Origin of the sequence: Nocardioides taihuensis (assembly GCF_042657275.1) — a bacterium.
GTDB lineage: Bacteria > Actinomycetota > Actinomycetes > Propionibacteriales > Nocardioidaceae > Nocardioides > Nocardioides taihuensis.
The window spans coordinates 110,628-164,876 of record NZ_JBHSKD010000004.1 but is presented as its reverse complement, the minus strand read 5'-3'; the positions used below and the strand labels follow the sequence as shown (position 1 = coordinate 164,876).

Genomic DNA, 54,249 nt, shown 5'->3' with positions numbered 1-54,249 from the left:
TCGCGCTCGGCCTCGAGGAAGCGGTGGGGCCACTCGACGACGACCTCGTCGGCCTCGGGGAACCGCGTGCTGGTCGCGAAGACGGGGCGCGCGTCGCAGACGGTCACGTGGTAGCCGAGGAACGAGCCCACCCGGGCCACGGCCGCGGCGAAGTCGATCGCGCCGAAGACCAGCATCCGCGGCTTGGGCGCGAACGCCCACACGAAGACCCGCATCCCCTCGCCGCGCCGCTCGCCGTCGGGGCCGTAGCCCAGCGTGGCGTTGTGCCCCGACTCGAGCAGGCCGAGCGCGTCGTCGCGCACGGCGTCGTCGGCGCGGGGGCTGCCGAGCGTGCCCGACAGCTCCTGGTCGGGGCGCACCAGGACGCGACGCCCGAGCCACGCGGGGTCGGGGTGCTCGACGACCGTCGCCAGCGCGACCGGACGCCCGGCCTCGAGGTCGGCGGCGACCTCCTCGAGCTCGGGGAAGGTCTCGCGGTTCACCTTCTCGACGTAGACGTCGAGGATGCCGCCGCAGGTCAGGCCGACCGAGAAGGCGGTCTCGTCGGAGATGCCGTAGCGCTTGAGCACGGGGGTGCCGTCCTCGACGACCTCCTGGGCGAGGTCGTAGACCGCGCCCTCGACGCAGCCGCCCGACACCGACCCGACGGCCGAGCCGTCGGGTCCGACCAGCATCGAGGCGCCGGCCGGGCGCGGGGCGGACTGGAAGGTCGCCACGACCGTGCCGACGCCGATCGTCTCGCCGGCGCGCCACCACTCCATCAGCTCGGGCAGGACCTCACGCACGGGACACCAGCTCCATCAGCTCGGCGAAGGTGGCCAGGGAGTGCCCGGCCACGAAGTCGTCGCAGTGGGGCAGCGCGGCCACGACCCCCTGCTGGACCGGCTCGTAGCCGGCCTTCCCCCGGTGGGGGTTCACCCAGACCACGCGGTGCGCGATCCGCTGCAGCCGCGCCATCTGCTCGGCCAGCAGGTCGGCGCCGCCGCGCTCCCAGCCGTCGCTGAAGACCACGACCACCGCGCCCCGCGCCATGCCGCGCTGGCCCCAGCGGTCGAGGAAGATCCGCAGCGTCTCGCCGAGGCGGGTGCCGCCCGACCAGTCGGGCACGGTCTCGCCGGCCGCGACGAGCGCGCGGTCGGGGTCGCGCAGCCGCATCGCGCGGGTCAGGTGGGTGAGCCGGGTGCCGAGCGTGAACGTCTCGACCGCGCCCCGCGGCGACCCGGGCACGCCGTGGGTGAAGGTGTGGGCCAGCCGCAGCAGCGCGTCGGCGTACCCGCTCATCGAGCCCGACACGTCGATCAGCAGCACCACCCGGCGCGGCCGGCGTCCGCGGCGCCGCCACGCGAGGTCGCCCGGCTCGCCCATCCGGCGCAGGCTGCCGCGCAGCGTGCGCGAGGCGTCGAGCTCGCCGCGGTGCCACCGCTGGTGGCGCGCCGTACGACGGGACGGCGGGCGCGGCCGCAGGGTCGCGAACATCGCGTCGAGGCGTCGCTTCTCGGCCGGCGACATGGTGGCGACGTCGCGGTGGCGCAGCACCTCGGCCGCGGTGGCCCGGGCGCGCACCACGTCGTCGGGCGACTCGGCGTCGTCGCCCTCGGCGTCGTCGCGGTCGGTCTCGGGCAGGTCCGAGAAGGTCGGGCGCGTGGGCGCCGCCGGCCGCGAGCGCGGCAGGCCGTCGCGGTGGTCGAAGAACGCCTCGAAGACCTGGTCGTAGCGGGCGAGGTCGTCGGGCCCGCCGCAGAGCGTGGCCCGCCCGGCCGTGTACGTCGCGCGCTGGTCGTCGAGACCGAGCACCGCGACGGCGGACAGGAAACCGTGGGCGCGGTCCTGCGTGACCGGCACCCCGGCAGCCCGCAGCGCCCGGGTGAAGGCCAGCAGCACCTCGTCCGGGTGGTGGAGCACCGGGCCGTCGGTCGAGGTCATGTCCGCAGCATCCGGTCGAGCGCCTGCTGCACCTTGTCGGCGTCCTCGCGGTACTTCACCAGCGCCCCGAGCGTCGCGGACGCGGTGGCGAGGTCGACCTCGGTGCGGCCGAGGTGGTCGAGGGCGCGCGCCCAGTCGAGCGTCTCGGCGACGCCGGGCGGCTTGAGCAGGTCGTCGCGGGCGCGCAGCTGCTGCACGAGCGTCACCACCTGGCGACCGAGCTCGGCGGAGACCTCGGGGGCGCGCGAGCGCACGATCTGGACCTCGCGCTCGAGGCCCGGGTGGTCGATCCAGTGGTAGAGGCAGCGGCGCTTGAGGGCGTCGTGGAGCTCGCGGGTGCGGTTGGAGGTCAGCACCACGAACGGCGGCGTCGCGGCCTTGACGGTGCCGAGCTCGGGGATCGTGACCTGGTAGGTCGAGAGCACCTCGAGCAGGAACGCCTCGAACTCGTCGTCGGCCCGGTCCACCTCGTCGACCAGCAGCACCGCCGGGCTCTGCTGGAGCGCAGCCAGGACCGGACGCGCGAGAAGGAACCGCTCGTCGTACAGGCTCTTCTCGGCCTCCTCGACGTCAGCGCCGCCGGCGGCCTCGAGGGCGCGCAGGTGGAGGATCTGGCGGGGGAAGTCCCAGTCGTAGAGCGCCTGGGTGGCGTCGATGCCCTCGTAGCACTGCAGCCGGATCAGCGGGACCTCGAGCACCTGCGCCATCGCCTCGGCGAGCGCGGTCTTGCCGGTACCGGGCTCGCCCTCGACGAGCAGCGGGCGGTCCATGGTGAGGGCCAGCCAGGTGACCGTGGCGAGCGCGTCGTCGGCGAGGTAGCCGGTCGCCTCGAGGCGCTCGGCGATCTGGGCCACGGAATCCATGCCGTCCACGGTACTCAGCGACACGTTGGAGCAAGGTTGGAGACGGGACGCGTGCCCGGCGCCGGCGGCCTCCTCGAGCGGCGCGGTCGTCGACGTCACCGCCGCCCGCGGCCCGGTGCGCGTCAGGCGGGCGCGCTGAGCAGCGCCGCCGCGCTCTCGAGGAACGGCCGGCCCACCCGGTCGGCGCCGAAGCCCCAGACGTGGAGCCCGGTGGAGACCCGCTCGAGGAAGGCCCACGCCCACACCCGGTCGGGGTCGAGCCCGGTGCGCCCGGCGACGAGCGCGGTCCAGGCGCGCAGCCGGCGGCCGGCGTCGGGGCCGCGCAGGTGGCTGCACCAGTCGCGCAGCGTCACCCCCGCGTCGTACGCGGGGTCGGCGCGGAAGCCGTCGGGATCGACCAGCAGCCAGCCGCTGCCGCGACCGTCGGGGGCGCGCAGTGTGTTGGCCGGGTGGGGGTCGCCGTGCACGGTGACGGTCGGCCCGTCCCAGCCGGCCAGCCGCTCGGCGTGGTCGAGCGCGGTGCGCAGCACCCGCGGGTGGGTCGGGTGGCCGAGGCGCTCGTCGAGCTCGCGGACCAGCCGGTGGAGCCCGACCGCCTTGTCCTCCTGCCCCGGCAGCGCCGGCAGGTCGACGGTCCAGGCCTCGTGGAGCGTCTCGGCGAGGGCCGCGAGCTGCTCCTCGGGCGGGCGGGCCGAGCGGTCGAGGCTGTCGCCGAGCCGCTCGAGCAGCAGCGCGTCGCTCTGCGCGTCGTGGCCGTGGAGCCGCACGTAGCCGCGGCCGCCGGCGGCCGCGAGCACCCGGCTCTCGTCAGCGAGGTCGGCGTCGGGCACCGGCACCTTGACCGCCCGCGGCTCGCCGTGGGTCGTCTCCGCCGCCACGACGTACGACGCGCTGCCGCCGGGCAGCGGTCGCCCCCAGGTCAGCCGCCACTCGTCGGCCAGCCGGTCGAGCAGGTCGGGCAGGGCCTCGTGCCAGGCCGCACCCCGCTCCCCCAGCCCGCCCAGCCGGGCGCGCACCAGCGGCTGCAGCCGGGGCGGCGCGGTCACGGCCTCACACCGGCCCGTCGACGTCGGCGCCCGTGGCGAGGTCGCCGCACTCGACGAGCACCGGCGGGTGCGCGCGCAGGTAGTCGCGGGCGCCCCGGTCGCCGCGCGCGGTCGCCACCACGCCGGCCCAGTGGTCGCGGCCGAGCACGACCGGGTGGCCGGGCTCGCCGTCGTACGCCGCGCGGGCGAGGGCGCCGGGTCCGTCGACCGCGGCGACCAGGCGCGCCACGACGTCCGCGCCGACGTCGGGCAGGTCGACCAGCAGCACCAGAGCGGCGTCGGCGGCCGGCGCGTCGACCGCCCGGGCCCCCAGCGCGGTCAGCCCGGTGCGCAGCGAGGCGCCCATGCCCTCGTCCCAGTCCTCGGCGACCACGACGTCTGCCGGGTCGGCGCCCAGCACGGCCCGGGCCTCCTCGGCACCCGCCCCCAGCACCACCGTGACCTCGGCGCAACCACCGTCACGCAGCACCGCGAGCCCGCGGCGCAGCCACGAGGTGCCGTCGGGGTCGTGCGCCAGCGCCTTGGGCCCGCCGCGGCGACGGCCCGCACCCGCGGCGAGGAGGAGTCCGGCGACGCTCACGCCGTCAGCCTGCCACCCCCGGGCGGCTCACTCGCCGAACGCCTCGGCGTACAGCGCCGCGAGCCGCGTGTCGTAGCGGTCGCTGAAGCCGCACAGCATCACCGAGCCGCGGCGGTCGCCGGCGACGAGGTAGCGCTCACCCTCCTGCAGGTCGACGGCCGACAGGAGCTGCTGCATCTGCTCCGACGGCGCCCGGACGACGACGGTCTCGGTCGGCCGGCCGGCGTACCAGTGCGTGGTGGTGAGCATGGCCTCCCCGGCGGCGACCGAGGTGACCGTGCCGTCGAAGGCGACGTCGGCGTCCGCGGCCAGCACGTCCGCGGCCGGCGGCAGGCAGCGCCCGGCCGTCGCCGCGCCGGTCGGGGCCGTGAGCTCGGTCGTGCCGGCCGGGGCGGGTGCGGGTGGCGGGTCGGTGGCCTCGTCACCCCGGATCAGCACGAAGAGGCCCACGCCGACGATCACCAGTGCGGCAGCCGCGGCGACCACCCAGGTCAGCCCGCTGCGCCCGCGGGTGCCATCGGTCCGCGACTCCCCCCAAGCGTCGCGGGTCATCGCCCCCTCGCGGAGCCGGTCGACCGCGGCGGGGTCGGCGGTCGGGAGCGTCGCGGCCGGGTCCGCCGCCCGCAGCCGGGCTCGGAGCCGGTCGGCATCGTCAAGGTCGTCAGCCGCAGGCGAGGTCACGCCGAGCTCGTCGCGGCACCGCTCCTGCGCCCGGCGCAGCGGCTCCTCGACGGCGTCCGGGGGCAGCTCGAGTGCCTGCCCGATCTCCACCGGCTCGAGCTGCTCCCACGCCCACAGGCGCAGCAGCTCGGCGTCGGCGGGCTGCAACCGCGCCAGGGCCCACTGCTCCTCCGAGCTGCCCGGGCCTTCCCCGGGCTCGCGGTCGGAGGCAGGGGAGCCGGCGGCGTTGTCGAGGCACTTGCGGGCCACGCCGTACGCCCACGGGAGAGCGAGGTCGGGCACGTCCTCGAGCCGCCGCCAGCAGACGAGCAGGGTGTCCGCGAGCGCGTCCCCCGCGGTGCCGGGTTCGGCACGCCGGGCCAGGTAGCGCCGCAGCGGCTCGACCACGCGGCCCGTGAGCTCCTCGAAGCGCGCGCGGCGGGTGTCGGCAGCAGGGTCCTGCGCAGGGGTCGCCACGTCCTCCACGTTCCCCGACAACCCTGAGGTCACACGCTCCGACGACGGGGGCTCCGGGAGTACCCTCGGACGATGCGCTCCCGGGTCGGCCGGTGGCTCACCCTGACTCTCGGCGTGCTGCTGCTCGCCTTCGGCGTGGCTGAGACGGTCGCCCACCTGGGCGACACGGTCGCAGCCCGGGTCTTCTGGTCGGGCACGCTCCTCGGCGGCGGCGCGCTCGTGCTGGTCGGCGCCGTGCTGTGGCCGCGTCACCCCAGGGTGGGGTTCGCGCTGGTCACGATCGGCGCCGTGATCGGCATGCTGCCGACGGCATGGACGCTGGTGCTGCCCGTGCTCGGCATCACGGTGATCGTCCTCGGTGTCGTCGACCTCTCGTCATCCACAGGAGAGACCGCGAAATGACGCTGACCCGCCGTTAACTAACGGCGGGTCAGCGGTGGTGCGGTGTTCAGGGAGCGGCGGGACTCAGAAGTCCATGCCGCCCATGCCGCCGGTCGGGTCGCCGCCCATGGGCGCGGCCTTCTCCGGCTTGTCGGCCACGACGGCCTCGGTGGTGAGGAACAGCGCGGCGATCGACGCGGCGTTCTGCAGCGCCGAGCGGGTCACCTTGGCGGGGTCGAGGATGCCGGCACCGATCATGTCGACGTACTCGCCCGTGGCGGCGTTGAGGCCGTGGCCCGACTGCAGGCCGCGCACCTTCTCCGCCACGACGCCGCCCTCGAGGCCGGCGTTGATCGCGATCTGCTTGAGCGGGGCCTCGGTGGCCGCGCGGACGATGGCGGCACCGGTGGCCTCGTCGCCCGTGAGCTCCAGCTTCTCGAAGGCCGCGTCGGCAGCCTGCACCAGGGCCACGCCGCCACCGGCGACGATGCCCTCCTCGACGGCCGCCTTCGCGTTGCGCACGGCGTCCTCGATGCGGTGCTTGCGCTCCTTGAGCTCGACCTCGGTGGCCGCGCCGACCTTGATCACGGCGACGCCGCCGGCCAGCTTGGCGAGGCGCTCCTGGAGCTTCTCGCGGTCGTAGTCGGAGTCGGACTTCTCGATCTCGGCGCGGATCTGGTTGACCCTGCCCTCGATCTGGGCGGTGTCGCCCGCACCCTCGACGATGGTGGTCTCGTCCTTGGTGATGACGACCTTGCGGGCCTGGCCGAGCAGCTCGATGCCGGCGTTCTCGAGCTTGAGGCCGACCTCCTCGCTGATGACCTGGCCACCGGTCAGGATCGCGATGTCCTGCAGCATGGCCTTGCGGCGGTCACCGAAGCCCGGGGCCTTGACGGCGACGGACTTGAAGGTGCCACGGATCTTGTTGACGACCAGGGTCGACAGCGCCTCGCCGTCGACGTCCTCGGCGATGATCACCAGCGGCTTGCCCGACTGCATGACCTTCTCGAGCAGCGGCAGCAGGTCCTTGACCGAGGACACCTTGGAGTTCGCGATGAGGACGTAGGGGTCCTCGAGCACGGTCTCCATGCGCTCCGGGTCGGTGACGAAGTACGCCGAGATGTAGCCCTTGTCGAACCGCATGCCCTCGGTGAGCTCGAGGTCGAGGCCGAACGTGTTCGACTCCTCGACCGTGATCACGCCCTCCTTGCCGACCTTGTCCATCGCCTCGGCGATGATCTCGCCGACGGTGGGGTCAGCAGCGGAGATCGACGCGGTCGCGGCGATCTGCTCCTTGGTCTCGACGTCCTTGGCCATGCCGAGCAGCTGCTCGGACACGGCGGCGACGGCGGCCTCGATGCCGCGCTTGAGACCCATCGGGTTGGCGCCGGCGGCCACGTTGCGCAGGCCCTCGCGGACCATCGCCTGGGCCAGCACGGTGGCGGTGGTGGTGCCGTCACCCGCGACGTCGTCGGTCTTCTTGGCGACCTCCTTGACGAGCTCGGCCCCGATCTTCTCGTAGGGGTCCTCGAGCTCGATCTCCTTGGCGATGCTCACACCATCGTTGGTGATGGTGGGCGCGCCCCACTTCTTCTCGAGGACGACGTTGCGACCCTTGGGGCCCAGCGTCACCTTCACCGCGTCGGCGAGCGTGTTCATGCCACGCTCGAGGCCGCGGCGGGCCTCCTCGTTGAACGCAATCAGCTTCGGCATAACTCCTGCGATTCCTCACGCTGAGTTCTGGACGGACCCGGGGTCGCCCGCGACGGACGGTCCGGCTGTCCCGGCAGACCCTTCCTGCCGGCGCTGTGGACCTCGACCTGCCGAGTCCGGATGGTTGTCACTCTCATGCTACGAGTGCCAGCCTCAGTTTTAGCACTCGGGTGGGTCGAGTGCAAACGATGGCTGTCAGCGCGGGGCGGTCGCGAGCCGCAGCTCGACCAGGTCGGCGAACGGCTCGGCGTTCGCCGGCAGCACGTCGAGGTGGAGCCCGGGCTCGATGGCCTCGAGCTCGCTGACCGCGAGCCGGCCGTCGTCGAGGCGCATCAGGTCGACCCGGGCGTAGTCGAGGGGCCCGCCGAGCCGCTCGCTCGCGGTCGCGACGGCCCGGACCGCCAGGTCGGCCGCCTCGTCGCGCAGCGGCACCGCGGTCGAGTCCCCGCCGAAGTGCTCGTGCACGCGGATCTCCTCCCCGCCCGGGCGCTTGTCCACCTGGCTCACCGCGCGGCCGCCGACCACGAACACCGAGCTCTCCCCCTCGGTGCGCACCGACGCCACGAGCGGCTGCACGGCCCAGGGCCCGGTCGCGCCCCTCAGCCCGGGGAGCTCGGCCGGCAGGTTCCGTCCCAGGCGCGGGTCACCGGGGCTGTCGACCACGATCACCCCGGCGCCGTTGGCACCGGTGCGCGGCTTGACCACCGCCCCGCCGTACGACGAGAGCGTGGCGGCCACCGCCTCCCGCAGCTCCGCGTCGCTGTCGGCCGCCACGGTCGGCACGGCCGGCAGGTCGGCGAGCCCGACGAGGTAGGCCTTGTCGAGGTTCCAGGAGAAGACGTCGGCGGAGTTGAGCAGCCGGGCCGGGTCGAGCCGGCGCGCCCACGCCAGGAACTCCCCGGGCCGCTCGGTGTAGTCCCAGGTCGCGCGCACCGCGACGAGGTCGGCCGCGGCCCAGTCGACGCCCGCGTCGTCCCAGCACGCCCAGCGCGACCGGATGCCCCGCGCGGCCAGGGCGGCGTCGAGGGCGGGGGCGCCGGGCTCGCCGTGGGGCCAGTCGGAGCAGGTCGCGAGGAGGACCAGGGACACCACCCGAGGCTAGGCAGGTGCGGAGACGCTGTCGATCTGGCGGTTCCTCACCCGTCATCCCGGTGTCAGACTCATTCCAGACGTTCGAGAGGACACCACCATGACCCAGTACATCCTCCTCATCCCCGACAGCGAGCAGGACTGGGCGTCGCGCCCCGAGGAGGAGCGCCAGGCGGTCTACGCCAAGCACACCGCGTTCGCCGAGGCCCTCGCCGCCCGCGGCCACAAGATCGTGGCCGGCGCCGAGCTGGCCCCCGCCTCGCAGGCGCGCACCGTCTCCAAGGTCGGCGACGCGGTCACGGTGACCGACGGCCCGTACGCCGAGTCGGTCGAGCACCTCTCGGGCTTCTACCTGATCGACAGCACCGACGTCGACGACCTCGCCCAGGTGGTCGGCATCCTCGCCGACGCCGAGTCGGGCCTCGAGCTGCGTGAGTGCCTGGGCATGTCGTGAGGTACCTGCTGCTGCTCTCGGAGGAGGACCCGGGCTTCTGGTCCCGGGCCGACGAGGCCGAGCGCGCAGCCCTCATGGACGCCCACGTCGCGTTCGACGCGGCGGTCCGCGAGCGCGGCCACCTGGTGGCCGGAGAGGCGCTCGCGGACGCCGCGTCGACGCACACGCTGCGCACCGTCGGGGGGCACCGCGTGCTCACCGAGGGGCCGTACGCCGAGTCGGTCGAGCAGCTCGGGAGCTTCTACCTCGTCGACGCCGACGACCTCGCGACGGTCGAGCAGCTGGTCCGGGTGCTGCCCGACCACTACGCGATCGAGGTGCGGCCCGTCGTCCGGGTCGGGGGCTACGACTACGGGGAGCGCGGCTGAGCGTCGACGACCCCGACCTCGGGACCCTGCTCCGCGAGGAGTGGGGCCGGCTGCTGGCCCTGCTCGTCGCGCAGTACCGCCGGCTCGACCTGGCCGAGGACGGCCTGGCCGACGCCTTCGAGGCGGCCGCCCGCCGCTGGCCGGTGGACGGCCCGCCCGACAACCCGCCCGCGTGGCTGCTGACCACCGCGCGCCGGCGGATCGTCGACCGGCTCCGGAGCGAGGCCGTGGCGGCCCGCAAGCTGCCCCTGCTCGCCGTGGAGGCCGACCTGACCGAGGAGGCACAGCGGGTGATGGCCGACGCCGGGGAGCGGGTGCGCGACGAGCGGTTGCGGCTCGTCCTGCTCTGCGCCCACCCGGCGCTCGAGCGGGAGGCCGCCGCCGCCCTGAGCCTGCGGCTCGTGCTCGGCGTGAGCACCGCCGACATCGCCCGGCTGTTCCTGGTGCCCGTGCCGACCATGGCGGCCCGGCTCACCCGCGCCCGCAAGCGGCTGGCGCGGGAGCGCTTCGAGCTGCCGAGCGGCGCGGAGCTCGACGCGCGGGTCGGTACCGCGGCCGACGTCGCCTACCTCGCCTTCACCGCCGGCTACGCGCCGGCGTCGGGGCCGGACCTGCTGCGGCCCGACCTCGCCGGGGAGGCGGTGCGGCTGGTCCGGCTGCTGCGCGAGCTGGCGCCCGGCCGCTCCGAGCTCGACGCGCTCCTCGCGCTGGTGCTGCTCCAGCACGCGCGCCGTGACGCCCGGGTCGGGCCCGACGGCGAGCTGGTGCTGCTGCCCGACCAGGACCGGTCGCGCTGGCACCACGACGAGATCGCCGAGGCGCTCGCCCTGCTCACGCCCCACACGGCCGGGCCGCCCGCGCCGTACCTCCTGCAGGCGCTGGTCGCCGCGGAGCACGCGGTGGCGCCCCGCCCGGAGGACACCGACTGGTCGCGGATCGCGGCCCGCTACGCCGAGCTCGAGCAGCTCACCGGGAGCCCGGTCGTCCGGCTCAACCGGGCCGTCGCGGTGGCCGAGGCCGACGGCCCGCTCGCCGGGCTGGCACTGCTCGAGGGGCTGGAGCTGCCGGGCCACCGGCTGCCGGGCGTCCGTGCCGAGCTGCTGGCCCGCGCCGACCGGCCCGCCGACGCCCGCGAGGCGTACGACGAGGCGCTGGCGCTGTGCGCGAACGAGGCCGAGGCCCGTCACCTCGCCGCCCGCCGCGCGCTGCTGTAGTCGGGGCCGCGACGTGGCAGCATGCGGGGCATGGAGGAGCGGGGGGCGGAGTACCGCAGGCTCGGTGAGGCCGGCTGGCGGTGGGTGCTCGACCAGGTGCAGTGGGACGGCGAGGGTCCGTGGATCCCGCAGAACGGCGGCAGCAGCGAGCCGCCCGAGTTCCGCGACGAGATGCACAGCGGCACCGCCGGGCTGGCCTACGTGCTGGCCGAGGTCGCGCTGGGCCGTGCGTGGACCGACGAGGAGGCCCGGCTGGCGGCGGCGCTCGCCGACCGCTTCGAGCACCTCGCGGCGACCCAGACCGAGCCGAGCTACTTCGTGGGGCTGGTCAGCACGCTCGGCGCCCAGGTGGCGCTGGGCCACGACCCCGGACCATCCGCCGACCGGCTGGTCGCCCTCGCCACACCGGAGGGCTGGCCCCAGCAGCTGGTCGGAGAGCCGCGGCTGCGCGACGGCGCGGTGCTCAACGACGCCACGCTGGGCAACGCCGGCGTGCTGCTCGGAGCACTGTGGGCGGGCCGCCCCGACCTCGCCGCGATCGCGGCCGACGCGCTGCTCGAGGCCGCCGAACCGACCGACCACGGCCTGATGTGGCACCTCGCCCCTGCCGCGGAGCGGCGCGAGACGTCCTTCGCGATGCCGAACTTCTCCCACGGCACCGCCGGCGTCGCCGCGGCGCTGGCCCTGGCCGGGGTGGCCCTCGACCGCACCGAGCTGGTCGACGCCGCGGTGCGCGGCGCGCAGGAGGTGATCGCCCTCGGCTCGCCCGAGGTCGAGGGGCTCGCCGTGCCGCACGTCGTGCCGGAGCCTCCCGGCTACGACGAGGACGAGCTGGCGTGGGGCTGGTGCCACGGGCCGTCCGGCACGTCGGTGCTCTTCGCCGCGCTGGAGCGGGCCGGCGTCGACCACGTCGCCGGGCGCACTCCGGAGCAGTGGTACGGCGAGTGCCTGCGCGCGGTGCGCGCCTCGGGCATCCCCGAGCGGCGTCACCCCGGCTTCTGGGACAACGACGGCCGCTGCTGCGGCACCGCCGGGGTCGCCGACACCTTCCTCGACGCCTGGCAGCGGGGCGGCCGGCGCGAGGACCTCGACTTCGCGCTGGTGCTCGCCGACGCGATCGTCGAGCACGCCGTGGTCGACGGTGACCGGGCCTGCTGGCGCTTCGTCGAGCACCGCAACGAGGACCCCCTCCTGCCGCCCGGTGTCGGCTGGTACCAGGGCGCCGCCGGCATCGCGGCGTACCTGCTCCGGCTGGGGCGGGTGCTCGACGAGGGCCGGACCGCGCCGGCCCTCGTTCGGATGGAGAACTGGTGGGTCGTGCCCGAGACGGTGCGCGAGGTCGGCGTCAGCCGCCCGCGACGGCAGGGATGACCGAGATCTGCACCCCGTCGGGCGTCGGGGTCGCGAGGTCGTCGAGGAAGCGCACGTCGTCGTTGCCGACGTAGACGTTGACGAAGCGGCGCAGGTCGCCGCCCTCGTCGACGATCCGGCCCTTGATCCCGGCGTACTGCGCGTCGAGGCTGTCGAGCACCTCGGCGAGGGTCGCGCCGTCGGCGCTCACCTCGGAGTCACCGCCGGTGTAGGTGCGCAGGATGGTCGGGATGCGGACGGACACGCTCACGGTGGTGCTCCTGGGTCGGGTCGAGGGCGGGCGGGGCGGCAGGTCAGGCGATGCCGGTGGCGCGGAAGTCGTCGTACGACGCGTCGATCGTGGCAGCCGGACCCACCGACCCGGAGACGGCGTCCAGCGTCTTGAGACCCATGCCGGTGTTGATCACGACGGTCTCGAGCGTGGGGTCGAGCCGGCCGGTCTCGACGAGCTTCCTGAGCACGCCGACGGTGGTTCCGCCCGCGGTCTCGGTGAAGATGCCCTCGGTGCGGGCCAGCAGCAGGATGCCCGCGCGCACCTCGTCGTCGGTGACGTCCTCGACCGCGCCGCCGGTGCGCCGGCAGATGTCGAGCACGTAGACGCCGTCGGCCGGGTTGCCGATGGCCAGGCTCTTCGCGATCGTGTCGGGCTTGACCGGGCGGACGACCTGGTGGTCGCCCTTGTACGCCGCGGAGACCGGCGAGCACCCGGTGGCCTGGGCGCCGAAGATCCGGTAGGGCTTGTCCTCGACCAGGCCGAGGGCGATCAGCTCCTGGAACGCCTTGTCGACCTTGGTCAGCTGCGAGCCCGACGCGACCGGGATCACGACTTGGTCGGGGATCCGCCAGCCGAGCTGCTCGGCGATCTCGTAGCCCAGGGTCTTGGAGCCCTCGGCGTAGAAGGGGCGCACGTTCACGTTGACGAACGCCCAGCCCTCCTCCTCGCCGGCGATCTCCGAGGCGAGGCGGTTGACGTCGTCGTAGGTGCCGTTCACGGCGACGAGGTTCTCGGTGTAGACCGCCGAATTGACCTGCTTGGGGTGCTCGAGGTCGCTCGGGATGAAGACCACGGTCTTGATGCCGGCGCGGGCCCCGGCCGCGGCCACGGCGTTGGCGAGGTTGCCGGTCGAGGGGCAGGCGAACACCTTGGCGCCGAGCTCGCGGGCGGCCGACAGCGCGCAGGCGACGACACGGTCCTTGAAGGAGTTGGTCGGGTTGGTCGAGTCGTCCTTGACCCACAGCGTGGTCAGGCCGAGCTCGCGGGCGAGGTTGTCGGCCCGCAGCAGCCGGGTGAAGCCGGGCTCGGTGTTGGGGCTCTGCTCGATGTCGGCGGGGACCGGCAGCAGCGCCTTGTAGCGCCAGATGTTGCGGGGCCCGGCCTCGATCTCCTCACGGGTGACGGCCGGGAAGTCGTAGGCCACCTCGAGCGGCCCGAAGCACTCCGGACACGCGTAGTGAGGGCCGAGCGCGACCTGGTGGCCGCACTCGCGGCACGAGAGGGCGGTGGCGTGCCCGAACGCGTTGGGGCGCAGGCCCGCGGCCGGGTCGGTGGCGCTGGTGGCGGCAGTGCCGGCGGCAGTGTCGGCGACGAGGGTGCTCACGAAGTCTCCTTCTCATCTTCCCCGTGGCGGCTCTCGCCCGCGGGCCGGATTTGGCACCGTTTCCACCAGCGCGGGTCGACGGGACGTCGGTCGGCAGGCGGCGGTTGCCGGGACGTCACAGGGCCGTTCCCTCAGTCCCTCTCGATGAGCTGCGACCCACCGTACGGCCAGCGCCGGGGCGACCTGAACGGGCTGTCCAGTCCGTGGGACGCTCGTCCACCATGTGGATGGTCGATGGGATGGGTGCGGTAGTCCCCGACGAGTTGGCCCCCTTACCGGCGGGTAACCCGACCAACTCGTCGGGGACTACCGCACCAGACCGTCAGCCCGCCGCGTCCTTGGTGATCCGCCGCAGCAGCTCGAGGACCCCCTCGGGGCCGTCGACGACGACGTCAGCGAGGCGGGCCAGGGCACGCTGCTCGTCGGAGCCGGAGCAGACGAGGAGGGTGGCCAGGCCTTCGTCGCGCAGCCGGGCGACGGCGTCGAAGGCCTCGACGTCGCCGAGGTCGTCACCGGCGAAGAGGAAGGCCTGCGCGTCGAGCTCCTCGACGATGGTGCGGACGGCGTGACCCTTGTCCATGCCGCCGGAGCGGATCTCGATCACCTGGCGGCCGGGCTCCACGACGAGGTCGTGCTCCTCGGCCAGCGCGCGCAGGGGCGGCAGCAGCCGCTCGTACGCCGCGTCGGCGTCGGGCAGCCGGCGGGTGTGCACGGCGACCGCGAGCCCCTTGAGCTCGACGTGGGCGTCCTCGGCGTCGTGGCGCCGCAGCACGCCGGGCAGCGAGCGCACGAACGACGCCAGGCCCTGCGGCGGGCGCGGGGAGATGATCCGGCGCCGGGTCGAGCTCCAGCGCTCGTTGCCGTACTGCCCGAAGATGTAGAGCTCCTTGCCCCGCTCGGCGATGGCCCTGCCCACCTCGTCGAGCCCGCCGAGCGCGAGGGCCTGGCGCGCCGGGCGGCCGGTGATCACCGCGATCGCGGCGACGACCTCGGCCAGCCCGACCAGCACGTCGGGTGCGTCGGGGTGGATGGTCGCCTGGTCGGGGTCCTCGACGATCGGCGAGAGCGTGCCGTCGAAGTCCAGACCCACCACGGCGGAGGCAGCCTGCTCGACGAACGCGGCGTACCTGGCCTCACCTTCCCGGGAGCGGAACTCCATGGCTCCACCCTCGCACGACGCGGGGGTCGGCTGCCTACTGGGCGTCGGCGGTGAGCACGACCGTCAGGCGGTCGAGCTTCATCGGCCCCTCGATGGCGGGCCGGGTGCGGTCGATGTCGAGGTCGGCCGCGAGCAGCTTGCCCGCCCGCTCGAGCCGCTGCGGGAAGTAGACGGTGGAGGCGGGGATCGAGCCGTACCAGTTGTCGGCGCCCACGACCTGCCAGCCGGCGCGGTCGGCGCGGGCGGCGACCTCGCCGGCGAGGCCGGTGATGCCGGAGTTGTTGTAGACCTCGACGTAGACCTTGCCGCGCTGCACCGGCGGCGGCTTGTCCTTCTTCACCACCGGCGCCGGCTCGGGCGTGGCCTCGACGGTCGTCGTGGTCGGCGACCCGGGGTCGGGCAGCGAGACGGTGGTGACCTCGCGCTCGGTGGGCTCGCCGCCCTGGGTGGCGACGTAGGCCAGCCCGGCCATCGCCACGGCCACCACGCTCAGCATCACGACAGGGGACGGGAAGGCCACCCCGCGCTCGCCGCGGAACCGACGCGCCACGGGCTCAGACCTCGAAGCCGAGGCGGCGGGCCGAGCGCTGGCGCTGGCGCGCGGCACGGAGCCGGCGCAGGCGGCGGACCAGCAGCGGGTCGGCCTCGAGGGCCTCGGGCCGGTCGATCAGCGCGTTGAGCACCTGGTAGTAGCGGGTCGCCGACATGTCGAACTTCTCGCGGACCGCGGTCTCCTTGGCGCCGGCGTACTTCCACCACTGGCGCTCGAAGTCGAGGATGTCCTTGTCGCGCGTGCTCAGGGACACGGGCGCAGCGTCGTGACCGGTTCCCGACACGGCGTTGGCGGCGTCCATGCGGTCATCTCCCTCTGCGCTGCGGCTGGGCGGGGTCTTCTCCACGCTCCTGGCTCCACTGTAGGTGACGAACCACACCGATGTCATTCGATGCGGGCGAGTCGGCGTGCCTCGGGTCGGCCGGCGCCCGGACGGCGCCGCGCCGGGCCGGGACAGGTGCGTGACGAGTCCCTAGGCTGGCCGGATGGAGCAGACCGTACCGGTGGCCTGGGGCATCCTCGCGACCGGCAAGATCGCCACGTCCTTCGCACGCGACCTGCGTCACGTCCCGGGGGCGCGCATCGCCGCCGTCGGGTCGCGCCGCGAGGAGTCGGCGCGGTCGTTCGCCGCCGAGCACGGGGGCCGCGCCCACGCGTCGTACGAGGCGCTGGTGACCGACCCCGAGGTCGAGGTGGTGTACGTCGCGAGCCCGCACGCCGTGCACCTCGAGCACGCGCGGATGGCACTCGAGGCCGGCAAACACGTGCTGTGCGAGAAGCCGCTCACCCTCGACCTCGCCGACGCCGAGGAGATGGTGCGGCTGGCCCGCGAGCACGACCGGTTCCTCATGGAGGCGATGTGGATGGCCTGCCACCCGGTCATCCGTGCCGTGGTCGACGCCCTCGCCTCCGGACGCTTCGGCACGCCCCGCCAGGTGCACGCCGACCTCGGCTTCGTCGTCCCGCCCACCGCGAGCCCGCGCATGAGCGACCTCGCGCTCGGCGCGGGCGCGCTGCTCGACATGGGCATCTACCCGCTGACCTTCGCCGACCTGGTGCTCGGCCCGGCCGAGGAGGTGCGGGCCGTCGCCGGCCTCAGCCCGCGGGGGTACGACGACGACGTCGCGGTGGTCACCCGGCACGCCGGCGGCGCCGTGGCCGCCTGCACCGCCTCGATGACCTCGTGCTCGCCGCGCCTCGGGACCATCGCCACCGACCGCGGCCTGATCGAGTTCGACGGCGACTTCCACCACCCCCGGGCCGCCCGCTGGCTGCCGGCCGACGGCGAGCCCGAGACGCTGACCGGCGCCGAGCCGGTGCTCGGCGGCGGCCTGGGCAACGAGGCCCTCGAGGTCGCCCGCTGCCTCGCGGCGGGTCGGCGGGAGAGCACGCTGGTGCCGCACGAGCGGACGTTGCGGCTGATGCGGCTGATGGACGACGTCCGCGCGCAGGTCGGGCTGGAGTACCCGGGCCGCGGCTGACCCACGGCGAGCCTGAGCAGGACCTGTTCCACGTCCGTGGCACGATGCCGCGGGTGACCCTGCTCGTCGACGCCGACGGCGTCGAGCACGACCTGCCCGGGAGCGGCCGCCACGTCGACGCGGCCGCTCTCGCGGAGGCCACCGGCTGGGAGCTCAAGCCGGAGGGCCTCTGCCGCGGCGAGGTCTGCGTGCCGCTGCTCGGGCGCACGGTCACCGACGCCGACGGCCGGGTCGACCTGCTCGCCTGGGCCGAGGCCCTCGGCCTGCTCGCCGCGGCCACGACCGACGGCGACGTGGTGGCCGTGGTCGCCGCGGACCCGCCCCCGGCCGACGCCGGCGCCCCGGCGCCCCCGCTGGTGCTGCGCGACGTCGACGGTGCGGAGGTGTCGTTCGACGACCTCTCCGGCCACAAGCGGGTCCTGGTCACCTGGGCCTCGTGGTGCGGGTGCCGCCACGAGCTGGCCGGATGGGAGGCGCTGCAGCAGGAGCTCGCCGACTCCGGCCTGCGGCTGTTCTCGGTCGCGCTCGACGCCGACCCCGAGGACGCCCGCCCGTGGATCGAGGCCGCCCACCCGTCGTACCCCGTCGCGGTGGACACGGCCCACGTCACCGCGGAGCGGTACGGCATCACCAACGTGCCGTCGGTGGTCTGGGTCGACGAGCACGACCGGGTGGTCAAGCCGCCGACGATCGCGCCCGGCGACGACCAGTTCCGCGAGTTCACGAAGATCGACAGCGAGCGCCACCACGAGGCGCTGCGGGCGTGGGTGCGCAGCGGCGAGCTGCCCGCGAGCGCCGAGGAGCCCCGGGCCGCCCGCACCGACGACGAGCAGCGGGCGCTGGCCGAGCGGCGGGTGGCAGCGCTGCTGGTGCGCGCCGGGCGCCGCGACGAGGCGCTGGTCCACCTCGCGACCGCGCGCGACCTCGCACCCTGGGACTGGACGGTCCGCCGCAGCGGCATCGCGCTGACCGGCGGCGACCCGTTCCTCGGTGAGGAGTTCCTCGCCTTCTGGCAGGAGTGGGACGACGCGGGGCGGCCGGGCTACCAGCCCACCTGACCGAACGGCTCAGCCCGGCTCGGCCCGGCTCAGCCCGCGGGCCGCGTGCCCGAGCGAGACCAGCCGCACCGCCGCGGGCAGGGTGACGGCGCCCAGCACCAGGTTGAGCACGATCTCGGGCCCGCGACCCTCGCCGAGGCCGATCAGCTCGGCGAGCGTCGTGTCGTCCGCGGAGTCGTAGAGCACCCAGTGCTGCCAGAACCAGTAGGTGAGGCCGCCGGCCATGACGGCCCACCAGGTCACGGTCACCGCGAGGGCGATCGTCCCGTGACGAGGCCGACCAGCGACCAGGCCGGGTCGAGCCACGACTGCCGGTCGCGCAGCGGCAGCAGGCCCCTTGCGCAGCCAGCCGTCGCCCTCGCGCGGGCGGAGGTACGCCGGCGAGGCGGCGTTGCGGCCGAGCATGGTGCGCACCCGCGAGCGCTCGAGGGCGGCGATGCCCCGCGCCACGACCGCGGCGAGCGACAGGATGAAGGTGCCGCCGACGATGATCACCAGGCCGATCCCGAGCGAGAGCAGGGTCACTGCGAGCACGAACGCCGGGAGCGCGATCGCGAAGGCCGTCACGGCGTACGCCGAGTCGAGCAGCACCCGGCCCACCAGCGTGGCGCGCGGGTCCCGCGTCGCGGCGGGTGCGGCGGGAGGGGTCATGGGCGCGGTGCGCAGCGTGGTCATGCCCTCCGTGCTCGTCGGGCGGCTGCTCGCGCGACACCCTGCCAGCCCGACACCCGGGGAAGGGCCGACCCCACCCCCGCGGGCGGTCCGCCACCCTCTCCCGTCGACATAGGGTGGGCGCGTGAGCCACTCAGCGAACCTCGTCATCGTCGCCAACCGGCTCCCGGTCGACCGCGTCACGCTCGACGACGGCACCACCGAGTGGCGGCGCTCCCCCGGCGGGCTGGTCAGCGCGCTCGACCCGGTCATGCGCGCCAACGACGGCACCTGGATCGGCTGGCCGGGGGGCACCGACGGCGACATGGAACCCTTCGAGGACGACGGGCTCCACCTGGTGCCGATGTCCCTCACCCAGGACGACGTCGAGGAGTTCTACGAGGGGATGTCCAACGGCACCCTGTGGCCGATCTACCACGACGTCGTCGCGAAGCCGGAGTTCCACCGCGAGTGGTGGGACCGCTACGTCAGCGTCAACCAGCGCTTCGCCGAGAAGGCCGCCGAGGTGGCCGCCCGCGAGGCGACGGTCTGGGTGCACGACTACCAGCTCCAGCTGGTGCCGCAGATGCTGCGCGAGCTGCGCCCCGACCTGCGGATCGGCTTCTACCTGCACATCCCCTTCCCGCCGCAGGAGCTCTTCCAGCAGCTGCCGTGGCGCCGGCAGATCCTCGAGGGCCTCCTCGGCGCCGACCTGGTCGGCTTCCAGCTCGCCGGCGGCGCGGCCAACTTCGTGCGCCTGGTGCGGCAGCGGGTCGGCCACAAGACCCACCGCGACCTGATCTACCTCCCCGACGGCCGCACCGTGCGCGCCGCGGCGTTCCCGATCTCGATCGACACCGCGGGCTTCGAGGAGCTCGCCCGGTCCGAGGGGGTGCAGGAGCGCGCGAAGGAGATCCGCGAGGCGCTCGGCAACCCCCGCAAGGTCTTCCTCGGCATCGACCGGCTCGACTACACCAAGGGCATCTACGCCCGGCTGCGCGCCTACGCCGAGCTGCTCCAGGACGGTCACTTCGACGTCGAGGACGCCGTCTTCGTGCAGGTCGCGACGCCGTCGCGCGAGCGTGTCGAGCAGTACCGCATCCTGCGCGACGAGATCGACCGGCTGGTCGGCCGGATCAACGGCGACCTCGGGCGGATCGGCTCCCCGGCGATCTCCTACATGCACTCCTCCTTCCCCCGCGAGGAGATGGCCGCGCTCTACCGCGCCGCGGACATCATGGTGGTCACGCCCTACCGCGACGGCATGAACCTCGTCGCCAAGGAGTACGTCGCCTGCCGCTACGACGACCAGGGTGCGCTGGTGCTCTCGGAGTTCGCCGGCGCCTCCGACGAGCTGCGCCAGGCCTGGCTGGTCAACCCCTACGACATCAACGGCATGAAGTCCGCGCTGCTGCAGGCCTACCGCGCCACCGAGCGCGAGACCACGCGCCGGATGCGCGCGATGCGCAAGACGATCATCACCCACGACGTGGCGGCCTGGGCGCGCGGCTTCCTCGAGGGCCTCGCCGGGGCCGGCTCCTCGCACGCCAAGCAGGTGCGCCCGCCCCGGAAGGGCTAGCGCCGCACGGCCCGCGGCGCAACACCCTCGGCCAGCGTCGCCAGCAGGCTGTCGCGGACCACCGGCCCGGGGACGCCCCACCCGGGCTCGTACCCGTAGGCCTCGCGCAGCGACACCGCGCCGCGCACGCCGTCGGCCAGGTCGACGTCGTCGGGCCCGACCAGCGCGGGGTGGGGGACGCCCACGGCCTCGGCCACCTTGAGCAGGTCGCGGCGCAGCGTGCGCACGTAGTTGGCGAGGCGCTCGCTCTTCAGCGTCGGGTCGAGGCCGCGGGTGTAGCGCGGGCTCTGTGTCGCCACCCCGACCGGGCAGTGGTCGGTGTGGCACTTCTGGGCCTGGATGCAGCCGATCGCCATCATCGCCTCGCGGCCGACGTTCACCAGGTCGGCGCCGAGCGCGAAGGCGACCATCGCGTTGTCGGGCAGGCCGAGCTTGCCCGCGCCGATGAACGTCACGTCGTCGCTGAGGCCCGCGGCGGCGAACCGCCGGTAGACCTCGGTGAAGCCGATCCGGAAGGGGTAGGCGACCGCGTCGGAGAAGACCAGCGGCGCCGCTCCGGTGCCTCCCTCACCGCCGTCGACGTTGACGAAGTCGACGCCGCGGTCGCGGCCGGCCATGCGGGCGACCAGCTCGTCCCAGAAGGCCAGGTCGCCGACCGCGGACTTGATGCCGACCGGCAGCCCGGTCGCCGCAGCGACCTCCTCGACGAAGTCGAGCATCGAGTCGACGTCGCGGAAGGCGGTGTGACGGCTCGGCGAGACGCAGTCGACACCCGGCTCGATGCCGCGCACCTCGGCGATCTCGCGGGTCACCTTCGGGCCGGGCAGCATCCCGCCGAGACCGGGCTTGGCGCCCTGCGACAGCTTGACCTCGATCGCCCGCACCGGGGCCGAGGCGACGACGTCGACGAGCCGGTCGAGGTCGAGCCGGCCGTCGGCGTCGCGACAGCCGAAGTAGGCCGTGCCGATCTGGAAGACCAGGTCGCCGCCGTGGCGGTGGTACGGCGACAGGGCGCCCTCGCCCGTGTTCTGCAGGCAGTCGGCGGCTGCGGCGCCGCGGTTGAGGGCGGTGAGCGCGTTGCCGGAGAGCGCGCCGAAGCTCATGCCGGAGATGTTCACGACGGAGTGCGGCCGGAAGGCGTGGCGCCGGCCGCGGGGACCACCGAGCACCTTGGCCGCGGGCAGCGGGGTGGCGGGGTCGTGCGCGTCCGCCCGCGGGTGGGTGGCGCCGGTCGGGCCGACGAAGGTGCGGTGCTTGATCACCGGGTAGCCCACGACGTTCTCCACGTCGTTGTCGGTGCCGAAGCCGAAGTAGTTGTTCTCCAGCTTGGCCGAGGAGTAGACCCAGCGCCGCTGGTCGCGGCTGAACGGCCGCTCCTCGTCGTTCGAGGTGACGATGTACTGGCGCAGCTCCGGACCGAACCGCTCCAGCACGAAGCGGAGGTGCCCGATCACCGGGAAGTTGCGGAGGATCGCGTGGTCGCGCTGGGTCAGGTCGTACGCCGTGACCGCGCCCAGCGCGGCGGCGCCGGCAGCGGCGAGACGGGTGGGCTTCATGGGGGAGGTGTACCCACGCCTCAGACTGGCTGTCATCATCCCGGCCGGGGCAGGTAGTTTTCGCCCATGGATCTGATCCCCAAGCCTGATCAGGTCGTCTCCGCTGCCAGCAACGTCGCGCACAAGGCGCTGTACGGCGGGCTGGCCGACCTCCGACCGATGCCACGCACGCTCATCGACGACGGCACGCTGCGCGAGGTCTACCACTACCGGCCGGCCGGGCACGTGCTCGAGACAGGCGACCCGGTGCTGCTGGTGACACCGCTCGCCGCGCCCTCGCTCTGCTTCGACCTGCGCCGGGGCTGCTCGCTGGTCGAGCACTTCGTCGCCGGAGGCCGCCCGACCTACCTCGTCGAGTACGGCCAGGTCTCCTTCAAGGACCGCAACCTCGGCATGGAGCACTGGATCGACGAGGTGGTCCCCAGCGCGATCCGCGAGGTGTCCGCCCACGCCGGCGGTCGGCCGGTGCACCTGGTCGGCTGGAGCCTCGGCGGGATCTTCGCGCTGCTCACCGCCGCGGACAGCCCCGACCTGCCGATCGCATCGGTGACCGCCGTCGGCTCGCCGTTCGACGTCAAGCAGGTGCCGCTGGTGGCGCCCCTGCGCCCGCTGCTCAACTTCACCGACGGCAGGGGCGCGATCACCCGCGCCTACCAGGCGATGGGCGGGGCGCCCCAGCCGCTGGTGCGGTGGGCCTTCCAGCTCTCGTCGTTCCAGAAGCTGGTGACCAAGCCGGTCGCGATCGCCACCCACCTCGACGACGCGGAGTTCCTCGCGCAGATCGAGGCGGTCGACCGGTTCACCGCGAACATGTACGCCTACCCCGGCCGCACCTTCGGCCAGCTCTACCACCGCTTCGTCAAGGGCAACGCGCTCGTGGGCGGCACGATGGAGCTGGGCGGGCGCGACATCTCGGTCGCCGACATCACCGCGCCCGTGCTGGTCTTCGGCGGCGCCACCGACGGCATCGCGCCGGTGCCCGCCGTGAAGGCGTCGGTGCCGCTGCTGACGGGGTCGCGCGAGGTGCGCTTCGAGATCGTCCCCGGCGGCCACCTCGGGATGCTCACCGGCCGCTCCGCGCGGACCTCGACCTGGCCGATCATGGACGAGTGGATCGACCGCTGGTCCTCCGACGCCGAGGCCGGGGCGCCCGAGCCGGAGCAGCCGGTGAAGCCGACCACGCCGGCCCGGAAGGCGCCCGCCCGCCAGCCCGCCAAGAAGGCCGCGCCACCGAAGAAGGCCGCCGCGAAGACGACGGCGAAGAAGTCAGCGCCCCCGAAGAAGGCAGCGCCGGCAAAGAAGGCCGCGCCACCGAAGAAGGCCGCGCCACCGAAGAAGGCCGCCCCACCGCAGAAGGCCGCCCCTCCGCAGAAGGCCGCCCCTCCGAAGAAGGTCGCCCCTCCGAAGAAGGTCACGCCGGCCACGGACGCCGACGAGGGCGGCATCGGCACCAACCCCCAGCGCCGCTACGGCTCCGCGGGGTCGCGCTCGCTCGCCCGCTGATCAGCCCCGCGCCGCGACCACATCGAGGTCGCGCACCGCGAACCGCAGGTGCTCCCACTCCTCCTCCAGGATCACGTGGAGGCACCTCAACGTGGTCTCCTCGCGATCGGTGTCCCACGGCCCGCGCCGCTCGGTCGCGAGCTCCTGGGGGGTGGCGGTGGCGAGGAAGTCGCGGACCATCGCGACCCGCTCGGCGCGTGCCGCGAGCACCTCGTCGTACGTCGGAGCGCCCGTGGTGAACAGCGACGGGTCGGGACCCCACTCCTCGCCGCCCGCGCCGCTGAGACCGAGGGGGTGGAACGGCTGCTCGCGCCGGAGCACGGCCTTGCCCAGCCAGGCATCGGTCGCGAGCACCAGGTGGCGCAGCGTCTGCGCGAAGGAGTACTCGCCCGCCACCGACTCGTCCACCGCGCCCGGTGGGAGGTCTGCCGCCCGCTCCAGCACCGGCTGCCACGCCCGCTCGAGCGCGGCCCACGCCTCGCGCAGCGCCTCGGGGGTCTCGGCCTGCCGCTGGTCGCGGCCCGGGAAGCGGCGGTCGAGCTCGGCCTCGACGTACGCCGTCACGTCGACGCCGTTGACCAGGAAGCCGTCCCCGTGACGCAGCCACGGTGCGTCGACGTCGAACCCGGACACCTCGACCCCGCGCATCACGACGCCGGACAGGTCGGACTCGGCGAACCGCGCCCCCCGCAGGTCCGCGCCGTAGAACTCCGCCCCCGCCAGCTCGTCGGACGGTCCGAACCTCGTCATGACCCCACCTCCCGCTCGATCTCCCGGACGCGGCTCACCCTCGCACCCCCCACCGACGGGCCGGAAGGACGGGGAAGCGTCAGCAGACGTCGGTGCTGCGCCGGTCGGCCCGGCGGTACTTCTTCTGCCGCGGGTGCTTGTCGTAGCCGTCGAGCCCGTCGTAGCGCGCCTTGGCGAGCCCCTTGCGGATCATCGCCAGACCGGTGTCGCGGCCCGAGGCCCGCACGTAGCGCAGGAGCCGGTCGTACTGGTCCTTGTCCTGCACGGCTGCGGGGTTGGCCAGCCGCGCCTTGCTGCCGACCCAGGCGTCGAGCTGCTTCTTCGCCTTGCGGTAGCCGCAGTGGCCCTTCTCGGGGGAGTCGATCCCGATCAGCCGCACGTAGGTGCCGGAGTCGAGCCGGATCGTGTCGCCGTCGACGACGTAGTCGACGTCCGCCGTCCGCGCCGTGGCCGGTGCCCCGACGGCCAGGAGCGCAGCGACCACCGCCCCGACGAACAGCCTGCGGGCACCGGCAGCGGTCATCGCCATCTCCACTCCTCGTGAGACCTGTCGCCGCCGAGCCGGCAGCAGCAAGCCTGTCAGGTGCGGCGACGACCGGGGCGGAAACGGCGAACCCGCCGGGCGTCATGCTTCCCGGGCGTCCTCGGCCGCGCGCCCGACCTGACCCGGCTGGAGCAGCGCGTCGGCGGTGAAGCGCGCCGCCTCGCGCTCGAAGGTGCGGCCGTGCCGGAGCATCGCGTGCCGGCCGCCCGGGACGTCGACCCAGGTGACCTCGGCCCGGCCCGACAGGCTCCGGGCGACGGCACGGGCCCGCGCCGGATCGGCGATCCGGTCGTCGCTGCCGTGCACGAAGAGCACGCGCCGGCCGCGGAGGTCGGGGGCGTCGGTGGGGTACACCCACGCGTTGAGCGCGACCACGCTGCGCACGCCGGCGCCGCCGCCCGCCAGCAACGCCGCGCGCCCGCCGAGCGAGTGGCCGACCAGCCCCACCGGCAGGTCGCCGTACCGCTCACGGACGGCGGCCAGCGCCCAGGTGACGTCGTCGACGGGCGTCGTCGAGGCGTCCCACCCACGGGCGGAGTTGAGCACCCGGAAGACGGCGAGCCGGCCACGCCCCTCGCGCGCCAGCCGCTGGGCCACCGGCACCATGCGCAGCACCGACAGCTGGGTCGGGCTGACCTCGGGGTTCCCCGGCCGTTGCGCGCCGCCGTGCAGCACCAGCGCCGCGGCCGCCGGCTGCCGCGGCGCGCGGGTCTCGACCAGTCGGGCCCGGGTCATGACGGCGACGCTACCGACGGCCTGGTTGTCGCCCGACCCGCACGGCGTCGCCGGGTCACCCGCCCGACTGTCGGGTTTCGGCGGTGGCCTCCCGGGGCACCGGGAGCGATGACGACCACTCCTGACCTCGAGGGACATCCGCGCTTCTGGGCCGTCGCCGGCCGCCCGCGGCTGCCCGCCGCCGTGACCGCCTGGACCGTCACGTTCACCGCTGTCCTCGTCCTCGTGGTCCGGAGCCGGCGACGCCACCGGTGAGCGCGCTGACCGTGCGCGTGCCGGGGACTCGTCCCGTCCGGACGACGTGCGGGAGGTCGCCTGGCCGCTAGATTCCGGCCATGCCAGCCGACACCAGCACCGAGGTGCTGCCCCGCGGGGTGCGGGCGGGGTACGGGTCGGGGTCGGTGGCTACGGGCGCCTTCGGGACCGTGCCCGGTCTGATGCTCCTGCCCTACCTGACCGACAGCCTCGGCATCACCGCCCTGGCCGCGGGGGCGATCGTCTTCCTGCCGAAGGCGTGGGACGTCGTGCTCAACCCGATCGCCGGACGGATCAGCGACCGCAGCGACGACCCGCGCGGACCGCGCCGGCCGTGGCTGCTGCGCGCCGGGCTCGCGCTGTCGGTGTGCTTCGCGCTGCTCTTCGCCGCTCCGGAGATGGACGCGACGGCGCTCGAGGCGGGCTGGGTGCTCGTGATGTTCCTGGCCTGCGCCACGGCGTACGCCTTCTTCCAGGTGCCCTACGTCGCGATGCCCGCCGAGATCACCCACTCCTACGACGAGCGCACGCGGCTGATGACCTGGCGGGTGGCCCTGCTGGCGTTCACGATCATGCTCGCCGGCGCAACCGCCCCGCTGATCCGTGATGCGGTCGGCGGCCGCGACGGCTACCGGGTGATGGGGCTGGCGATGGCCTGCCTGATCGCGGTCGGCGTGGTCGCGGCGTACGTCGGGACCCGCCGCGCGCCGGTCGGTGCCCCGGTCGCGGCGACCGGCAGCCTGCGCGACCAGCTCCGGGTGGTGGCGACGGCACACGACTTCCGGGCCCTGCTGACGACGTTCGTGGTGCAGGCGCTCGCGACCGGCTGCATGCTCGCCGGCGTCGACTACGTGGCGACCGACGTGCTCGACCAGAAGGGCGCGGGCACGATCCTCTTCGTCTGCTTCGTGGCGCCGGCACTGGTGCTCACACCGCTGTGGAGCCGGTTCGGCACGCGCCACGGCAAGCGCCGCGGCTACCTGCTGGCGTCGCTGCTGCTGGCGGCCGGTGCCGCCGGTGCTGCCCTGGCGCCGATCGCGCCCCTGTGGCTGCTCTTCGTCGCGGTGGTGCTCGTCGGCACCGGGTACGCCGGGTGCCAGGTCTTCCCGCTCGCGATGCTGCCCGACGCCGCGGCGGTCGACGCCCGCGACACCGGCGGCAACCGCGCCGGCGTCTACACCGGGGTCTGGACGGCCGGCGAGACCCTCGGCCTCGCGCTCGGCCCGGGTGTCTTCGCGCTGGTGCTCGCGATCGGCGGCTACCGGTCATCCACCACCGGCGACGTCGCCCAGCCGGACTCGGCCATCACCGCGATCGTGCTCGGCTTCTCGGTGCTGCCCGCCGTGCTCACGCTGATCAGCCTGCGCTGGCTGGTCCGCTACTCCCTCGACGCCCAGGAGGTCGACCATGAGTGAGGCTCTCGACCGGCTCCGCGAGCTCCAGGCCGGCGACCTGCCGGTGCACGGCGGGCGCACGCTCGCCTACGTCTACGACTCCGGTCTCGCCGAGGTCGACCGGGTCGGTCGCGAGGCGGTCGCTGCACACGCGGCCTCCAACGGCCTCGACCCGACCGCCTTCCCGTCGCTGCTGACGATGGAGAACGAGCTGGTCGGCTTCGCGCTCGACATGCTCGGGGCTCCGGAGTCGGCGGTCGGCACGGTCACCTCCGGCGGCACCGAGTCGTGCCTGCTCGCCGTGCAGGGCGCCCGCGACGCACGGCCCGACGTCGACCGGCCGCGGATGGTCGTCGCCGACACCGTGCACGCGGCCTTCCTCAAGGGTGCGCACTACTTCGGCGTCGAGGCCGTGACGGTGCCGACCGGCCCCGACTTCCGCGCCGACGCCGAATCGATGGCCGCGGCCATCGACGACCGTACGGTGCTCGTGGTGGCCAGCGCGCCGTCGTACGCCCACGGGGTCGTCGACCCGGTCCCCGCGATCGCCGCCGCCGCGGCCGCGCGCGGCGTGCGCTGCCACGTCGACGCGTGCATCGGCGGCTGGGTGCTGCCCTACGCCTCGCGGCTCGGGCGTCCGGTGCCGCCGTGGACCTTCGCCGTCGACGGCGTCACGTCGATCTCGCTCGACACCCACAAGTACGCCTACGCCCCCAAGGGCACCTCGCTCCTGCTGCACCGCACCCCGGAGCTGCGGCGACCGCAGTACTTCGCCTCCGCGGACTGGCCCGGCTACACGATGCTCAACTCCACCCTGCAGTCGACGAAGTCCGGCGGACCGCTCGCCGGCGCCTGGGCCGTCGTCCGCACCCTCGGCGACGAGGGTTACCTCCGGCTCGCGCGCGAGGTGTTCGAGGCCACCGACCGGATCGTCGCCGGCGTCGCCGACCTCGCGCCGCTGCGGGTGCTCGCCGCTCCCGACTCCACGCTCGTCGCGCTGGCCACCGACGGCTCCTGCGACGCCTTCACGATCTGCGACGAGATGGCCGCGCACGGCTGGTACGTGCAGCCGCAGATGTCCTACGCCGGGCAGCCACCCACCATCCACCTCTCGGTGAGCGCGGCGACGCTGGCGCACGTCGACGAGTTCCTCGAGGCGCTCGGGAAGTCGGTGATGTCGGCCGTCGAGTCCGGACCCGTGGCGGTCGACGACGGCGTGCGCGCCTTCATCGAGGCCCTCGACCCCACGGCCCTCTCCGACGCCGACTTCGACGGCCTCCTCGTCGCGGCCGGCCTCGTCGGCGACGCGGCCGAGGGCCTCGCCGTCCCCGAACGGATGGCCGAGGTCAACGCCCTCCTCGACCTCGCCTCCCCCACCATGCGCGAGGCCCTGCTCATCGCCTTCCTCGACCGCCTGCAACGCCCCACCCGCGCCTGACCGCCGAGGTGGGAGGAATGGCGACGCCAGGTGGGAGAAATGGCGACGCCAGGTGGGAGGAATGGCGACGCCAGGTGGGAGAAATGGTCGCCCGATGCTGAGGCCGGCGTGGTTGTCGGCGGCCGGGTCTAGCGTCGGGGCATGACGACCCTCGACGACCGCCCGCAGACCGCCCTCCTCGTCATCGACGTCCAGAACGGCGTCGTCGCCGGGGCCCACGACCGTGACGGGGTCGTGGGGCGGATCGCCGGCCTCGTCGAGCGCGCGCGGGTCGAGGACGTGCCGGTCGTGTGGGTGCAGCACCACGATCCCGACAACCTGCCGCGCGGCTCCGACGAGTGGCAGCTGGTGCCCGAGCTCTCCCGCGGTGCCGACGAGGCGCTCGTGGAGAAGCAGTACGCCGACTCCTTCGAGGACACCCCCCTCGAGGAGGTCCTGGCGGGGCTCGGCGTGGGTCGCCTCGTCGTCAGCGGGGCGCAGACCGACGAGTGCGTCCGGTCGACGCTGCACGGCGCGATCACGCGGGGGTACGACGCGACCCTGGTCAGCGACGCCCACACCACCGAGGACGCCTCGCCGTGGGGCGCGCCCACGCCCGACCTGGTGATCGCGCACACCAACCTCTACTGGGCCAACCACCGGGCGCCCGGTCGCACCGCCGGCACCGCGACCGCCGCCGAGGTCGAGCTGCGGGGGTGGTGAGGCCTCAGGTCGTCAGGTCGCGCTCGGCCAGCCACGCGGCGGCCATCCGCTTGGGCGCGCGCGCCAGCCACGCGTCGTAAACCACCTCGGCGAGCTCGTCACGGTCGAGCTCCCCGACGCGGCAGCCGCGCAGCAGCACCGACGTGTGGCCGTCGAAGTGCGACGTGGTGAAGAACGGCGTCGTCGGGTCGTCGACCAGCGCCCGCTTGTCCTCCTCCGAGGCGACCCAGAAGACGATCACGTCGTCGTAGCGCTCGCCGGTCTCCGGGTCGACCGCGTCGGGGCGCGGGTTGCGGAAGAAGACGAAGCTCTTGCGCCGCACCTGGTAGACCGCCTTGCCGCCCTCGACGCGCTCGACCCCGGGCAGCGAGCGCGCCAGCGTGTGCACGTCGTCGACGGTCGCCTCGCGTGCCATGCCGTCGAGGTCACTCTCGTGGCCGGGCACTCACCACACCATCAGCAGCACGAGCAGCAGGAGCCAGGGCAGGCAGCCGAGCGCGGCCGCCGCGATCAGCGCAGAGGCGGCACCCGGGGCGTCGGGGCGCTCCACTCCCTGCGCCCGGCGTGCACGGCGCCAGGACCGGACGCCGCCGACCACGAGCGCGAGGCCGAGGACGGCGGGCGCCGCCCCGATCATGGTCGCGGTGACCACGACCTGCTCCAGGTTGTCCAAGGGCTGCCCGCCGCGCAGGACGCCGAGCGCGACCACCAGGCCCCACGCGGCGGGCAGCAACGCCAGGAGGACCGCCACCATCGACCAGCCGATGACCTGGTCGACACCGAAGCCGAGCGGTCGGCCGGCCTCGGGAGGCTCCCTGCTCACGACCAGTGGTCGACGGTCGGCGGCTGCTCCGGATCCGACAGCTCCTGGTCCTCGGGCAGCCCCATGAGAAGCCCGACCGCCACGAAGAGCAGCGCGAACCCGGTGACGAGGACCCCGATCTCCAGCCAGTTCGACCACTTCTCGAAGGCGTCACTGGTGCCGCGGTCGGCGCGCGCCTCGATGCGGCCCAGCCACGCGAACAGGCTGATGACGAAGCCGATCACGGCGACGCCCGACATCCGGATCACGTTCGTCCGGCCGAAGACCCAGCGGAGCAGCTCCACCCGTACCTCCTCGAGATCAGCCGGACATCGCCATGCTGACCACCGGAGACACCCGGACGTCCGCAGCAGACAGCCCGAGCGACGTCAGGTCCGGTCCCAGCATCGTGTCGAGGACGGCGCGGAACGCCTCTTCGGTCCGCCAGCAGGTCACGGCGCGGAAGCCGTCACCGTCGGCCGCGACGGCCAGGAACAGCATGCCGTCGTACGGCGCGCGACCGAGCTCGCTCGCGCGTTGCGCGTTCCGCTGCTCGACCTGGTACACCTGCTCCGGGGTTGCCCCGGGGATCCTGAACTCCGCGATCACGGCCATGACGACCCTCCCTCTGCCGACTCCGGCCAACACCCTGCGCACGGCCGGCCGAGTGCCGCGAGCGTAGCGGTACTTCGGAACGATCGGCCCCGATCCGGAGTGCCGCACGGGGCGTTTCGCTCCGAGCTATCCGGTGGTGTCACGTCGCGACAGCACCCGCGCAACCACGATGCCGGCCACCAGCGCACCGAGGGTGCCGAGGGTCTCGTCGCCGAGGGTGTCCTCGTACGCCGTGTCGAGCTCGGTGCCGTGCCGGATGAAGGTGAACCACTCGCCGAGCTCCCAGCCGATCGCCAGGACGGCGCCCAGCCCGGTCACCAGGAGCACCACCGCCCACGACGGACGCACCTGCTCGCAGATGATCAGCCCGATGCCGGTCAGCAGCAGCGCCCAATTGGCGAAGTGGTTGAAGTCGTCCCACCACAGCAGCGCGTCGTAGAGGTCGAGGCTGTTGCCGGTGACGTCGACGAGGAAGGGCAGCATCACCAGCGTGAAGGCGCCGTACGGCGGGTGCCGGTCGGGGTGCCTCCGCTTCACGACCAGCCACCACAGGAACGGCACCACCGACATCAGCAGCGGGTAGGCGACCAGCCGCGCGCCGAAGGCCTTGTCGGCGAAGCGCTCGATGCCCGGCACCCACTCCGCCACCGCGAGCTGCGCGACGGTGAGCACGAGCACCAGGACCGGGACCCACGCGGGGCAACGACGCGTCACGCCCGCACGCTAGCGTCGCGCCATGGCTGCGTTGGCGGGTTTGGTGGAGAAGGGCCTGGTCGCCCCCGACTGGGCCGAGGCCCTGGCCCCGGTGGACGAGCGGATCGCCGCGATGGGGCGCTTCCTGCGCGACGAGCTGGCCGCGGGGCGGTCCTACCTCCCGGCCGGCGACCGGGTGCTGCGGGCGTTCCAGCGCCCGCTGTCCGAGGTACGGGTGCTGGTCGTCGGCCAGGACCCCTACCCGACGCCCGGCCACCCGATCGGCCTCAGCTTCGCCGTCGACGCGCACGTGCGCCCGCTGCCCCGCAGCCTGGAGAACATCTACCGCGAGCTGCGCGACGACCTCGGCGTGCCCACGCCGGCCCACGGCGACCTCACGGCGTGGGCCGACCAGGGCGTGATGCTGCTCAACAGGGTGCTGACCGTGCGCCCCGGCGAGTCGGCGTCGCACCGCGGCCGCGGTTGGGAGGAGGTGACCAGCCGGGCGATCGACGTGCTCGCCGCCCGGGGCGGGCCGATGGCCGCGATCCTGTGGGGCCGCGACGCCCAGTCGCTCAAGCCGGCCCTGGGCCCGATCCCGTGGGTGGAGTCCGCGCACCCCTCACCGCTGTCCGCCAGCCGCGGCTTCTTCGGAAGCCGGCCCTTCAGCCGTGTCAACCGGCTGCTCGAGGAGCAGGGCGGCGACCCGGTGGACTGGCGACTCCCTCCGGAATAAAGTTGAACTCTCAACCATTGGGAGTGACATGACCTCGCACGCCACCCGGATGCCGGCGCTCTACCTCGGGCACGGCGCCCCGCCTCTCCTCGACGACCCCACCTGGTCGGGTCAGCTGGCCGCCTGGGCGAGCGACCTGCCGCGGCCGGAGGCCGTGCTGATCGTCAGCGCGCACTGGGAGTCGGCGCCGGTCAGCCTCTCCGCGAGCGGCGCCCCGCTGGTCTACGACTTCGGCGGCTTCGCCGAGAAGTACTACCGGATGACCTACCAGACCCCCGACGCCTCAGCGCTGGCCGCGCGGGTGGCGGCGATGATGCCCGACACCGAGCCGGTCCACCAGCACCCCAGCCGCGGGCTCGACCACGGCGCGTGGGTGCCGCTGAAGATCATGTACCCCGAGGCCGACATCCCGGTGCTGCAGATGTCGCTGCCCACCCACGACCCGGGCCGCCTGCTCGAGCTCGGGCGTCGACTGCGCCCGCTGCGCGACGAGGGCGTGCTCATCATCGGCTCGGGCTTCCTCACCCACGGCCTGCCGTTCCTCACCGAGTGGCGCATCGACGCCGCGGTGCCGGGCTGGTCGGCCGAGTTCGACGCCTGGGCCGGCGAGGCACTCGCGCAGGGCGACGTCGACGCGCTCGCCAACTACCGCGAGCTCGCCCCCGGGATGCCGTACGCCCACCCGACGGTCGAGCACTACACCCCGCTCTTCGTGACCCTCGGCGCCGCCACCAACGCCGACGACCCGGGCCTGCAGGTCATCGACGGGTTCTGGATGGGGCTCTCCAAGCGGTCGCTGCAGGTGGCGTGACCCTCAGCGCGTGATCGCGTCGAGCTCGGCGAGGTCGCCGGGCGAGGGCTCCCAGCGCAGGGCGGCCGCGTTGCGCCGCACCTGCGCGCCGGACACCGCACCCGCAATCACCGAGCCCACGGCCGGCTGGGCGACCAGTCCCGCGATCGCGACGTCGAGCACCTCGACGTCGCGGGCCGCGGCGTACTTCTCGAGCGCCTCGATCCGGTCCCAGTCGGCGCGCTCGAGCCAGCCGGCGCGGGCGCGGTCGAGGTCGGCGCGCGAGCCGGTCGGGGCCGGCTCGCCGCGGCGGTACTTGCCGGTGAGCAGGCCGTACTCGAGCGGGAAGTACGGCAGGATCCCCAGCCCGAGCTCCTCGCACGCCGGCGCGACCTCGTCCTCGAGCGAGCGGTCGAGCAGCGAGTAGCGGTTCTGCACGCTGACGAAGCGCTCGAGGCCCGCGGTCCGGGCCGTCCAGTCGGCGTGCGCGACCTGCCAGCCGGCCATGTTGGAGGCGCCGAGGTAGCGGACCTTGCCCTCCTGCACCAGCTCGGTCAGCACGGCCAGGGTCTCCTCGAACGGCGTGACGCCGTCCGGCTCGTGCAGCTGGTAGAGGTCGACGTGGTCGGTACGCAACCGGCGCAGGCTGGCCTCGACCGCGCGGCGCACGTAGCGGCGCGAGGCCCGGGCGCCGAAGTCGGCGCCGTTCGCGCCGCGCATGTCCATGCCGAACTTGGTCGCCAGCACGAAGTCGTCGCGGCGACCCTCGAGCGCCTGCCCGAGCAGCTCCTCGCTCCCGCCCGGCGGGTTGCCGTAGATGTCGGCGGTGTCGAGCAGGGTGACGCCGACCTCCTGCGCGGCGTCGAGCACGTCGCGGACGCCCGCGAGGTCCACGCGCCGGCTGAACGCGTTGCAGCCGATCCCGACCGAGCTCACCATCAGCCCCGAGTCGCCCAGCGGGCGGTAGGTCATCTCGCTCACGCGGCGACCCTACGGGGCGGTCCTAGCGGATGCGGGTCTTCCGCATCAGCTTGAGCGAGGTCAGCATCTGCTTGACGTAGGCCTCGTAGTCCTGGCCCGGGCGGGCGCCCATCACCTGCTTCTTGAGAACGGCGAGGTTCTGGACGTCGGTGTACTTGAGCAGCCCCTGGTCGCCGTGCCGCACCCCGACCCCCGACTGCTTGACGCCGCCCGACGGCGTGCCCTTGGCGGCGTACGCCGCGGCGAGCGAGTCGTTGACGTTGACGTTGCCCGACTCGATCCGCCGGGCCACGGCAGCGGCGGCCTTGAGGTCGGTGCCCCACACCGAGGCGTTGAGCCCGTAGTCGGTGTCGTTGGCGAGCGCCACCGCCTCGTCGACGTCGGCGTAGCGGTGCAGCGCCACCACCGGCCCGAACGTCTCGCACGAGCCGGCCAGCATCTCCTTGGTCACGCCCTCGAGCACCGTCGGCTCGTAGAACGCCGGGCCGAGGTCGGGCCGCGGCTTGCCGCCGGTCAGCACGGTCGCGCCGCGGGCGACGGCGTCCTCGACGTGCGAGGCGACCCGGTCGCGGTGGTCGACGGAGACCAGCGAGCCGAGCTCCGGCCCGAAGTCGTACGTCGCGCCGATCGTCAGCGCCTCGGCGGCGGCGACGAACTTGTCGCGGAAGGTCTCGTAGAGCGAGTCGGGCAGGTAGATCCGCTCGATGTGCATGCAGATCTGACCGGTGTTGCCGAAGACCCCGAACAGCGCGCCCTGCACGACCTCGTCGACGTCGGCGTCGGGCAGCACGATCATGGGGTTCTTGCCGCCGAGCTCGAGGCAGCACCCGATCAGGTTCTGCCCGGCGCGCTCGCCGACGAACCGCCCGGTGGCGGTGGAGCCGGTGAACATCACGTAGTTGGCGTTGTCGATCAGCGTCGGTCCGACGTCGGGCCCCTCGCCGCACACCACCTGGAAGAGGCCCTTCGGCAGACCCGCCTGCTCGAGCAGGGAGATGCCGTAGAGCGGCGAGAGCGCGGTCTTGTTGTCGGGCTTGAGCACGATGCCGTTGCCGGCCATCAGCGCCGGGATCGCGTCGGAGAGCCCGGTGGCGAAGGGGAAGTTCCAGGGCGCGATGATCCCGACCACGCCCTTGGGCTGGCGGATCTCGGTGGAGGTCGACACGACCGGCACCGGGCCGCCACGCTTGACCGGCGCCAGCAGCTTGCGGGCACGCTTGAGGTAGTGCGACATCACCATCGGCGGGTCGCAGGTCTCCTCGATGGCCATCCGGCGGTTCTTGCCGCTCTCGGCCTGGATCAGGTCGGCGGTCGTGTGGGCATTGTCGATGAGCAGGGTGTGCGCGCGCCGGAAGACCGCGAGCCGCTTCCTGAGCGGCCAGGCGGCCCACTCCCGCTGGGCGCGCCGGGCGGCGTCGTACGCCGCGACGATGTCGCCGGGGGTCGACTGCGGGAGCTCGACGAGGACGTCGCCGGTGTAGACCTCGGTCAGCTTCCAGGTCGCACCGGAGGACGACGGCACGCGCGCCACGAGCGAGCGCAGGAAGTCGTCGGTCAGCGACGCCGGCCGGGTGGGCCGCTGGGTCGTCATCGTCATCGGGTCATCAGCTCCGCTCCGATCTCACCGATCACCATCGCGGGTGCGTTGGTGTTGCCGCCGGTGATGGAGGGCATCACCGAGGCGTCGCAGACCCGCAGCCCCTCGACCCCGCGGACCCGGAGCTGCGGGTCGACGACCGCGAGCTCGTCGACGCCCATCCGGCAGGTGCCGACGCCGTGGTAGACCGACGTCGCGCGGTTGAGGATCGCCTGGCGCAGCTCGCTGCCCTGCAGCTGGGCGCCGGGGTGGATCTCGCTCTTGACCGCGCCGCCGAACGCCGCGCCGGCCATGATCTCCCGGACCATCTCCGAGCCCTCGGCGAGCACGTCGAGGTCGGCCTGGTCGGCGAGGTAGTTGAAGTCGATCAGCGGCGCCGCGGTCGGGTCGTTCGACGCCAGCCGCAGCGTGCCGCGCGAGCGCGGGTAGATCAGGGTGGTCAGGACGGTGAGCGCCGGCCGGGGGTCGACGTCGTGCCGGATCGGCGCGTCCTGGTTGGGCGAGACGTACGCCCACGGCAGCAGGTGCAGCTGCAGGTCGGGGATCGCGCCCGCCATCGAGGTCTTCACGAAGGCCAGCACCTCGAAGACCGAGTTGGCCAGGAAGGTGCTGCCGGGCCGCACCGCCTCCTTGGCCACGCCCTTGGCGAAGAAGAACGCGTTGCCGCGCATCTTCGACGTGGTGGCGTGGAAGGTCAGCGCGTGGAAGAGGTGGTCGTGCAGGTTGTCGCCCACGGGCAGGTCGGCGACCACGTCGATGCCCTGGTCGCGCAGGTGCTGGGCGTGGCCGACGCCGGAGAGCATCAGCAGCTGCGCCGAGCCCACGAACCCGGCCGCGAGCACGACCTCCTTGCCGGCCCGCACCGTGCGCACCGCCCCGTCCGTGTCGCGGACCTCGACACCGGTGGCGCGGCCTCCCTCGATGACGACCCTGGTCACCAGCACCTCCGACTGCAGCTGCAGCCCGGCCGGCGCGAGGTCGTGCACGTAGCCGCGCGAGGCCGAGTAGCGCAGGCCGTCCGCGGCGTTCTGCTGCATCCGGCTGACGCCCTCCTGCGAGGCCGCGTTGTAGTCGTCGAGCACCTTGACGCCGAGGGTGTCCGCCGTGGCCTGCAGGAACTGCAGCGACCCCTCCTGCGGGAACTTGTTGCGGGTCACCCGGATCGGGCCGCCGGCGCCGCGGTAGGCGTTCGCGCCGTCCTCGAAGTCCTCCATCCGCTGGTACGCCGCGTTCACGCTGTCGGCGTCCCAGCCGGGGTTGCCCTCGGCCGCCCACGAGTCGTAGTTGGCGCGGTTGCCGCGGACGTAGACCATGCCGTTGATCGAGCTCGAGCCGCCGACCACCTTGCCGCGCGGCACCGGCATCTTGCGGTCCAGCAGGTGCTTCTGCGGGGTGGAGTAGAGACCCCAGTCGACCCGCTTCTTGATCTCGGGGACGGCGTGCATCGGGCCGATCATCCCGGGCTTCTTCACCAGGTACTGCTCGTCGCTCTTGCCCGCCTCGAGCAGCACCACCGAGTGGCCGGCCTCCGCGAGCCGGGCGGCGACGACACTGCCCGCGCTCCCCGAGCCGACGACGACGTAGTCGGCCTCGTTGCGCCGGGGCTCGGACTTGGACCTGGCCATCGCACCACCTCTGGGTCAGCGGACTCGTGGCTCGGGCACGTCACGACCGCGCGGCGGCCCCACCACGGCAGACTGTAACGCGTTCTATTTTTGGCGGGAAGGGGTTGCACCGGACCGTCAGGAGCTGACCGGTCCGGGTAAATTCGCCGGGTGCAGGTCCTCTCCGTGCAGTCCTCGGTCGCGTACGGCCACGTCGGCAACTCGGCCGCCGTCTTCCCCCTCCAGCGCCTCGGGCACGAGGTGTGGCCGGTGATCACCGTCCACTTCTCCAACCACACCGGGTACGGCGCGTGGCGCGGGCCGCTGCTCGCGCCGTCCGACGTCGCCGAGGTGATCGCGGGGATCGACGACCGCGGCGCGCTGGCCGGTGTCGACGCGGTGCTGTCGGGCTACCAGGGCGACCCGGCGATGGGGCAGGTGATCCTCGACGCCGTGGCCCGCGTCAAGGAGCTCAACCCCGACGCCGTCTACTGCTGCGACCCGGTGATGGGTGACGTGGGGCGCGGCATGTTCGTGCGCCCCGGCATCCCGGAGTTCTTCCGCGACACCGTCGTGCCCCGCGCCGACGTGCTCGCCCCCAACCACTTCGAGCTCGACTTCCTCGCCGACCGCGAGACCCGCACCCTCGACCAGGTCCTCGAGGCGGTCGACGTCGTCCGCGAGCGCGGTCCGCACGACGTGCTCGTGACCAGCGTCCTGCACGACGACCTGCCCGCCGACTCGCTCGACATGGTCGCTGTCTCGGACGCCGGCGCCTGGGCGGTGACCACCCCGCTGCTGCCGATCACCCCCAACGGCTGCGGCGACCTCACCACGGCGCTCTACCTCGCCCACCTGCACACCTCGGGCTCCCCCGGCACGGCCCTCGCGGCCACGGCGTCGTCGGTCTACGCCGTGCTCGAGGCCACGATCGCCGCCGGCACCCGCGAGATCCAGCTGATCGCCGCCCAGGAGGCCATCGCGGCGCCGGCCGGGACGTTCGAGGTGCGCCGGCTGCGCTGAGGCCGCCCCCGCCAGCGTCATACGGTCTGCCAGCCAGGACCCGCAGGACGTATGACGCTTCGACTGGTCCGCGCCGAGGCACTGGAGCCGGTGACAGGAGTCGAACCCGCGACATTTCGCTTACAAGGCGAACGCTCTACCAACTGAGCTACACCGGCCTCGCCCCGCACCGGTGGCCCGGGCGGAGCGCGGCCCACATGCTAGTCGGCGCGCCTCACGCGGCCGGCGCCAGGAAGGCACCGATCGAGCGCCGCAGCCCGGCGACGTCGAGGCCGTGGGCGGCGACGTGGTCCTCCGGGGTGCCGTAGCGGCGGTGCTCCTCGCGGCCGACACCGAGCGCGAGAAGCCGGTGCGGGCGGTCGCGCAGGGCGTCGGCGACCACGCGGGACGACGTCCCGGCCAGCCACGGCTCGACGAGGACCACCTCGGGCGTGGCGAGCACGGCCCGCAGACCCGCGGCGTCGAAGGGGCGCACGGTGTGCGCGTAGAGCACGGTCACGTCGAGGTCGGCCGTCGCCGCGAGCACGTCGTCGAGCACCGGGCCGAGCGTGACGACCGTCGGCCCCCACCCCCGGCGTACGACGTGGAAGCCGCCCTCGGGCCGCGACTCGGCGTTGGTCTGCCCGACCACTCTCACGTAGTGGAGGCCGTCGCCGGCGACCACCCGCCGGAGGACGGCGTCGACCTCGAGCGCGGTGCCCGGGGCGTGGACCTGCACCCCGGGCAGGGTGTCCATCAGCGCGACGTCGCCCGGCGACTGGTGGGTGCGGCCCGCGCTCGCGGCGTCGAAGGAACCGCCCGAGCCCACCAGGACGCCCCCGACGTCCTGGTGCCCGAAGCCGAGCTTGATCTGCTCGAAGGCCCGCTCGACGAGGAACGAGCCGAAGGTGTGCACGACCGGTCGCATCCCCGTCAGCGCCATCCCCGCGCCGACGCTGACCAGCAGCTGCTCGCGGATGCCGACGTTCACGACGCGGTCCGGGTGGGCGGCCTCGACCTCGCGGAGGAACTGGCCGGAGATCTCGGCGTACACCAGCGCGACCGACGGGTCGCTGGCGACGAGGTCGGCGGCGGTGCGGGCGAACTGGAGACGGGGGTTCACGACAGGCCCTCCACGGTGGCGACGACGACGTTGGGGCGGCCGACCGGCCGGTGCGACAGCACCTTCTCGAGCGCGTCGGCGTCGCGGCCGTCGACGGTGACCGCCTCCCACCCCTCGACCAGGAACCGCTGCTCGATCCGGCCCGGCACGGCGTAGGACGCCGACCGGTTGTCGACGACGACGGCGGTCAGCGCGTCGAGCGACAGCGCGGCCGCGAGCTCGATCGCCTCGTGGTTGCTGCCCTCGTCGAGCTCGGCGTCACCCACCAGCACCACCACCCGCGAGCCGATGCCCTGCGCACGCAGCCCGAGCGCGGTGCCGACGGCCAGCGGCAGCCCGTGCCCGAGCGAGCCCGAGCCGATCTCGACGCCGGGCACCAGGTTGCGGTCGGGGTGGTAGCCGAGCGGTGAGTCGTACGACGCCCAGCCGGCCAGCCACTCCTCCGGGAGGAAGCCGCGCTCGGCCAGCACCGCGTAGTAGGCCGCCGGGCCGTGCCCCTTGGAGAGGTAGAACCGGTCGCGGCGGCGGTCGCCCGCCGTCTCCGGAGAGACGTCGAGCACGCGCTCGTAGAGCACGCGGAGCACGGTCAGCGTCGACGAGGACGCCGCAGCGTGCTTCTCGTCGCCGGTGAGCAGTCCCATCAGCCTGTCGATCTCGGTCATGCGCCCATCGTCAGACTTGAAGTTCACTTCAGGTCAAGCCACGCTGGCCTGCATGACCCACGAGCTCACGATCGGCCAGCTCGCGGAGCGCTCCGGGGTGGCGCCCTCCGCGCTGCGCTTCTACGAGGACCGCGGGCTCCTACGCTCGCACCGGACGGTCGGCAACCAGCGCCGCTACGACCAGGCAGAGCTGCGACGGGTGGCGTTCGTGCGAACGGCCCAGCAGGTCGGCCTGAGCCTGGAGGAGATCGCCGAGGCGCTGGCCTCGCTGCCGAAGAACCGCACCCCCACCAAGGCCGACTGGACCCGCCTCAGCCGCAGCTGGCGCCCCCGGATCGACGAGCGGATCGCGCGCCTCGAGCGGCTGCGCGACCGGCTCGACGGCTGCATCGGGTGCGGCTGCCTCAGCCTGCGCACCTGCCGCCTGCGCAACCCCGACGACGAGGTCGCCGACCGCGGCCCGGGCCCCGTGCTGCTCGACGAGGACTGAGTGGCCCGACGAACAGCAGCACCCGCCCGGCGCCGGGCGCCGTGACCCCTACGCTGGAACCCATGCCCCCCGCCACGGGCGCACTGCGGATCGTCGCCAGCCGCCCCGACCCCGCCATCGTCGGCCTGCCCTGGAGCACGCCGCTCGAGGAGTGGACCGACGACGTCTGCATCGCCCTCCCCCGCGGCCTCTCGCGCCACGTCGTCCGGATCGTGCGCCTCGGCGACCGCGTCTACGCGGTCAAGGAGACCACCGAGGAGATGGCGTTCCGGGAGTACCGGATGCTCCGCGACCTGCAGCGCATGGGCCTGCCGGCCGTCTCGCCGCAGGGTGTCGTGACCGGCCGCCACGACAGGTCCGGCGAGGAGCTGCCGGCGGCGCTGCTCACCGAGCACCTGCGCTTCTCCCTGCCCTACCGCAGCCTCTTCAGCCACGGCCTCTCGGCCGAGAGCCTCCCGTCGCTGGTCGACGCCCTCGTCGTGCTGCTCGTGCGCCTGCACCTCGCCGACTTCTACTGGGGCGACGTCTCGCTCTCCAACGTGCTGTTCCGCCGCAGCGCGGGCGGCTTCGCGGCGTACCTCGTCGACGCCGAGACCGGCGAGCTGCGCCCGGCCCTGTCGCGGCAGCTCCGGGAGTACGACGTGACCGTCGGCCAGGAGAACGTCTTCGGCGAGCTGCTCGACCTGCAGGCCAGCGAGTCGCTCGACCACCACGTCGAGGCCCACGACATCGTGGAGATGATCGGCGAGCGGTACGCCGCGCTGTGGGCGGAGCTGACCGGCGAGGAGGAGTTCCGCGCCGACGAGATGTGGCGGATGTCCCAGCGCGTCGAACGGCTCAACGACCTCGGGTTCGACATCGACGAGCTCGACATCGTCACCGACTTCGACGGCGACCGGGTGCGGATCCAGCCCAAGGTCGTCGAGCTCGGCCACCACCGCCGCGAGCTGCAGTCGCTGACCGGCCTCGACGTCGAGGACGCCCAGGCCCGCCGCCTGCTCAACGACATCGCGGCCTTCACCGCCTCGCTCGACCTCGGCCGCGAGGACCGCACCCTGGTCGCCAACCGCTGGCTGACCGAGATCTACGAGCCGGTCGTGACGATGGTGCCGCCCGCCGCGCGAGGCAAGCTCGAGCCCGCGGAGGTCTTCCACGAGGTGCTGGTGCACCGCTGGTACCTCTCCGAGCGCGCCGGCCACGAGGTCGACATCTTCGAGACCGCGCGCGACTACATCGACACCGTGCTGGCCGAGAAGCCCGACGAGGCGGTCACCGCGCCCCAGGGCGGGGAGCTCGTCGATCCGGAGGTGGCCGGCTGACCCCGTGTCCGGCCCCGGTGGCCGGGACTCACCAGGTCAGGTCTCGTCGGTGACGTCCAAGCGCGATGCCGGCCAAGGCACGCCGGTCCTCGCGCGAGGCGGCACGGTCCTCCTCAGCGTGCTCACGGTCGAGCACGGCCTGCCGTCGCTCGGGCAGGTGCTGGCCGTAGGAAGCTCCGGGGTCGAGCATCTCGGCGAGGTCCACGTCACGCTCGCGCTGCTCGGCCTCGGCGTCGCGTGCTGCCGAGGCGGCGTCCCGCGCGTCGGCTGCAGCCAGGATCGAGCGCACCTCCAGCAGCCGCTGGGCAAAGGCCTCCTCGCGGGCCCGGACGTCGTCCGCCCACTGCTCGAGCTCGAGAGTGCGGCTGGACAGATCGTCGTCGCGCCCTCTGCGGCGCGTCCTCATGTCATCGAGTGAACCACGTCCCGGGGCGATACGGCAGCCCTCGCGCGCAGGACGCCGGAGATCAGGGCCGGCACACCCGGCACGGCGCCGAGGTGGGAGAAATGGTCGGCCGAGGTGGGAGAAATGGCGACGCGAGGTGGCGGAGATGGTCAGCGCAGGAGGTCGCGCCCGATGACCATCCGCTGGATCTGGTTGGTGCCCTCGAAGATCTGCGTCACCTTGGCGTCGCGGAAGAGCCGCTCGACCGGGTAGTCGCGCGTGTAGCCGTTGCCGCCGAGCACCTGGACGGCGTCCGTGGTCACCCGCATGGCGGCGTCGGTGGCGGTGAGCTTGGCGATGCTCGCCTGGCGCGAGAAGGGCCGCCCGGCGTCCTTGAGGCGGGCGGCGTGGAGGTACGTCGCGCGGGAGCGCTCGGCCGCGGCCGCCATGTCGGCGAGCAGGAACTGCATGCCCTGCAGGTGCCCGATCGGCTTGCCGAACTGCTCGCGCTCCCCGGCGTACGCGACCGCGTGGGCCAGTGCCGCCTGGGCGATGCCGGTGGCGACCGCGGCGATGCCGAGCCGGCCGGCGTCGAGGGCCGAGAGCGCGACCTTCATGCCGGCGCCCTCCTCCCCGATCCGCTGGTCGGCGGGCACGCGGGCACCGTCGAAGAGCACCTGGGTGGTCACGTCGCAGGCCAGGCCCATCTTCTTCTCGGGCGTGCCGAAGCTCATGCCGGCGGTGTCGGCGGGCACCACGAACGCCGACAGCCCGCGGCGCGGGTCGTCGCCCGTGCGCGCGAAGAGGATGTAGTAGTCGGCGCACGAGCCGTTGCTGATCCACTGCTTGGTGCCGGACACGACGTACTCGTCGCCCTCGCGCACGGCGCGCGTCCTGATGCTGCTCACGTCGGAACCGGCTTGCGGCTCCGAGAGGCAGTAGGCCCCCAGCCAGTCGCCCGAGAGCATCTGCGGCAGCCAGCGCTCGACCTGGGCGGGCTCGGCGTTGGTCGCGAGCACGCTCGCGGTCAGGGTGTGCACGCTCATGCCGACGCCGACGCTGGGCCAGGCGGCCGCGATCTCCTCGACGACCTGGAGGTACACCTCGTACGGCTGCGCGCCGCCGCCGTGCTCCTCCGGGAACGGCAGCGCGAGCAGGCCGCTGCGACCCAGCAGCCGGTACGCCGCCTCCGGGAACTCCCCGGCCGCCTCGGCCTCGTCGACCTGCGGAGCCAGCTCCTTCGCCGCCAGCTCCCGGGTCAGCGCCAGGAGCTCCCCGGCTTCCTCGCTGGGCAGCAGTCGCTCCACGTCCGTCGGCACCCGCCCACTCTAGGCACCCCCGCCGAGGTGGGGGAAATGGCGACCCGAGGTGGGAGAAATGGCGACCCGAAGTGGGTGGAATGGCGATGGCCTGTGGACACAGACGCGGTTGTCCACAGGGGCACACGACGGCGTGATTGGTCGCTGACGTCGACGGGGAGCACCGAAGCATGGACCTTCCCGACCGCCCCTTCACCACGTCCGAGATCGACGCGCTCGGCATCACCCGCAGCCAGCTGCGGACCTTGGTGCTCAACGGCGACGTGCGGCGTCCGCTGCACGGCGTCTACTGCCCCTCGCACCTTCCCGACACAAGGGAGCTGAGGGCCCGCTGCGCTGCCCTCGTCCTCCCACCGCACACGGTCGTCTGTGACAGATCGGCAGCCTGGATCCACGGCGTCGACACCTTCGACCTGACCGAGCGCGTACTCCCACCGCCCCTCGAGGTCGTTGCCACGGGTGGCCGCGACCGGTCGCGCCGCACCGAGCTGTACGGCGGCAAACGGCGCCTGCGCCGAGACGAGGTGACCACGGTCGAAGGCGTGCGCGTGACCACGCCACTCCGCACAGCCTGCGATCTGGCCCGGCTGCGCGGCCGGCACTCGTCGCTCGCCGTGCTCGACGCCTTCATGCGGACGCACGGGATCACCCGCGCAGACCTTGATCGCGTGCTGCCGAGGTTCCGCGGCCAGCGCGGCGTCGTACAGCTCAGGCAGCTGGTCCCGCTCGCATCGCCGCTCAGGGAGTCGACCGGGGAGTCGTTCACCGCCATGACGATCCACGACGCAGGTCTCCCACCGCCCACGCCACAGCTGTGGCTCGAGCTGGACGGCTACGGCTGGGTGCGGCTCGACCACGCCTACGAGCAACTGAAGATCGCCATCGAGTACGACGGCGAGGAGCACCACTCCAGCGAGTCCGACCGAGCTCACGACAGGATGAGGCGTGAGGCCCTCGAGGCCGCTGGGTGGATCGTCATCGTGGTCCGCAAGAGCGACTTCACCAGCGAGGCGAGCGACCTGTGGTTGCGCCGGTTACGTCGCGCCATCGACGAGCGGCGACACGAGCACCGTCGCCGCTATTCGCGCGGCGAGCAGATGCGCCCGCGGCGCAGGACCCGGTGACCATTTCTCCCACCTCGCGTCGCCATTTCTCCCACCTCGCGTCGCCATTTCTCCCACCTCGGCGGTCAGGGGGTCGGTGTGGGGGTTGCGGGGAGGGGGGTGGGGAGGGCGGGGTCGGTGGGGGCGAGGGGTTCGTAGCGCAGGGGGTCGAGGTCGCCGTTGGTCTTGACGACGACGGGCTGGACGCCGACGGGGCGGCCGTCGCGGTAGGTGAGCAGGGTGACCATCGCGTCGCGACGGGGCTTGGAGCCGACGGCGATGGCGTACGCCGCGCCGCCGGTGGTGCCGGTCGTGTAGGAGTAGCCGAGCGCGCCGTTCGCGCCCTCGACGGGCGTCGGGCCCAGGCGCAGGTGGAGGTGCCCGCCGACGACGAGGTCCGCGCAACCGCGGGCCAGGGTCTCCGCACCGAGGTTCGCGTCGTGGACGAGCAGGGTGGTGACCCGGCGCGGCGAGTCGCACGCCGCGTCGGCGAGGCGGCTGCCGACCTCCTCGAACGACAGGCCCTCCTCGTCCTTCCAGCTCCCCAGGCCGCTCGAGCGGGGGTCGGCCACGCCCAGCAGGGTCACGTCGCCGGGGCCCCAGACGACCTGGCCGTCGAGCATCGTCCAGCCCTCGCCGGCGAGGTAGTCGGCGACGAAGTCGCCCTGGTCGTGGTTGCCGGCGACGCCCCAGCGCGGGAGGTCGGAGAACGCCGCGTTCACGGAGTCGAGGCTGAAGGCCTCCCAGCTCTCGCCGACCGAGGTGTCGTCACCGGCGTCGAAGACCGCCGTCGCCCCGCCGGCGTCGCCGATCGCGCGGGCCACGGCATCCATGCCGATGTTGTCGTGCCGGTCGGACACGAGCGTGACGACGGTGTCGCCGGGCTCGGGCTGGTGCAGCTCGAGGTCCGCGGCGCGCTCGGCGACGTCGGCGTAGAAGACCTTGCTCTTCTCGAAGGTGTCGACCGCGCTCTCGATCAGCCGGTGCGTCCCGCTGACCGTCGCCCCCGTGCTGACCTCGATACCCGCGGCCGCGTCGGGGGTGGGTACGCCGGGTCCGAGGAAGTCCGCGAGCGACTGCCACCCCTCGTCCCCCGGGGTCGGCTCACCCGACTCGCCCGGGTTGATGACCAGGATCAGCAGCACCGAGCCGGCGACCACCGCCACGAACCCGCGCCGCGAGACCGCCAGGTGGCCCAGCTCGCGCCGGCGGGTCGGGCCCAGCAGCCACCACAGCGCGATCGGCGCCAGCCCCACGAGCGCGCCCTTCACGAACGCCGCGAGCGCCATGCTCCGGATCGAGTCGCGGATCTTCACGACCTGCCCCTCGGGCTGGCTGGCGATGAAGGCGTACCGCTCGACGAGCTCGTCGACCGAGGAGACCTCGGTCTTGCCGAGGGTGACGTCCGCGCCGACCTCGCTGCCGGACGACAGCCGGAAGTCCGGGAGCACCGGCCCGGTGTGCAGCACGACGTACCCGTCGAGCGTCGGCCGCAGCTCGGCCTCGTGGCTCGCGAGCACGACCGTGCGGCTGCTGCCCAGGAAGAACAGCAACCCCGTCGCCACGGTCACCACCAGCCACACGAGGACCAGCAGCGTGCCGCGGATCAGTCGTCCGCGCGCCACCGCTCCAACGTACCGACCGCGGGCGTCAAGCCCGCGAGCGCGCCACGGCGTACAGCGCCACGCTGGCCGCGACGCCGGCGTTCAGCGACTCCACCTGGTTGGCCATCGGGATCGACACCAGCTGGTCGCAGGTCTCGGCCACGAGCCGCGCCAGGCCCTTGTCCTCCGACCCGACCACGACCACGAGCGGTCCGTCGCCGAGCTCGAGGTCGGGCAGCGAGACGTCGCCGTCCGCGGCCAGCCCGATCACCATGCAGCCGGCCGCCTGGTACGCCTTGAGCTGGCGCACCAGGTTGACCGTCTGGGCCACCGGCATCCGCGCGGCAGCGCCGGCGCTGGTCTTCCACGCCGCGGCGGTCATGCCCGCGGCGCGACGCTCGGGGATGAGCACGCCGTGCGCGCCGAAGCCCGCGGCGCTGCGCACGACCGCGCCGAGGTTGCGCGGGTCGGTCACCGAGTCGAGCGCCACGATCAGCGGCGGCTCGCCCAGCTCCGCGGCGCGCTCGAGCAGGTCGTCGGGGTGGGCGTACTCGTACGACGGGAGCCGCGCGGCGAGCCCTTGGTGGACGGCGCCGCCGGTCATCCGGTCGAGCTCGTTCTTGGTGACCTCGAGCAGGCTGATCCCCTGCTCGGCGACCAGGCGGAACGCCTCGCGCAGGCGGCCGTCGCGCTCGGTGCCCTCGGCGACGTACACCCCGGCCACCGGCACGCCGGCGCGCAGCACCTCGACGACGCTGTTGCGGCCGGCGACCCACTCGGCGTCGGTCGACCGCGGCTTGCGCTTGGGCCGGGCAGCCTCGCGCTGCTCCTCCTTGACCCGCTGCTTGTAGACCTTGTGGTTGGGGCGGTCCTTGGCCTTGGGCGTGGGGCCCCTGCCCTCGAGCCCGCGCTTGACACGCCCGCCGGAGCCGGCGGTCGGCCCCTTCGACGACTTGCGCACCGAACCCTTGCGCTGGGAGTTGCCTGCCACGTCAGCCCTCCTCGGCGACGTGCCACGTGGGCCCGTCGGGGGTGTCCTCGATGTCGATGCCCGCGGCCTTGATCCGGTCACGGATGGCGTCCGCCGTGGCGAAGTCGCGCGCTGCCCGGGCCTGTGCGCGCTGCTCGAGCAGCCCGCCGACGAGCCGGTCGACGACCTCCAGCAGCCGCTCGTCGTTGCCGCCGGTGCCCGGCCAGGACGGATCGGCGGGGTCGAGCCCGAGCACGGCGAGCATCGCGCGCACCGAGGCGGCGACCTCGACGGCGGCCGCGGGGTCGGCGGCGAGGACGCTGTTGCCGTGCCGGACGGTGTCGTGCAGGACGGCGATCGCGGCCGGCGTGCCGAGATCGTCGTCCATCGCCGCCGCGAAGGCGTCAGGGACCTGCGCGGCGACGTCGGCGCCACCGGCCCGCTCGAGGAAGCTCTCGATGCGCCGGAACGCCGAGGCCGCCTCGTCGAGCGCCTCGTGGGAGAACTCGACCGTGGAGCGGTAGTGCGCGCTGACCATGTAGTAGCGCAGCTCGATGCCGCGCACGCGCTCGAGCACGACCGGGACCAGCAGCGAGTTGCCGAGCGACTTGCTCATCTTCTCGCCGGCGGTGGTGATCCAGGCGTTGTGCATCCAGTACGACGCGAACGGTCGCCCGGCCGCGCGGGACTGCGCCTGCTCGTTCTCGTGGTGCGGGAAGCGCAGGTCGACGCCGCCGCCGTGGATGTCGAAGGCGGGGCCGAGGTACTTGCCGGCCATGGCCGAGCACTCGATGTGCCAGCCCGGGCGTCCGGGGCCCCACGGGGAGGGCCACGCGGCCGTCGCGGGCTCCGTCTCCTTCTTGTGGCCCTTCCAGAGCGCGAAGTCGCGCGGGTCGCGCTTGCCGCGCGGGTCGGCGTCCTCCGCCGCCTCCATCTCGTCGACCCGCTGCCGCGTCAGCTCGCCGTACGACGGCCACGAGCGGACGTCGAAGTAGACGTCACCCGAGCCGTCCTCGGCCGCGTAGGCGTGGCCCTTCGCGACGAGCTCGGCGATCAGCTCGACGATCTCGGGGATGTGGCCGGTGGCGCCGGGCTCGTACGTCGGCGGCTGCACGTTGATCGCGGCCAGCGCGCGGTCGAGCTCGAGCCGCATCGTGTAGGCGATGTTGAACCACGGCCGGCCCTGCTCCTCGGCCTTGGCAAGGATCTTGTCGTCGATGTCGGTGACGTTGCGGATGAACGTGACGTCGTAGCCGGAGGCGGCCAGCCAGCGGCGCAGCACGTCGAAGTTGACCGCCGACCGCACGTGCCCGACGTGCGGCTCGGACTGCACCGTCAGCCCGCAGACGTAGATGCCCGCCTTCCCCTCCTCGAGGGGTGCGAAGTCCCTGACCTCGCGGGTCGCGGTGTCGTACAGCCGGAAGCTCACCCGCCGAGTCTAGGGTCGCCGGCGCCGCGGCCACGCATCGGCGCAGGAGGGTGCAATTCACGGGTTGACCCGCGAAATGGGTGGCCTGAGTGACTCCTGTGACAGGAGTGACCGTTCGCCCTACCGTGGTCGGGTGACCCGTCGACAAGCCGCCCTGGCGGCCCTCCTCGCGCTGGCGCTCGCCACCCCGCAGGCCGCGACCGCCACGGCCACGACCGCCGGCGCCGCCCCCGTCTCCACGCCCCGCGTCGCCACCCGGCACGTCGACTACCACGCCTGGGACACGCAGGCCCGGCTCGCGGACGGCCGCGCCACCGGGGTCGAGGTCCGCCGGGGCGCGGTCACGGTCGCCGCGGAGCCCGCGGGTCACCGCAAGTACGACGGTCGCCGCTACGCGACCGGCCGCTGGGTGTCGCCGTGGCACGCGCCCGGGTTCGGCTACACCGAGCTGGTCGCGTCGTGGCAGGCCCGCACCCCGGGCGACAGCTTCGTCGAGGTCGCGGTCCGCGGGCGCACCGCCGCCGGGCGGGTCAGCAGCTGGGACCTCCTCGGCCGCTGGGCCGCCGGCGACCGCCACGTCGACCGTCGGACCGTCAGCGGGCAGTCCGACGACCTCGCCGGGGTCGCCGTGGACACCTGGCGGGTCGAGCCCGACCGGGGCCTGGCCGGCTACCAGCTCCGCGTCACCCTCCTCCGCGGCCGCGGCTCCACCGGACCCGTCGTCGACGGCCTCGGCGCCGTCGCCAGCCGCCTCCCGGCCACCGCCCCCGGCACCTCCCGCCCCGGCCCCGGCTCGGGCACCGTGCTCGACGTCCCGCGTTACTCCCAGATGGTCCACTCCGGCCACTACCCACGCTGGGGCGGCGGCGGGCAGGCGTGGTGCTCGCCGACGTCGACCTCGATGGTGCTCGGCTACTACGACGCCCTGCCGCCGGCGAAGGCCTGGTCGTGGATCCCCGACGGCCACACCGACCCCTGGGTCGACTTCGCCGCCCGCGCCACCTACGACCACGGCTACGACGGCACCGGCAACTGGCCGTTCAACACGGCGTACGCCGCCACCCGCACCGGCCACGCCTTCGTCACCCGCCTGCGCAACCTGCGCGAGGCCGGCCGCTTCATCGAGGCCGGCATCCCCGTCGTCGCGTCGATCTCCTTCGGCTCCGGCGAGCTCGACGGCGCCCCGATCTCGGCCTCCGACGGCCACCTGCTCGTCGTCGTCGGCTTCACCCGCGCGGGCGACGTGGTCGTCAACGACCCGGCCGCGCAGCACCGCCGGGGCGTGCGCCGCACCTACGACCGCGCGCAATTCGAGGACGCCTGGCTGCCCACCTCGGGCGGCACCGCCTACATCGTGCGCGACGACACACACCCGCTCCCGACCGGAGCCAGCCCCGGCTGGTGACCCGCCGCGCCCGGCCCCTCAGACACCGTAGCCCCCGTCGACGTCCAGCTTCTGCCCGGAGATGAACCCCGCCCGGTCCGAGGCCAGGAAGCACACCGCCTCCGCGACGTCGGCGGCGTGGCCGAACCGCCGCAGCGGGATCCGTGACCGCGCCACCTCCAGCGCCTCGGGCGACAGGTCGCCCGACGCGATCAGCCGCACCGCCATCCCGTCGTTCAGCATCCCGGGCCCGACGCAGTTCACCCGGACGCCGAACCGCCCCTCCTCGGCCGCCAGCGCCCGCACCAGCGCCTCGACCGCGCCCTTCGGCGCGGACGACAGCCCGTCGCGCACGGGGTAGCGCGTCGTCGCCGCCGTCGTCACCGCCACCACCGAGCCCCGGCTGTGCCGCAAGTGCGGCAGCGCGGGCTGCACGACGTTGAAGAAGCCGGCCGCGTCGGCCAGCAGCTGGGCGGCCATGGTCGCGGGCGCGACGTTCGACAGGTGCGCCATCGGCACGTGCGGCCCTGCCGCGTGCACCAGCGTGTGCAGGCCGCCGTGCTCCTCCACGACGGCGTCGACCACAGCCGCGCAGTCCTCGTCCGAGGTCACGTCGAGCTGGTACGACGACGCGCGCACGCCCCACTCGCGCGCCGAGGTGACCGCGGCACCGGCGCCGTCCGCGCTGGTGTGGAAGGTGACGGCGACGTGCGCCCCGCGGCGCGCCAGCAGGCGGGCGATCGGCAGCCCGAGCCCGCCGCTGCCGCCGACCACCAGCGCGGCGCCGCGGTGTCCGGCGAAGTCGCGCACGCCCGGGTCCACCATGTCGCTCGTTCTCCCGTCGGTGGCGGTCAGGCGTCGGGTTCGCTGACCGTGAAGTCGACACTGTGCCAGCCCGTGGCGCCGTCGGGGAGCACGTCCTGCTCGACGCCGGTCTGCACCTGCCCGCCCTTGCTGGTCGCCCGCACCCGCACGGTGTGGTCGCCCGGGTCGAGCGACAGCGACGTCGACCACTGCACCCAGGTGTCGACGCTCGGCACCGACGCCAGCGTGCAGGGCTGCCAGGGGCCGCCGTCGACGGCGATCTCGACGCCCTCGATGCCGGTGTGCTGCTCCCACGCGACCCCGCCGAAGACCACCGGCGCGTCGCCGGGCACGTCCGACCCCGACCGCGGCACGTCGACCCGCGAGGCGATCTTCACCGGCGCCTGCTCGGCCCACCCCTTGCCGACCCAGTAGGCCTCGATGTCGTCGAACCGGGTGACCTCGAGGTCGACCAGCCACTTGCACGCGGAGACGTAGCCGTAGAGACCCGGCACGACCATCCGCACCGGGAAGCCGTGGTCGATCGGCAGCGGCTCGCCGTTCATCGCCACCGCCAGGAGCGCGTCGCGGTCGTCGGTCAGCGCGGCGAGCGGGGTGCCGCACGTCCAGCCGTCGTCGGAGGTCTGCAGCACGGCGTCGGCGCCGGGCCGGACGCCGGCCTCGGCGAGCAGGTCGGCGACCCGCACTCCGCTCCACCAGGCGTTGCCGATCAGGTCGCCGCCGACGCGGTTGGACACGCAGCTGAGCGTCACCCACGCCTCGGTGCGCTCGCGCGCCAGCAGGTCGTCGAACCCGATCTCGAGCGGGTTGTCCACGAGCCCGTGGATCCGCAGCCGCCAGTTCCGCGGCTCGATGCTCGGCACCACGATCGCGGTGTGCACGCGGTAGAAGTCGTCGTTCGGCGTCTCCCACGGCGTGATGTCGGCGACCCCGGCGCGGACGCCGCGCGGCAGCACCGGCTCGGTGACCCCGGGCAGCCGCAGCAGACGGCGGGTCTCCTCGACCTGCCGGCGGCCCGCGCCGACCACGCGCCCGGCGCCGGAGACGACGACCGACACCGCGGCGATCGCGCCGGCGCGCAGCAGGAAGCCGCGCCGCGTCGCGAGGGCGACCCCGTCCGGACCGCCCGTGCTCTCGTCCGCGGCCCCGGCTGCGGGGTCGAGCCGGCGCAGCGGGTCGGCGAGCAGCGAGAGCACCACCACCCAGGTCACGAAGCCGAGGGTCAGCGGCAGGAACGCCAGCGGCGAGGCCGCGGGCTGCATCGACACGGCGACCACGCCGGCGGTGGCCAGCGCGAGGTAGACCGCCACCGGCGCCCACCACGAGCGGGCCGCCAGCCGCCCGGCCCAGGCGAAGGCGCCGGCCAGGAAGACCAGGATGACGACCACGAGCACCGGCTTGTCCCAGGTGCCGAGGACGCCGATCGCCCCCTCGGCGGCCGCGCCCGGGGTCGCGCGGATGACGAGCTCGGCCACCGCGACGACCGGCGAGTCGCGGATCGACATGGCCATCGCGACGGCGTAGCTGACCGCCACCCCTGCCAGCCCGGCCACCAGCCCGGCCAGCGACCACGCGCTGCGCACCGACCTCACCCTGCCGATTCTGTCTCAGGCATGATCAGGACGTGCAGAACTCCCCCTCACCCGCGGACCGCCGGACGGCGCCCGTCCCGCGCGTCGGTGTCGGCACCGACGTCCACCGGTTGGTCGCGGGGGTCCCGATGCACCTCGCCGGGCTGGCCTGGCCCGACGAGCCCGCGGGGCTGGAGGGGCACTCCGACGCGGACGTCGCCGCGCACGCCCTCTGCGACGCGCTGCTGAGCGCCGCCGGGCTCGGTGACCTCGGCTCCACCTTCGGCACCAGCGACCCCGCCTGGGCCGGCGCCGCGGGCACCGCGCTGCTTGAGGAGACCGCGCGCCGGGTGCGCGAGGCCGGCTTCAGCATCGGCAACGCCGCCGTCCAGGTCGTCGGCAACCGGCCGCGGCTCGGCCCGCGCCGGGAGGAAGCGGTCGCGGTGCTCTCGGCGGCGATCGGCGCCCCGGTCTCGCTGTCGGCCACGACGACCGACGGGCTCGGCCTGACCGGCCGTGGCGAGGGCGTCGCGGCGGTGGCCACCGCGCTCGTCGTCCCCGACTGAGTTCGCCTCGCGCCGTCAGGAGTGCGCGGCGTGCCGCGGACCCACCAGCACCACGCCCTCGACCACCCGCACCTCGAAGACCGCCACCGACGCGTGCTCGTCGTCGAGGCAGCGCCCCGTGCGCAGGTCGAAGGCGTGCCCGTGCGCGGGCGACCCGACGAACGGCACCTCGCCGCGGTGGCCGACGATCCCGCGGGCGAGACCCGAGGCGTGCGCGAACGGGTCGTGGTTGCCCAGCGCGAAGACCTCGTCGCCCGCGAGCCGGAACAGCGCGACCGCCTGGCCGTGCACCAGCGCGGTCGCCCCCCGCCCGACCTCGAGCTCGGTGAGCCGGCACACGGGGTGCCAGTCCTCCACCGGCTCCGCCGTCATGCCCCGACGCTAGGAGGCGCGTGTCAAGCCGCTGTTTCCCGGCGCCCTCCCCGTGCAACAAGCAGGTAAACAAGCCCGGGCGCCCACCGGCTAGCCTCCGGGGGTGCCGTGCGCCGTGGTCGTCCTCGCCGCCGGCTCCGGCAGCCGCGTCGGGGCCGACCGCAACAAGGTGCTGCTCCCGCTGCGCGACCGGCCGGTGCTGGCCTGGTCGGTGCAGGCGGCACTGGGCGTCCCCGACCTCGCCCGGCTCGTGGTCGTCGTCCGCCCCGGCGAGCAGGACGACGTCGCTGCGGCCCTGGCGCCGCACCTCGGCGACGCCGAGGTGGTGGTGGTCGAGGGCGGCGCCACCCGCCACGCCTCCGAGGACGCCGCGCTCGCCGTCCTGGCCGCCGACGTCGCGGCGGGCCGGGTCGACGTCGTCGCGATCCACGACGGCGCCCGCCCCCTGGCCGGCACCGACCTCTTCACCGCCGTGGTCGACGCCGCCCGCGCGTCGGGCGGGGCGCTGCCCGTCGTGCCGCTCGGCCCCGTGGTCGCCGCGGACGGCCACGACGTCGACCCGCGGCTCGCGGCAGTGCAGACGCCCCAGGCCTTCCGCGCCGGCCCGCTTCTCGCGGCGTACGACGCGGCCCGCCGCGACGGGTTCGAGGGCACCGACACCGCGGCCTGCGTGGCCCTCCACACCACACCGGGCGAGGTGACCGTGACCGGCGTCCCGGGCTCGCCGCGCAACCTGAAGATCACCTTTCCCGAGGACGTCGCGCTCGCGGAGCGGCTCAGCGCGCCGTGAGCGCCTCGAGCACCGCGACCTCGTCGGGCGAGGAGACCCGCCGTGCCCCGGGCGGGGCCTCGACCAGCACCACGGGCCCGGCCTGACGCAGCTCGCGCACCAGACGCAGCAGGTCGGTGGTCGGCGCGCCCGGCAGCGACGCCACGACCGACGCCGGGAGCACCACCGGGGAGGCCAGGGCGAGCAGACCGTCCCGGTCGACGGTGTCGCCGACCACCGCGCGGCCGGCGTCGTCGACGCTGACCCGCTTGACGGTGTCGGTGACCGGCCGCACGGCCACGACCACGACGTCCTCGGCGACCGCCCGCTCCACGCAGGCTGCGATGAACTCCGGCGGGGCCATCGGGCACAGCGCGTCGTGCACCACGAACGGCGCCCCCGCCTCGGCCACGGCGTCCCACGCCGTGCCGAGGTCGACGATG

General features: G+C 73.9%; 59 protein-coding genes, 1 tRNA gene and 1 riboswitch (2 of these 61 running past the window's edge). Of the genes, 22 read left to right on the top strand and 38 right to left on the bottom strand.

The window, feature by feature from the left end; translation table 11 throughout:
• The 6 genes from ACFPGP_RS03945 to ACFPGP_RS03920 form a co-directional block, all read right to left on the bottom strand.
• A protein-coding gene (locus ACFPGP_RS03945) for an XdhC family protein (protein WP_378587169.1) crosses the window boundary here: on the bottom strand, positions 1-785 show its 5' portion. Its footprint begins 361 nt before the window's first position; only the first 785 of its 1,146 coding nucleotides appear in the window; its start codon is at positions 783-785; its stop codon lies beyond the left edge, outside the window.
• Entirely contained in the window at positions 778-1,923 is a 1,146-nt protein-coding gene (locus tag ACFPGP_RS03940) for a vWA domain-containing protein (RefSeq protein ID WP_378587166.1), read from the bottom strand. The genes ACFPGP_RS03945 and ACFPGP_RS03940 overlap by 8 nt, the downstream gene beginning before the upstream one ends.
• Entirely contained in the window at positions 1,920-2,786 is an 867-nt protein-coding gene (locus ACFPGP_RS03935; protein WP_378587163.1) for an AAA family ATPase, read from the bottom strand. Before ACFPGP_RS03935 ends, ACFPGP_RS03940 begins: the two co-directional genes overlap by 4 nt.
• Before the next feature lie 122 nt (positions 2,787-2,908).
• Positions 2,909-3,832: an aminoglycoside phosphotransferase family protein gene (locus ACFPGP_RS03930; RefSeq protein ID WP_378587161.1), complete on the bottom strand. Its 924-nt coding sequence runs from the start codon at positions 3,830-3,832 to the stop codon at positions 2,909-2,911.
• Between the two features lie 4 nt (positions 3,833-3,836).
• Positions 3,837-4,412 carry a nucleotidyltransferase family protein gene (locus ACFPGP_RS03925; RefSeq protein ID WP_378587158.1) on the bottom strand — a complete coding sequence of 192 codons (576 nt, stop codon included), beginning with the start codon at positions 4,410-4,412 and terminating at the stop codon, positions 3,837-3,839.
• A gap of 27 nt (positions 4,413-4,439) precedes the next feature.
• Positions 4,440-5,549, bottom strand: coding sequence for an RNA polymerase sigma factor (locus ACFPGP_RS03920; protein WP_378587155.1), 1,110 nt, complete (start codon positions 5,547-5,549; stop codon positions 4,440-4,442).
• A gap of 72 nt (positions 5,550-5,621) precedes the next feature.
• On the opposite strand from ACFPGP_RS03920, the gene ACFPGP_RS03915 reads away from it, so the two are divergent.
• Positions 5,622-5,951 (top strand): hypothetical protein, encoded by a 330-nt coding sequence (locus ACFPGP_RS03915; RefSeq protein ID WP_378587152.1) that lies wholly within the window; start codon positions 5,622-5,624, stop codon positions 5,949-5,951.
• A gap of 63 nt (positions 5,952-6,014) precedes the next feature.
• On the opposite strand, the gene groL is transcribed toward ACFPGP_RS03915, so the two are convergent.
• Both groL and ACFPGP_RS03905 read right to left on the bottom strand, forming a co-directional pair.
• Positions 6,015-7,643 carry a chaperonin GroEL gene (groL, locus tag ACFPGP_RS03910; RefSeq protein WP_378587149.1) on the bottom strand — a complete coding sequence of 543 codons (1,629 nt, stop codon included), beginning with the start codon at positions 7,641-7,643 and terminating at the stop codon, positions 6,015-6,017.
• A gap of 195 nt (positions 7,644-7,838) precedes the next feature.
• Entirely contained in the window at positions 7,839-8,732 is an 894-nt protein-coding gene (locus ACFPGP_RS03905) for an ATP-grasp domain-containing protein (protein WP_378587146.1), read from the bottom strand.
• A gap of 100 nt (positions 8,733-8,832) precedes the next feature.
• On the opposite strand from ACFPGP_RS03905, the gene ACFPGP_RS03900 reads away from it, so the two are divergent.
• The 4 genes from ACFPGP_RS03900 to ACFPGP_RS03885 are packed head-to-tail and all read left to right on the top strand — an operon-like array spanning position 8,833 to position 12,139.
• The gene (locus ACFPGP_RS03900) at positions 8,833-9,186 is read left to right on the top strand and encodes a YciI family protein (protein WP_378587144.1); all 354 of its coding nucleotides are present in this window, start codon (positions 8,833-8,835) and stop codon (positions 9,184-9,186) included.
• Positions 9,183-9,554, top strand: coding sequence for a YciI family protein (locus ACFPGP_RS03895; protein WP_378588081.1), 372 nt, complete (start codon positions 9,183-9,185; stop codon positions 9,552-9,554). Before ACFPGP_RS03900 ends, ACFPGP_RS03895 begins: the two co-directional genes overlap by 4 nt.
• The gene (locus tag ACFPGP_RS03890; RefSeq protein ID WP_378588078.1) at positions 9,551-10,768 is read left to right on the top strand and encodes an RNA polymerase sigma factor; all 1,218 of its coding nucleotides are present in this window, start codon (positions 9,551-9,553) and stop codon (positions 10,766-10,768) included. Before ACFPGP_RS03895 ends, ACFPGP_RS03890 begins: the two co-directional genes overlap by 4 nt.
• A 30-nt stretch (positions 10,769-10,798) precedes the next feature.
• On the top strand, positions 10,799-12,139 hold the full coding sequence (locus ACFPGP_RS03885; protein ID WP_378587141.1) for a lanthionine synthetase LanC family protein: 1,341 nt from the start codon (positions 10,799-10,801) through the stop codon (positions 12,137-12,139).
• Here the strand turns inward: ACFPGP_RS03885 and ACFPGP_RS03880 are convergent.
• The 5 genes from ACFPGP_RS03880 to ACFPGP_RS03860 form a co-directional block, all read right to left on the bottom strand.
• Positions 12,114-12,389, bottom strand: coding sequence for a MoaD/ThiS family protein (locus ACFPGP_RS03880; RefSeq protein WP_378587138.1), 276 nt, complete (start codon positions 12,387-12,389; stop codon positions 12,114-12,116). The two genes, ACFPGP_RS03885 and ACFPGP_RS03880, sit on opposite strands and share 26 nt — an antisense overlap.
• A 43-nt stretch (positions 12,390-12,432) precedes the next feature.
• Complete coding sequence (gene thrC / locus ACFPGP_RS03875; protein ID WP_378588076.1) at positions 12,433-13,668, bottom strand: threonine synthase; 1,236 nt, start codon at positions 13,666-13,668, stop codon at positions 12,433-12,435.
• A 78-nt stretch (positions 13,669-13,746) separates the two neighbouring features.
• Positions 13,747-13,888: riboswitch (SAM riboswitch) on the bottom strand.
• A gap of 171 nt (positions 13,889-14,059) precedes the next feature.
• Positions 14,060-14,896, bottom strand: a complete 837-nt coding sequence (gene otsB, locus ACFPGP_RS03870; protein WP_378587135.1) for a trehalose-phosphatase — start codon at positions 14,894-14,896, stop codon at positions 14,060-14,062.
• A 34-nt stretch (positions 14,897-14,930) separates the two neighbouring features.
• Positions 14,931-15,446 (bottom strand): LytR C-terminal domain-containing protein, encoded by a 516-nt coding sequence (locus tag ACFPGP_RS03865; protein WP_378587132.1) that lies wholly within the window; start codon positions 15,444-15,446, stop codon positions 14,931-14,933.
• 4 nt (positions 15,447-15,450) lie between these two features.
• Positions 15,451-15,750 carry a DUF3263 domain-containing protein gene (locus ACFPGP_RS03860; RefSeq protein ID WP_378587130.1) on the bottom strand — a complete coding sequence of 100 codons (300 nt, stop codon included), beginning with the start codon at positions 15,748-15,750 and terminating at the stop codon, positions 15,451-15,453.
• Between the two features lie 184 nt (positions 15,751-15,934).
• On the opposite strand from ACFPGP_RS03860, the gene ACFPGP_RS03855 reads away from it, so the two are divergent.
• Entirely contained in the window at positions 15,935-16,930 is a 996-nt protein-coding gene (locus tag ACFPGP_RS03855) for a Gfo/Idh/MocA family protein (protein ID WP_378587127.1), read from the top strand.
• Between the two features lie 44 nt (positions 16,931-16,974).
• Positions 16,975-17,988, top strand: a complete 1,014-nt coding sequence (locus ACFPGP_RS03850) for a redoxin family protein (RefSeq protein ID WP_378587124.1) — start codon at positions 16,975-16,977, stop codon at positions 17,986-17,988.
• A gap of 9 nt (positions 17,989-17,997) precedes the next feature.
• Here ACFPGP_RS03850 and ACFPGP_RS03845 read toward each other — a convergent pair whose 3' ends face one another.
• Positions 17,998-18,663, bottom strand: a complete 666-nt coding sequence (locus ACFPGP_RS03845; protein ID WP_378587121.1) for a sensor domain-containing protein — start codon at positions 18,661-18,663, stop codon at positions 17,998-18,000.
• Positions 18,664-18,784: 121 nt separating this feature from the next.
• Between ACFPGP_RS03845 and ACFPGP_RS03840 the strand changes: the two genes are divergently transcribed.
• Positions 18,785-20,218, top strand: a complete 1,434-nt coding sequence (locus ACFPGP_RS03840; protein ID WP_378587118.1) for an alpha,alpha-trehalose-phosphate synthase (UDP-forming) — start codon at positions 18,785-18,787, stop codon at positions 20,216-20,218.
• On the opposite strand, the gene ACFPGP_RS03835 is transcribed toward ACFPGP_RS03840, so the two are convergent.
• Complete coding sequence (locus ACFPGP_RS03835) at positions 20,215-21,774, bottom strand: FMN-binding glutamate synthase family protein (RefSeq protein WP_378587115.1); 1,560 nt, start codon at positions 21,772-21,774, stop codon at positions 20,215-20,217. The genes ACFPGP_RS03840 and ACFPGP_RS03835 overlap by 4 nt on opposite strands.
• Before the next feature lie 66 nt (positions 21,775-21,840).
• On the opposite strand from ACFPGP_RS03835, the gene ACFPGP_RS03830 reads away from it, so the two are divergent.
• Positions 21,841-23,277 (top strand): alpha/beta fold hydrolase, encoded by a 1,437-nt coding sequence (locus tag ACFPGP_RS03830; protein WP_378587112.1) that lies wholly within the window; start codon positions 21,841-21,843, stop codon positions 23,275-23,277.
• Here ACFPGP_RS03830 and ACFPGP_RS03825 read toward each other — a convergent pair whose 3' ends face one another.
• The 3 genes from ACFPGP_RS03825 to ACFPGP_RS03815 form a co-directional block, all read right to left on the bottom strand.
• The gene (locus ACFPGP_RS03825) at positions 23,278-24,027 is read right to left on the bottom strand and encodes a DinB family protein (RefSeq protein WP_378587109.1); all 750 of its coding nucleotides are present in this window, start codon (positions 24,025-24,027) and stop codon (positions 23,278-23,280) included.
• 79 nt (positions 24,028-24,106) lie between these two features.
• Entirely contained in the window at positions 24,107-24,556 is a 450-nt protein-coding gene (locus tag ACFPGP_RS03820) for a thermonuclease family protein (protein WP_378587106.1), read from the bottom strand.
• Between the two features lie 96 nt (positions 24,557-24,652).
• Positions 24,653-25,306: an alpha/beta fold hydrolase gene (locus ACFPGP_RS03815; RefSeq protein ID WP_378587103.1), complete on the bottom strand. Its 654-nt coding sequence runs from the start codon at positions 25,304-25,306 to the stop codon at positions 24,653-24,655.
• A 108-nt stretch (positions 25,307-25,414) separates the two neighbouring features.
• On the opposite strand from ACFPGP_RS03815, the gene ACFPGP_RS03810 reads away from it, so the two are divergent.
• From ACFPGP_RS03810 to ACFPGP_RS03795, 4 genes are all read left to right on the top strand, one after another.
• Entirely contained in the window at positions 25,415-25,561 is a 147-nt protein-coding gene (locus ACFPGP_RS03810; protein ID WP_378587101.1) for a hypothetical protein, read from the top strand.
• A gap of 80 nt (positions 25,562-25,641) precedes the next feature.
• Positions 25,642-26,976, top strand: a complete 1,335-nt coding sequence (locus tag ACFPGP_RS03805; RefSeq protein ID WP_378587098.1) for an MFS transporter — start codon at positions 25,642-25,644, stop codon at positions 26,974-26,976.
• Positions 26,969-28,393: a pyridoxal phosphate-dependent decarboxylase family protein gene (locus ACFPGP_RS03800; protein WP_378587096.1), complete on the top strand. Its 1,425-nt coding sequence runs from the start codon at positions 26,969-26,971 to the stop codon at positions 28,391-28,393. The genes ACFPGP_RS03805 and ACFPGP_RS03800 overlap by 8 nt, the downstream gene beginning before the upstream one ends.
• Before the next feature lie 141 nt (positions 28,394-28,534).
• A complete protein-coding gene (locus tag ACFPGP_RS03795; protein ID WP_378587093.1) occupies positions 28,535-29,095 on the top strand; it encodes an isochorismatase family protein in 561 nt (186 codons plus the stop codon).
• 4 nt (positions 29,096-29,099) lie between these two features.
• Here the strand turns inward: ACFPGP_RS03795 and ACFPGP_RS03790 are convergent, their stop codons facing one another.
• The 5 genes from ACFPGP_RS03790 to ACFPGP_RS03770 form a co-directional block, all read right to left on the bottom strand.
• Positions 29,100-29,540, bottom strand: a complete 441-nt coding sequence (locus ACFPGP_RS03790; protein ID WP_378587090.1) for an MmcQ/YjbR family DNA-binding protein — start codon at positions 29,538-29,540, stop codon at positions 29,100-29,102.
• Positions 29,541-29,918 carry a hypothetical protein gene (locus tag ACFPGP_RS03785; protein ID WP_378587088.1) on the bottom strand — a complete coding sequence of 126 codons (378 nt, stop codon included), beginning with the start codon at positions 29,916-29,918 and terminating at the stop codon, positions 29,541-29,543.
• The gene (locus ACFPGP_RS03780) at positions 29,915-30,202 is read right to left on the bottom strand and encodes a hypothetical protein (protein WP_378587085.1); all 288 of its coding nucleotides are present in this window, start codon (positions 30,200-30,202) and stop codon (positions 29,915-29,917) included. The genes ACFPGP_RS03785 and ACFPGP_RS03780 overlap by 4 nt, the downstream gene beginning before the upstream one ends.
• 16 nt (positions 30,203-30,218) lie before the next feature.
• A complete protein-coding gene (locus tag ACFPGP_RS03775) occupies positions 30,219-30,512 on the bottom strand; it encodes a hypothetical protein (RefSeq protein ID WP_378587082.1) in 294 nt (97 codons plus the stop codon).
• A gap of 126 nt (positions 30,513-30,638) precedes the next feature.
• Entirely contained in the window at positions 30,639-31,226 is a 588-nt protein-coding gene (locus ACFPGP_RS03770; RefSeq protein ID WP_378587079.1) for a DUF2238 domain-containing protein, read from the bottom strand.
• Positions 31,227-31,248: 22 nt separating this feature from the next.
• On the opposite strand from ACFPGP_RS03770, the gene ACFPGP_RS03765 reads away from it, so the two are divergent.
• Entirely contained in the window at positions 31,249-31,941 is a 693-nt protein-coding gene (locus ACFPGP_RS03765) for a uracil-DNA glycosylase (RefSeq protein ID WP_378587077.1), read from the top strand.
• A 28-nt stretch (positions 31,942-31,969) separates the two neighbouring features.
• On the top strand, positions 31,970-32,752 hold the full coding sequence (locus tag ACFPGP_RS03760; RefSeq protein ID WP_378587074.1) for a dioxygenase family protein: 783 nt from the start codon (positions 31,970-31,972) through the stop codon (positions 32,750-32,752).
• A 3-nt stretch (positions 32,753-32,755) separates the two neighbouring features.
• On the opposite strand, the gene ACFPGP_RS03755 is transcribed toward ACFPGP_RS03760, so the two are convergent.
• Genes ACFPGP_RS03755 through ACFPGP_RS03745 form a run of 3 tightly spaced genes read right to left on the bottom strand, consistent with a single transcriptional unit; the run spans position 32,756 to position 36,934 of the window.
• Positions 32,756-33,703 (bottom strand): aldo/keto reductase, encoded by a 948-nt coding sequence (locus ACFPGP_RS03755; RefSeq protein ID WP_378588072.1) that lies wholly within the window; start codon positions 33,701-33,703, stop codon positions 32,756-32,758.
• Between the two features lie 31 nt (positions 33,704-33,734).
• Positions 33,735-35,309, bottom strand: a complete 1,575-nt coding sequence (locus tag ACFPGP_RS03750; protein ID WP_378587071.1) for a succinic semialdehyde dehydrogenase — start codon at positions 35,307-35,309, stop codon at positions 33,735-33,737.
• On the bottom strand, positions 35,306-36,934 hold the full coding sequence (locus tag ACFPGP_RS03745; RefSeq protein ID WP_378587068.1) for a GMC family oxidoreductase: 1,629 nt from the start codon (positions 36,932-36,934) through the stop codon (positions 35,306-35,308). The genes ACFPGP_RS03750 and ACFPGP_RS03745 overlap by 4 nt, the downstream gene beginning before the upstream one ends.
• 150 nt (positions 36,935-37,084) lie before the next feature.
• On the opposite strand from ACFPGP_RS03745, the gene pdxY reads away from it, so the two are divergent.
• The gene (pdxY, locus tag ACFPGP_RS03740) at positions 37,085-37,936 is read left to right on the top strand and encodes a pyridoxal kinase PdxY (RefSeq protein WP_378587065.1); all 852 of its coding nucleotides are present in this window, start codon (positions 37,085-37,087) and stop codon (positions 37,934-37,936) included.
• Positions 37,937-38,018: 82 nt separating this feature from the next.
• On the opposite strand, the gene ACFPGP_RS03735 is transcribed toward pdxY, so the two are convergent.
• From ACFPGP_RS03735 to ACFPGP_RS03725, 3 genes are all read right to left on the bottom strand, one after another.
• Positions 38,019-38,094 (bottom strand) — tRNA-Thr (locus ACFPGP_RS03735).
• 56 nt (positions 38,095-38,150) lie between these two features.
• Positions 38,151-39,038 carry a transketolase family protein gene (locus tag ACFPGP_RS03730; protein WP_378587062.1) on the bottom strand — a complete coding sequence of 296 codons (888 nt, stop codon included), beginning with the start codon at positions 39,036-39,038 and terminating at the stop codon, positions 38,151-38,153.
• The gene (locus ACFPGP_RS03725) at positions 39,035-39,700 is read right to left on the bottom strand and encodes a thiamine pyrophosphate-dependent enzyme (RefSeq protein ID WP_378587060.1); all 666 of its coding nucleotides are present in this window, start codon (positions 39,698-39,700) and stop codon (positions 39,035-39,037) included. The genes ACFPGP_RS03730 and ACFPGP_RS03725 overlap by 4 nt, the downstream gene beginning before the upstream one ends.
• A 52-nt stretch (positions 39,701-39,752) precedes the next feature.
• On the opposite strand from ACFPGP_RS03725, the gene soxR reads away from it, so the two are divergent.
• The gene (soxR, locus tag ACFPGP_RS03720; protein ID WP_378587057.1) at positions 39,753-40,190 is read left to right on the top strand and encodes a redox-sensitive transcriptional activator SoxR; all 438 of its coding nucleotides are present in this window, start codon (positions 39,753-39,755) and stop codon (positions 40,188-40,190) included.
• A gap of 62 nt (positions 40,191-40,252) precedes the next feature.
• Positions 40,253-41,509, top strand: coding sequence for a DUF4032 domain-containing protein (locus ACFPGP_RS03715; RefSeq protein WP_378587054.1), 1,257 nt, complete (start codon positions 40,253-40,255; stop codon positions 41,507-41,509).
• Positions 41,510-41,537: 28 nt separating this feature from the next.
• Here the strand turns inward: ACFPGP_RS03715 and ACFPGP_RS03710 are convergent, their stop codons facing one another.
• Together ACFPGP_RS03710 and ACFPGP_RS03705 are read right to left on the bottom strand one after the other, a co-directional pair.
• On the bottom strand, positions 41,538-41,915 hold the full coding sequence (locus ACFPGP_RS03710; RefSeq protein WP_378587051.1) for a hypothetical protein: 378 nt from the start codon (positions 41,913-41,915) through the stop codon (positions 41,538-41,540).
• A gap of 149 nt (positions 41,916-42,064) precedes the next feature.
• Entirely contained in the window at positions 42,065-43,213 is a 1,149-nt protein-coding gene (locus tag ACFPGP_RS03705; protein ID WP_378587049.1) for an acyl-CoA dehydrogenase family protein, read from the bottom strand.
• 170 nt (positions 43,214-43,383) lie between these two features.
• Between ACFPGP_RS03705 and ACFPGP_RS03700 the strand changes: the two genes are divergently transcribed.
• A complete protein-coding gene (locus ACFPGP_RS03700) occupies positions 43,384-44,337 on the top strand; it encodes a type IV toxin-antitoxin system AbiEi family antitoxin domain-containing protein (protein ID WP_378587046.1) in 954 nt (317 codons plus the stop codon).
• A 65-nt stretch (positions 44,338-44,402) separates the two neighbouring features.
• Here the strand turns inward: ACFPGP_RS03700 and ACFPGP_RS03695 are convergent, their stop codons facing one another.
• The 3 genes from ACFPGP_RS03695 to cysS are packed head-to-tail and all read right to left on the bottom strand — an operon-like array spanning position 44,403 to position 48,319.
• Complete coding sequence (locus tag ACFPGP_RS03695) at positions 44,403-45,941, bottom strand: metallophosphoesterase (RefSeq protein WP_378587044.1); 1,539 nt, start codon at positions 45,939-45,941, stop codon at positions 44,403-44,405.
• Positions 45,942-45,966: 25 nt separating this feature from the next.
• Complete coding sequence (rlmB, locus tag ACFPGP_RS03690; RefSeq protein ID WP_378587042.1) at positions 45,967-46,911, bottom strand: 23S rRNA (guanosine(2251)-2'-O)-methyltransferase RlmB; 945 nt, start codon at positions 46,909-46,911, stop codon at positions 45,967-45,969.
• Between the two features lies 1 nt (position 46,912).
• Positions 46,913-48,319, bottom strand: a complete 1,407-nt coding sequence (cysS, locus tag ACFPGP_RS03685; protein WP_378587040.1) for a cysteine--tRNA ligase — start codon at positions 48,317-48,319, stop codon at positions 46,913-46,915.
• A 133-nt stretch (positions 48,320-48,452) separates the two neighbouring features.
• Between cysS and ACFPGP_RS03680 the strand changes: the two genes are divergently transcribed.
• Positions 48,453-49,724: a peptidase C39 family protein gene (locus ACFPGP_RS03680; protein ID WP_378587037.1), complete on the top strand. Its 1,272-nt coding sequence runs from the start codon at positions 48,453-48,455 to the stop codon at positions 49,722-49,724.
• 18 nt (positions 49,725-49,742) lie between these two features.
• On the opposite strand, the gene ACFPGP_RS03675 is transcribed toward ACFPGP_RS03680, so the two are convergent.
• A complete protein-coding gene (locus tag ACFPGP_RS03675) occupies positions 49,743-50,528 on the bottom strand; it encodes an SDR family NAD(P)-dependent oxidoreductase (RefSeq protein WP_378587034.1) in 786 nt (261 codons plus the stop codon).
• Between the two features lie 26 nt (positions 50,529-50,554).
• Positions 50,555-52,120 carry a molybdopterin-dependent oxidoreductase gene (locus ACFPGP_RS03670; protein WP_378587031.1) on the bottom strand — a complete coding sequence of 522 codons (1,566 nt, stop codon included), beginning with the start codon at positions 52,118-52,120 and terminating at the stop codon, positions 50,555-50,557.
• Positions 52,121-52,152: 32 nt separating this feature from the next.
• Here ACFPGP_RS03670 and ispF point away from each other — a divergent pair, with 32 nt between their 5' ends.
• On the top strand, positions 52,153-52,665 hold the full coding sequence (gene ispF, locus ACFPGP_RS03665) for a 2-C-methyl-D-erythritol 2,4-cyclodiphosphate synthase (protein WP_378587027.1): 513 nt from the start codon (positions 52,153-52,155) through the stop codon (positions 52,663-52,665).
• Between the two features lie 15 nt (positions 52,666-52,680).
• On the opposite strand, the gene nirD is transcribed toward ispF, so the two are convergent.
• Positions 52,681-53,037 carry a nitrite reductase small subunit NirD gene (gene nirD, locus ACFPGP_RS03660; protein ID WP_378587024.1) on the bottom strand — a complete coding sequence of 119 codons (357 nt, stop codon included), beginning with the start codon at positions 53,035-53,037 and terminating at the stop codon, positions 52,681-52,683.
• A gap of 103 nt (positions 53,038-53,140) precedes the next feature.
• Here nirD and ACFPGP_RS03655 point away from each other — a divergent pair, with 103 nt between their 5' ends.
• Positions 53,141-53,827, top strand: a complete 687-nt coding sequence (locus tag ACFPGP_RS03655; protein WP_378587021.1) for an IspD/TarI family cytidylyltransferase — start codon at positions 53,141-53,143, stop codon at positions 53,825-53,827.
• Here ACFPGP_RS03655 and ACFPGP_RS03650 read toward each other — a convergent pair.
• A protein-coding gene (locus tag ACFPGP_RS03650) for a 2-C-methyl-D-erythritol 4-phosphate cytidylyltransferase (protein WP_378587018.1) crosses the window boundary here: on the bottom strand, positions 53,814-54,249 show its 3' portion. Its footprint extends 134 nt past the window's final position; only the last 436 of its 570 coding nucleotides appear in the window; its start codon lies off the right edge, out of view; it ends in the stop codon at positions 53,814-53,816. The two genes, ACFPGP_RS03655 and ACFPGP_RS03650, sit on opposite strands and share 14 nt — an antisense overlap.

Bases quoted from the DNA above. Each gene is read 5' to 3' on its own strand.
- ACFPGP_RS03830 (WP_378587112.1), top strand. From the start codon at position 21,841: ATGGATCTGATCCCCAAGCCTGATCAGGTCGTCTCCGCTGCCAGCAAC.
- ACFPGP_RS03745 (WP_378587068.1), bottom strand. From the start codon at position 36,934: ATGGCCAGGTCCAAGTCCGAGCCCCGGCGCAACGAGGCCGACTACGTC.
- ACFPGP_RS03820 (WP_378587106.1), bottom strand. From the start codon at position 24,556: ATGGCGATGACCGCTGCCGGTGCCCGCAGGCTGTTCGTCGGGGCGGTG.
- ACFPGP_RS03755 (WP_378588072.1), bottom strand. From the start codon at position 33,703: ATGACCTACCGCCCGCTGGGCGACTCGGGGCTGATGGTGAGCTCGGTC.
- soxR (WP_378587057.1), top strand. From the start codon at position 39,753: ATGACCCACGAGCTCACGATCGGCCAGCTCGCGGAGCGCTCCGGGGTG.
- ACFPGP_RS03760 (WP_378587074.1), top strand. From the start codon at position 31,970: ATGACCTCGCACGCCACCCGGATGCCGGCGCTCTACCTCGGGCACGGC.
- ACFPGP_RS03940 (WP_378587166.1), bottom strand. From the start codon at position 1,923: ATGACCTCGACCGACGGCCCGGTGCTCCACCACCCGGACGAGGTGCTG.
- ACFPGP_RS03835 (WP_378587115.1), bottom strand. From the start codon at position 21,774: ATGAAGCCCACCCGTCTCGCCGCTGCCGGCGCCGCCGCGCTGGGCGCG.
- ACFPGP_RS03915 (WP_378587152.1), top strand. From the start codon at position 5,622: ATGCGCTCCCGGGTCGGCCGGTGGCTCACCCTGACTCTCGGCGTGCTG.
- ACFPGP_RS03815 (WP_378587103.1), bottom strand. From the start codon at position 25,306: ATGACCCGGGCCCGACTGGTCGAGACCCGCGCGCCGCGGCAGCCGGCG.
- ACFPGP_RS03725 (WP_378587060.1), bottom strand. From the start codon at position 39,700: ATGACCGAGATCGACAGGCTGATGGGACTGCTCACCGGCGACGAGAAG.
- ACFPGP_RS03750 (WP_378587071.1), bottom strand. From the start codon at position 35,309: ATGACGATGACGACCCAGCGGCCCACCCGGCCGGCGTCGCTGACCGAC.
- ACFPGP_RS03775 (WP_378587082.1), bottom strand. From the start codon at position 30,512: ATGGCCGTGATCGCGGAGTTCAGGATCCCCGGGGCAACCCCGGAGCAG.
- nirD (WP_378587024.1), bottom strand. From the start codon at position 53,037: ATGACGGCGGAGCCGGTGGAGGACTGGCACCCCGTGTGCCGGCTCACC.
- ACFPGP_RS03700 (WP_378587046.1), top strand. From the start codon at position 43,384: ATGGACCTTCCCGACCGCCCCTTCACCACGTCCGAGATCGACGCGCTC.
- groL (WP_378587149.1), bottom strand. From the start codon at position 7,643: ATGCCGAAGCTGATTGCGTTCAACGAGGAGGCCCGCCGCGGCCTCGAG.
- ACFPGP_RS03850 (WP_378587124.1), top strand. From the start codon at position 16,975: ATGCCGCGGGTGACCCTGCTCGTCGACGCCGACGGCGTCGAGCACGAC.
- ACFPGP_RS03795 (WP_378587093.1), top strand. From the start codon at position 28,535: ATGACGACCCTCGACGACCGCCCGCAGACCGCCCTCCTCGTCATCGAC.
- ACFPGP_RS03860 (WP_378587130.1), bottom strand. From the start codon at position 15,750: ATGGACGCCGCCAACGCCGTGTCGGGAACCGGTCACGACGCTGCGCCC.
- ACFPGP_RS03885 (WP_378587141.1), top strand. From the start codon at position 10,799: ATGGAGGAGCGGGGGGCGGAGTACCGCAGGCTCGGTGAGGCCGGCTGG.
- ACFPGP_RS03715 (WP_378587054.1), top strand. From the start codon at position 40,253: ATGCCCCCCGCCACGGGCGCACTGCGGATCGTCGCCAGCCGCCCCGAC.
- ACFPGP_RS03900 (WP_378587144.1), top strand. From the start codon at position 8,833: ATGACCCAGTACATCCTCCTCATCCCCGACAGCGAGCAGGACTGGGCG.
- ACFPGP_RS03675 (WP_378587034.1), bottom strand. From the start codon at position 50,528: ATGGTGGACCCGGGCGTGCGCGACTTCGCCGGACACCGCGGCGCCGCG.
- ACFPGP_RS03710 (WP_378587051.1), bottom strand. From the start codon at position 41,915: ATGAGGACGCGCCGCAGAGGGCGCGACGACGATCTGTCCAGCCGCACT.
- ACFPGP_RS03765 (WP_378587077.1), top strand. From the start codon at position 31,249: ATGGCTGCGTTGGCGGGTTTGGTGGAGAAGGGCCTGGTCGCCCCCGAC.
- ACFPGP_RS03810 (WP_378587101.1), top strand. From the start codon at position 25,415: ATGACGACCACTCCTGACCTCGAGGGACATCCGCGCTTCTGGGCCGTC.
- ACFPGP_RS03845 (WP_378587121.1), bottom strand. From the start codon at position 18,663: ATGACCACGCTGCGCACCGCGCCCATGACCCCTCCCGCCGCACCCGCC.
- otsB (WP_378587135.1), bottom strand. From the start codon at position 14,896: ATGGAGTTCCGCTCCCGGGAAGGTGAGGCCAGGTACGCCGCGTTCGTC.
- ACFPGP_RS03805 (WP_378587098.1), top strand. From the start codon at position 25,642: ATGCCAGCCGACACCAGCACCGAGGTGCTGCCCCGCGGGGTGCGGGCG.
- ACFPGP_RS03800 (WP_378587096.1), top strand. From the start codon at position 26,969: ATGAGTGAGGCTCTCGACCGGCTCCGCGAGCTCCAGGCCGGCGACCTG.
- ACFPGP_RS03935 (WP_378587163.1), bottom strand. From the start codon at position 2,786: ATGGATTCCGTGGCCCAGATCGCCGAGCGCCTCGAGGCGACCGGCTAC.
- ACFPGP_RS03855 (WP_378587127.1), top strand. From the start codon at position 15,935: ATGGAGCAGACCGTACCGGTGGCCTGGGGCATCCTCGCGACCGGCAAG.
- ACFPGP_RS03825 (WP_378587109.1), bottom strand. From the start codon at position 24,027: ATGACGAGGTTCGGACCGTCCGACGAGCTGGCGGGGGCGGAGTTCTAC.